Source organism: Pseudomonas sp. PAMC 25886, assembly GCF_000242655.1.
Lineage (GTDB): Bacteria > Pseudomonadota > Gammaproteobacteria > Pseudomonadales > Pseudomonadaceae > Aquipseudomonas.
The window spans coordinates 55,202-108,895 of record NZ_AHHC01000033.1; the positions used below are offsets into that span (position 1 = coordinate 55,202).

59 protein-coding genes (1 of these 59 running past the window's edge) are annotated in these 53,694 nt (G+C 61.9%); 28 read left to right on the plus strand and 31 right to left on the minus strand.

The annotated features are described in order from the left end of the window. Window positions 1-482 carry the start of an alpha/beta hydrolase family protein gene (locus tag MUM_RS0110600; RefSeq protein ID WP_010169692.1) on the minus strand. Its footprint begins 556 nt before the window's first position, so the window shows 482 of its 1,038 coding nt (coding positions 1-482); its start codon is at window positions 480-482; its stop codon lies off the left edge, out of view. Between the two features lie 276 nt (window positions 483-758). On the opposite strand from MUM_RS0110600, the gene MUM_RS0110605 reads away from it, so the two are divergent. The 4 genes from MUM_RS0110605 to MUM_RS0110620 all read left to right on the plus strand — a co-directional run bounded on the left by MUM_RS0110605 (window position 759) and on the right by MUM_RS0110620 (window position 5,423). Beyond that, a complete protein-coding gene (locus tag MUM_RS0110605) occupies window positions 759-1,292 on the plus strand; it encodes an RNA polymerase sigma factor (RefSeq protein ID WP_010169693.1) in 534 nt (177 codons plus the stop codon). Then, window positions 1,285-2,229 carry a FecR family protein gene (locus MUM_RS0110610; RefSeq protein WP_010169694.1) on the plus strand — a complete coding sequence of 315 codons (945 nt, stop codon included), beginning with the start codon at window positions 1,285-1,287 and terminating at the stop codon, window positions 2,227-2,229. Before MUM_RS0110605 ends, MUM_RS0110610 begins: the two co-directional genes overlap by 8 nt. A 106-nt stretch (window positions 2,230-2,335) precedes the next feature. Next, complete coding sequence (locus tag MUM_RS0110615; protein WP_010169695.1) at window positions 2,336-4,753, plus strand: TonB-dependent siderophore receptor; 2,418 nt, start codon at window positions 2,336-2,338, stop codon at window positions 4,751-4,753. Between the two features lie 49 nt (window positions 4,754-4,802). Beyond that, window positions 4,803-5,423, plus strand: coding sequence for a LysE family translocator (locus MUM_RS0110620; RefSeq protein ID WP_010169696.1), 621 nt, complete (start codon window positions 4,803-4,805; stop codon window positions 5,421-5,423). 2 nt (window positions 5,424-5,425) lie between these two features. Here MUM_RS0110620 and MUM_RS0110625 read toward each other — a convergent pair whose 3' ends face one another. Beyond that, on the minus strand, window positions 5,426-6,130 hold the full coding sequence (locus MUM_RS0110625; RefSeq protein WP_010169697.1) for a CerR family C-terminal domain-containing protein: 705 nt from the start codon (window positions 6,128-6,130) through the stop codon (window positions 5,426-5,428). Between the two features lie 99 nt (window positions 6,131-6,229). Here MUM_RS0110625 and MUM_RS0110630 point away from each other — a divergent pair, with 99 nt between their 5' ends. From MUM_RS0110630 to MUM_RS0110640, 3 genes are read left to right on the plus strand one after another with little or no spacing between them, the layout of a single operon-like run. Beyond that, the gene (locus tag MUM_RS0110630) at window positions 6,230-7,342 is read left to right on the plus strand and encodes an HlyD family secretion protein (RefSeq protein WP_029615842.1); all 1,113 of its coding nucleotides are present in this window, start codon (window positions 6,230-6,232) and stop codon (window positions 7,340-7,342) included. Further along, window positions 7,335-8,915, plus strand: a complete 1,581-nt coding sequence (locus MUM_RS0110635; RefSeq protein ID WP_010169699.1) for a DHA2 family efflux MFS transporter permease subunit — start codon at window positions 7,335-7,337, stop codon at window positions 8,913-8,915. Before MUM_RS0110630 ends, MUM_RS0110635 begins: the two co-directional genes overlap by 8 nt. After that, a complete protein-coding gene (locus tag MUM_RS0110640; RefSeq protein ID WP_010169700.1) occupies window positions 8,912-10,330 on the plus strand; it encodes an efflux transporter outer membrane subunit in 1,419 nt (472 codons plus the stop codon). Before MUM_RS0110635 ends, MUM_RS0110640 begins: the two co-directional genes overlap by 4 nt. A 116-nt stretch (window positions 10,331-10,446) precedes the next feature. Here MUM_RS0110640 and MUM_RS0110645 read toward each other — a convergent pair whose 3' ends face one another. From MUM_RS0110645 to MUM_RS0110710, 14 genes are all read right to left on the minus strand, one after another. Next, on the minus strand, window positions 10,447-12,642 hold the full coding sequence (locus MUM_RS0110645; protein ID WP_010169701.1) for an OsmC domain/YcaO domain-containing protein: 2,196 nt from the start codon (window positions 12,640-12,642) through the stop codon (window positions 10,447-10,449). A 101-nt stretch (window positions 12,643-12,743) separates the two neighbouring features. Beyond that, window positions 12,744-13,538 (minus strand): alpha/beta fold hydrolase, encoded by a 795-nt coding sequence (locus tag MUM_RS0110650; protein WP_010169702.1) that lies wholly within the window; start codon window positions 13,536-13,538, stop codon window positions 12,744-12,746. A gap of 113 nt (window positions 13,539-13,651) precedes the next feature. Beyond that, window positions 13,652-13,966 carry a DUF2388 domain-containing protein gene (locus MUM_RS0110655; protein WP_010169703.1) on the minus strand — a complete coding sequence of 105 codons (315 nt, stop codon included), beginning with the start codon at window positions 13,964-13,966 and terminating at the stop codon, window positions 13,652-13,654. A 3-nt stretch (window positions 13,967-13,969) separates the two neighbouring features. Beyond that, window positions 13,970-14,509: a hypothetical protein gene (locus MUM_RS0110660; RefSeq protein WP_238535525.1), complete on the minus strand. Its 540-nt coding sequence runs from the start codon at window positions 14,507-14,509 to the stop codon at window positions 13,970-13,972. 134 nt (window positions 14,510-14,643) lie between these two features. Beyond that, on the minus strand, window positions 14,644-15,063 hold the full coding sequence (locus tag MUM_RS0110665; protein ID WP_010169705.1) for a hypothetical protein: 420 nt from the start codon (window positions 15,061-15,063) through the stop codon (window positions 14,644-14,646). A gap of 131 nt (window positions 15,064-15,194) precedes the next feature. Beyond that, window positions 15,195-15,977: a glycoside hydrolase family 19 protein gene (locus tag MUM_RS0110670; RefSeq protein ID WP_010169706.1), complete on the minus strand. Its 783-nt coding sequence runs from the start codon at window positions 15,975-15,977 to the stop codon at window positions 15,195-15,197. Window positions 15,978-16,079: 102 nt separating this feature from the next. After that, entirely contained in the window at window positions 16,080-16,472 is a 393-nt protein-coding gene (locus tag MUM_RS0110675; protein ID WP_010169707.1) for a hypothetical protein, read from the minus strand. 26 nt (window positions 16,473-16,498) lie between these two features. After that, complete coding sequence (locus tag MUM_RS0110680) at window positions 16,499-16,738, minus strand: hypothetical protein (protein WP_010169708.1); 240 nt, start codon at window positions 16,736-16,738, stop codon at window positions 16,499-16,501. Further along, window positions 16,722-17,024, minus strand: a complete 303-nt coding sequence (locus MUM_RS0110685) for a hypothetical protein (RefSeq protein ID WP_010169709.1) — start codon at window positions 17,022-17,024, stop codon at window positions 16,722-16,724. Before MUM_RS0110685 ends, MUM_RS0110680 begins: the two co-directional genes overlap by 17 nt. Continuing rightward, window positions 17,024-17,296 carry a hypothetical protein gene (locus MUM_RS0110690; protein WP_008436326.1) on the minus strand — a complete coding sequence of 91 codons (273 nt, stop codon included), beginning with the start codon at window positions 17,294-17,296 and terminating at the stop codon, window positions 17,024-17,026. The genes MUM_RS0110685 and MUM_RS0110690 overlap by 1 nt, the downstream gene beginning before the upstream one ends. Before the next feature lie 87 nt (window positions 17,297-17,383). Further along, window positions 17,384-17,998 (minus strand): DUF2589 domain-containing protein, encoded by a 615-nt coding sequence (locus tag MUM_RS0110695; protein ID WP_010169710.1) that lies wholly within the window; start codon window positions 17,996-17,998, stop codon window positions 17,384-17,386. 19 nt (window positions 17,999-18,017) lie between these two features. Further along, a complete protein-coding gene (locus MUM_RS0110700; protein ID WP_008436324.1) occupies window positions 18,018-18,515 on the minus strand; it encodes a DUF2589 domain-containing protein in 498 nt (165 codons plus the stop codon). A 188-nt stretch (window positions 18,516-18,703) separates the two neighbouring features. Beyond that, the gene (locus MUM_RS0110705) at window positions 18,704-19,780 is read right to left on the minus strand and encodes a helix-turn-helix domain-containing protein (protein ID WP_238535526.1); all 1,077 of its coding nucleotides are present in this window, start codon (window positions 19,778-19,780) and stop codon (window positions 18,704-18,706) included. 111 nt (window positions 19,781-19,891) lie between these two features. Then, on the minus strand, window positions 19,892-20,785 hold the full coding sequence (locus MUM_RS0110710; RefSeq protein ID WP_010169712.1) for a LysR family transcriptional regulator: 894 nt from the start codon (window positions 20,783-20,785) through the stop codon (window positions 19,892-19,894). A gap of 111 nt (window positions 20,786-20,896) precedes the next feature. Here MUM_RS0110710 and argC point away from each other — a divergent pair, with 111 nt between their 5' ends. After that, complete coding sequence (argC, locus tag MUM_RS0110715) at window positions 20,897-21,829, plus strand: N-acetyl-gamma-glutamyl-phosphate reductase (protein WP_010169713.1); 933 nt, start codon at window positions 20,897-20,899, stop codon at window positions 21,827-21,829. Here argC and MUM_RS0110720 read toward each other — a convergent pair. Beyond that, window positions 21,813-22,943: an epoxide hydrolase family protein gene (locus tag MUM_RS0110720; protein ID WP_010169714.1), complete on the minus strand. Its 1,131-nt coding sequence runs from the start codon at window positions 22,941-22,943 to the stop codon at window positions 21,813-21,815. The two genes, argC and MUM_RS0110720, sit on opposite strands and share 17 nt — an antisense overlap. A 122-nt stretch (window positions 22,944-23,065) precedes the next feature. Between MUM_RS0110720 and MUM_RS0110725 the strand changes: the two genes are divergently transcribed. Next, complete coding sequence (locus MUM_RS0110725) at window positions 23,066-23,947, plus strand: LysR family transcriptional regulator (RefSeq protein ID WP_010169715.1); 882 nt, start codon at window positions 23,066-23,068, stop codon at window positions 23,945-23,947. A 3-nt stretch (window positions 23,948-23,950) separates the two neighbouring features. Here MUM_RS0110725 and MUM_RS0110730 read toward each other — a convergent pair whose 3' ends face one another. Next, window positions 23,951-24,325 (minus strand): hypothetical protein, encoded by a 375-nt coding sequence (locus tag MUM_RS0110730; protein ID WP_010169716.1) that lies wholly within the window; start codon window positions 24,323-24,325, stop codon window positions 23,951-23,953. A gap of 117 nt (window positions 24,326-24,442) precedes the next feature. Between MUM_RS0110730 and MUM_RS0110735 the strand changes: the two genes are divergently transcribed. Both MUM_RS0110735 and MUM_RS0110740 read left to right on the plus strand, forming a co-directional pair. Beyond that, a complete protein-coding gene (locus MUM_RS0110735) occupies window positions 24,443-24,976 on the plus strand; it encodes an ATPase AAA (RefSeq protein ID WP_010169717.1) in 534 nt (177 codons plus the stop codon). Further along, on the plus strand, window positions 24,973-25,698 hold the full coding sequence (locus MUM_RS0110740; RefSeq protein ID WP_010169718.1) for a hypothetical protein: 726 nt from the start codon (window positions 24,973-24,975) through the stop codon (window positions 25,696-25,698). Before MUM_RS0110735 ends, MUM_RS0110740 begins: the two co-directional genes overlap by 4 nt. Window positions 25,699-25,810: 112 nt before the next feature. Here the strand turns inward: MUM_RS0110740 and MUM_RS0110745 are convergent, their stop codons facing one another. Both MUM_RS0110745 and MUM_RS0110750 read right to left on the minus strand, forming a co-directional pair. Next, a complete protein-coding gene (locus MUM_RS0110745) occupies window positions 25,811-26,386 on the minus strand; it encodes a hypothetical protein (RefSeq protein WP_237150986.1) in 576 nt (191 codons plus the stop codon). 59 nt (window positions 26,387-26,445) lie between these two features. Beyond that, window positions 26,446-27,105, minus strand: a complete 660-nt coding sequence (locus MUM_RS0110750) for a hypothetical protein (protein WP_010169720.1) — start codon at window positions 27,103-27,105, stop codon at window positions 26,446-26,448. A 118-nt stretch (window positions 27,106-27,223) separates the two neighbouring features. Here MUM_RS0110750 and MUM_RS0110755 point away from each other — a divergent pair, with 118 nt between their 5' ends. From MUM_RS0110755 to MUM_RS0110765, 3 genes are all read left to right on the plus strand, one after another. After that, on the plus strand, window positions 27,224-27,844 hold the full coding sequence (locus MUM_RS0110755) for a LysE family translocator (RefSeq protein WP_010169721.1): 621 nt from the start codon (window positions 27,224-27,226) through the stop codon (window positions 27,842-27,844). A 15-nt stretch (window positions 27,845-27,859) separates the two neighbouring features. After that, window positions 27,860-28,420 (plus strand): arsinothricin resistance N-acetyltransferase ArsN1 family B, encoded by a 561-nt coding sequence (locus MUM_RS0110760; protein WP_010169722.1) that lies wholly within the window; start codon window positions 27,860-27,862, stop codon window positions 28,418-28,420. Window positions 28,421-28,525: 105 nt separating this feature from the next. Then, on the plus strand, window positions 28,526-29,704 hold the full coding sequence (locus MUM_RS0110765; protein WP_010169723.1) for a GGDEF domain-containing protein: 1,179 nt from the start codon (window positions 28,526-28,528) through the stop codon (window positions 29,702-29,704). A gap of 14 nt (window positions 29,705-29,718) precedes the next feature. Here the strand turns inward: MUM_RS0110765 and MUM_RS0110770 are convergent, their stop codons facing one another. Continuing rightward, window positions 29,719-30,192: a VOC family protein gene (locus tag MUM_RS0110770; protein ID WP_029615843.1), complete on the minus strand. Its 474-nt coding sequence runs from the start codon at window positions 30,190-30,192 to the stop codon at window positions 29,719-29,721. 105 nt (window positions 30,193-30,297) lie between these two features. On the opposite strand from MUM_RS0110770, the gene MUM_RS0110775 reads away from it, so the two are divergent. Together MUM_RS0110775 and dapA are read left to right on the plus strand one after the other, a co-directional pair. Further along, a complete protein-coding gene (locus MUM_RS0110775; RefSeq protein ID WP_010169725.1) occupies window positions 30,298-31,275 on the plus strand; it encodes an alpha/beta hydrolase in 978 nt (325 codons plus the stop codon). A 292-nt stretch (window positions 31,276-31,567) separates the two neighbouring features. Further along, entirely contained in the window at window positions 31,568-32,431 is an 864-nt protein-coding gene (dapA, locus tag MUM_RS0110780) for a 4-hydroxy-tetrahydrodipicolinate synthase (protein ID WP_010169726.1), read from the plus strand. Between the two features lie 196 nt (window positions 32,432-32,627). Here dapA and MUM_RS0110785 read toward each other — a convergent pair whose 3' ends face one another. Then, window positions 32,628-33,320 carry a GntR family transcriptional regulator gene (locus tag MUM_RS0110785; RefSeq protein ID WP_010169727.1) on the minus strand — a complete coding sequence of 231 codons (693 nt, stop codon included), beginning with the start codon at window positions 33,318-33,320 and terminating at the stop codon, window positions 32,628-32,630. Between the two features lie 2 nt (window positions 33,321-33,322). Further along, the gene (gene atzF, locus MUM_RS0110790) at window positions 33,323-35,122 is read right to left on the minus strand and encodes an allophanate hydrolase (RefSeq protein WP_010169728.1); all 1,800 of its coding nucleotides are present in this window, start codon (window positions 35,120-35,122) and stop codon (window positions 33,323-33,325) included. A 265-nt stretch (window positions 35,123-35,387) separates the two neighbouring features. Between atzF and MUM_RS0110795 the strand changes: the two genes are divergently transcribed. Both MUM_RS0110795 and MUM_RS0110800 read left to right on the plus strand, forming a co-directional pair. Continuing rightward, window positions 35,388-36,764, plus strand: coding sequence for a pyridoxal-phosphate dependent enzyme (locus tag MUM_RS0110795; protein WP_010169729.1), 1,377 nt, complete (start codon window positions 35,388-35,390; stop codon window positions 36,762-36,764). Beyond that, window positions 36,761-37,927 (plus strand): cystathionine gamma-synthase, encoded by a 1,167-nt coding sequence (locus MUM_RS0110800; RefSeq protein WP_010169730.1) that lies wholly within the window; start codon window positions 36,761-36,763, stop codon window positions 37,925-37,927. The genes MUM_RS0110795 and MUM_RS0110800 overlap by 4 nt, the downstream gene beginning before the upstream one ends. Before the next feature lie 113 nt (window positions 37,928-38,040). On the opposite strand, the gene MUM_RS0110805 is transcribed toward MUM_RS0110800, so the two are convergent. Together MUM_RS0110805 and MUM_RS0110810 are read right to left on the minus strand one after the other, a co-directional pair. Then, on the minus strand, window positions 38,041-38,454 hold the full coding sequence (locus MUM_RS0110805) for an MAPEG family protein (protein WP_010169731.1): 414 nt from the start codon (window positions 38,452-38,454) through the stop codon (window positions 38,041-38,043). Then, window positions 38,454-38,771, minus strand: a complete 318-nt coding sequence (locus tag MUM_RS0110810) for a DUF2834 domain-containing protein (RefSeq protein ID WP_010169732.1) — start codon at window positions 38,769-38,771, stop codon at window positions 38,454-38,456. Before MUM_RS0110810 ends, MUM_RS0110805 begins: the two co-directional genes overlap by 1 nt. 116 nt (window positions 38,772-38,887) lie before the next feature. On the opposite strand from MUM_RS0110810, the gene MUM_RS0110815 reads away from it, so the two are divergent. After that, window positions 38,888-39,691 carry an MmyB family transcriptional regulator gene (locus tag MUM_RS0110815; protein WP_029615844.1) on the plus strand — a complete coding sequence of 268 codons (804 nt, stop codon included), beginning with the start codon at window positions 38,888-38,890 and terminating at the stop codon, window positions 39,689-39,691. Window positions 39,692-39,815: 124 nt separating this feature from the next. Beyond that, window positions 39,816-40,235 carry a hypothetical protein gene (locus tag MUM_RS0110820; protein WP_010169734.1) on the plus strand — a complete coding sequence of 140 codons (420 nt, stop codon included), beginning with the start codon at window positions 39,816-39,818 and terminating at the stop codon, window positions 40,233-40,235. A 6-nt stretch (window positions 40,236-40,241) separates the two neighbouring features. On the opposite strand, the gene MUM_RS0110825 is transcribed toward MUM_RS0110820, so the two are convergent. Both MUM_RS0110825 and MUM_RS0110830 read right to left on the minus strand, forming a co-directional pair. Further along, window positions 40,242-40,976: a CPBP family intramembrane glutamic endopeptidase gene (locus MUM_RS0110825; protein ID WP_010169735.1), complete on the minus strand. Its 735-nt coding sequence runs from the start codon at window positions 40,974-40,976 to the stop codon at window positions 40,242-40,244. A gap of 6 nt (window positions 40,977-40,982) precedes the next feature. Next, window positions 40,983-41,453, minus strand: coding sequence for a RidA family protein (locus tag MUM_RS0110830; protein WP_010169736.1), 471 nt, complete (start codon window positions 41,451-41,453; stop codon window positions 40,983-40,985). Window positions 41,454-41,743: 290 nt separating this feature from the next. On the opposite strand from MUM_RS0110830, the gene MUM_RS0110835 reads away from it, so the two are divergent. Together MUM_RS0110835 and MUM_RS0110840 are read left to right on the plus strand one after the other, a co-directional pair. Continuing rightward, complete coding sequence (locus MUM_RS0110835; RefSeq protein ID WP_010169737.1) at window positions 41,744-42,175, plus strand: nuclear transport factor 2 family protein; 432 nt, start codon at window positions 41,744-41,746, stop codon at window positions 42,173-42,175. Between the two features lie 230 nt (window positions 42,176-42,405). Further along, window positions 42,406-43,047 carry a LysE family translocator gene (locus tag MUM_RS0110840; protein ID WP_010169738.1) on the plus strand — a complete coding sequence of 214 codons (642 nt, stop codon included), beginning with the start codon at window positions 42,406-42,408 and terminating at the stop codon, window positions 43,045-43,047. Here MUM_RS0110840 and MUM_RS0110845 read toward each other — a convergent pair. Then, entirely contained in the window at window positions 43,044-44,372 is a 1,329-nt protein-coding gene (locus MUM_RS0110845; protein WP_010169739.1) for an aminotransferase-like domain-containing protein, read from the minus strand. The two genes, MUM_RS0110840 and MUM_RS0110845, sit on opposite strands and share 4 nt — an antisense overlap. Window positions 44,373-44,464: 92 nt before the next feature. On the opposite strand from MUM_RS0110845, the gene MUM_RS0110850 reads away from it, so the two are divergent. Further along, window positions 44,465-45,355 carry a DMT family transporter gene (locus MUM_RS0110850; RefSeq protein WP_010169740.1) on the plus strand — a complete coding sequence of 297 codons (891 nt, stop codon included), beginning with the start codon at window positions 44,465-44,467 and terminating at the stop codon, window positions 45,353-45,355. On the opposite strand, the gene MUM_RS0110855 is transcribed toward MUM_RS0110850, so the two are convergent. Both MUM_RS0110855 and MUM_RS0110860 read right to left on the minus strand, forming a co-directional pair. Continuing rightward, window positions 45,352-46,506, minus strand: a complete 1,155-nt coding sequence (locus MUM_RS0110855; protein WP_010169741.1) for an MFS transporter — start codon at window positions 46,504-46,506, stop codon at window positions 45,352-45,354. The two genes, MUM_RS0110850 and MUM_RS0110855, sit on opposite strands and share 4 nt — an antisense overlap. Window positions 46,507-46,548: 42 nt before the next feature. Further along, a complete protein-coding gene (locus MUM_RS0110860; protein ID WP_010169742.1) occupies window positions 46,549-47,103 on the minus strand; it encodes a YceI family protein in 555 nt (184 codons plus the stop codon). A 118-nt stretch (window positions 47,104-47,221) separates the two neighbouring features. Between MUM_RS0110860 and MUM_RS0110865 the strand changes: the two genes are divergently transcribed. Both MUM_RS0110865 and yghX read left to right on the plus strand, forming a co-directional pair. Then, entirely contained in the window at window positions 47,222-47,716 is a 495-nt protein-coding gene (locus MUM_RS0110865; protein WP_010169743.1) for a PaaI family thioesterase, read from the plus strand. A 44-nt stretch (window positions 47,717-47,760) separates the two neighbouring features. Then, window positions 47,761-48,648, plus strand: coding sequence for a YghX family hydrolase (yghX, locus tag MUM_RS0110870; RefSeq protein WP_010169744.1), 888 nt, complete (start codon window positions 47,761-47,763; stop codon window positions 48,646-48,648). Between the two features lie 134 nt (window positions 48,649-48,782). Here yghX and MUM_RS0110875 read toward each other — a convergent pair whose 3' ends face one another. Next, window positions 48,783-49,967 carry a DUF2252 domain-containing protein gene (locus MUM_RS0110875; protein ID WP_029615846.1) on the minus strand — a complete coding sequence of 395 codons (1,185 nt, stop codon included), beginning with the start codon at window positions 49,965-49,967 and terminating at the stop codon, window positions 48,783-48,785. Window positions 49,968-50,207: 240 nt separating this feature from the next. Between MUM_RS0110875 and MUM_RS0110880 the strand changes: the two genes are divergently transcribed. The 3 genes from MUM_RS0110880 (at window position 50,208) to MUM_RS0110890 (ending at window position 53,617) form a co-directional block, all read left to right on the plus strand. Next, window positions 50,208-51,470, plus strand: a complete 1,263-nt coding sequence (locus MUM_RS0110880; RefSeq protein ID WP_010169746.1) for an aspartate aminotransferase family protein — start codon at window positions 50,208-50,210, stop codon at window positions 51,468-51,470. After that, entirely contained in the window at window positions 51,467-52,969 is a 1,503-nt protein-coding gene (locus tag MUM_RS0110885) for an APC family permease (protein ID WP_010169747.1), read from the plus strand. Before MUM_RS0110880 ends, MUM_RS0110885 begins: the two co-directional genes overlap by 4 nt. 72 nt (window positions 52,970-53,041) lie before the next feature. Then, window positions 53,042-53,617, plus strand: a complete 576-nt coding sequence (locus tag MUM_RS0110890) for a DUF1349 domain-containing protein (protein WP_010169748.1) — start codon at window positions 53,042-53,044, stop codon at window positions 53,615-53,617. Window positions 53,618-53,694 lie beyond the last annotated feature (77 nt).

Here is a 53,694-nt window from a genome sequence, read left to right on the forward strand (position 1 = left end):
ACGGCGATCTTGTGCGGGGCCACCGCGCCAAAGCGCTTGGGCTGGGCGATCACGGCATCAATCACCCGATGGATATCGAGGGGCCGCTTCCAGAGCTCGGAGGCGGCGGGCTGCGTGCGGTCCTTGCTGGTGGTGCCGGGGTGGTTGGGCGAGGCGACGATATAACCCTGCCCGGCCAACGCACTGGCGAGCCACGACTGGTTGATCCAGTTACCGAAGATACCGTGGGAAATCACCACCAACGGATGCTCGCCGGCGGCAGGCGCGGCGTCTTTCAAGGCCGGCGCACCGACAAAAACCGGATTGTCGGCGATCAGTTGCGGCGTGCCGGCGGCATGGGTCGGGTACCACACCGCCACCTGCAACGGCCTGCCGTGCTCAGCATCGGGAATCACGATTTCCTGGAATCCGATTTTGACGTCATCGGCCTGGGCAAGGCCGGACACAACCATCAACAACAGCGCAGCACACAGCGTTTTCATCCTTGAGATCCCTAAGTGGCTAAGCGCCATATTCTGGCACGGCCGAGGAGGGAAAGCAGGTGTGTAATGAATGCGCGGCTAAACCTTCAGGCTATGGCAGCCATTCGAATGGTATGACTACCCGGTGCTCCTTGGCGGGGTGATGGCTTTACGTATCATCCTGACGGCTAACCACCCAGGAAACAGCGGTACTCTTTCAGACCCAAACCATGCTGGTAATGATATTTAATCTCATTATAATGCCCAGCTTTCGCGCATAGGACGGTGTGGGGCGTTATGGATAACGGGGACAGTCAGCACAAACTGAGCGCGCTATTTATCGGCCAGCGCCCTGCACTGGTTCGCATGCTCGCCCGAGTCACCGGCTGCGCCAGCCTGGCCGAAGACCTCGCCCAGGACACCTACCTCAAGGTGGCCAAGGCCCTGAGCGCCAGGCCCATCGAACATATCCGTCCGTTCCTGTACCAGACCGCGCAGTACCTGGCGTTTGATCACTTGCGCAGCCAGCGCAGCAAGCGGCGCTTCGAGTGCCAGGTCGCGGATGAAAGCTACCTCGCGCAGATACCTACATCCGCCCCGGGTCCGGACAACCATGCGCAAAGCCAGCAGCAACTCAAGCGCTTCGAGCAGGTGCTTGCGACCCTGCCCAAGCGCCAGCAGCAAATATTGATCCTCGATAAACTGCGGGGCTTTTCCAAAGCGCAGATTGCACAGCAACTGGACGTATCCTTGAGTACCGTCGAAAAAGACCTGCGCAGTGCGCTTGATGCCTGTACCAGAGCCACTCAGGAGCAGGCGTGCGATGACTGATTCACGTGAAGCGGCGCGCCAACAGGCCATCGACTGGTTTGCCCGACGCGATGAAGTGGCCGGCAATCCGTTGCTGCGCCATCAGTTCGAGCAATGGCGTAACGCATCCAATGATCATGCACAGGCGTATCAAGCCCTCGAAACGATGTGGAACGACCTCGCCTTCGAACAAGCCCTGCGTAATCTTGAGACAGGCCTGGACATCCCGGAGCGCCCGCCTGCCAAACGCCGGCGGGCGCGGCTTTTCGCGGTGGCTGCCTCGCTATTGATCATGCTGACCGGCGGCTGGATCGCCGATGTGCCCATGCGCTTGCGCGCCGACCACATGACCTCGGTTGCCGAGGTCCAGCGCCTGACCCTGGAGGACGGCTCGCAGATCGTCCTCGGCAGCGACAGCGCCATCAGCACTCACATGAAGGGGCCGCAGCGACAGATCCGCCTGTTGCGCGGCGAGGTGTTTATCGAGGCGTTCCATGACGCATCTCGCCCGATGATTGTTGAAAGTGCAGGTGCCAAAGTCACCGTCGTCGGCACTCAATTCAGTGTGGCGCTGAACGATCAGGACGTCACCGTGGCGGTGCGTGAAGGCCGGGTCAACGTTGCCGACACCCGCGGCAAGCAAAACTTGTTGCTGGCGGGTAGCTGGCAGCAACTCAGGCAGGATCATCTGCAGGACGCCCACACCGAAGGTGCAGAGCGGCAAATGGCCTGGGTCAACGGGCGCCTATCGTTTCAGGACGCGCCGCTGGCCGAAGTGCTCGACACCCTCAAACGCTACTACCCTGCCCCGATCTGGCTGCTCGACGCCGAGGCGGCAAAGGTTCGGGTCAGCGGCAATTACCGGCTGGATGATCCGTTGGCCATCGTCCAGGCATTGAGCAAGGTCGCCGCGACCCACGTCACCCAACTACCCGGAAAAGTGCTGGTCATCCACTAAGCCGGAAAGCCCGTGGCGTTTTATGAAAAAAGTTTTACGGGTTTCAAAGTCTCAACCCGTCAGGGATTTGTTATTGCAAACAATTCCTATTCGTTACGGGGCTCGTATGTACTTTCCAACTCTCCACTCGACGTACGCTCGCAGCGCGCTGGCGCTCGCGGTTTTCCTGGCATGCGCGCAGGCAACAGCGGCGGAACCCAACACCACGCCCGCCGCAAACGACCCGTCGAAAACCTACGCGCTGGCCATCCCCCGGCAGTCCCTGGCCAACGCGCTGGATCAGTTGAGCGAGCAAAGCGGCCTGCAGATCGTCTACTCCTCGGACCTCGCCGCCGGCATCGAGTCCCCTGCCATCAACGGCACCATGACCACGCGCCAGGCCTTGGCCAAACTGCTGGCCGGTACACGCCTGCGGGTTGAGCAGCACGGCGAAAATGCGGTGATGCTCGAGGCATTGCCGGCCACTGGTGCCCTGGAGTTGGGCGCCACCCACGTGGTCAGCAACCAGCTCGGCACCGTTACCGAAGGCTCCGGCTCCTACACGCCGGGCACTATCGCCACCGCCACGCGCCTGGTGCTGACACCCCGGGAGACGCCGCAGTCGATTTCCGTGGTAACGCGCCAGGCCATGGACGACTTCGGCCTCAAGTCCATCGACGACGTGATGCGCCATACCCCGGGCATCACCGTGGCAACCTATGACAGCGACCGCACCAGCTACTATTCCCGTGGTTTCGCGATCCAGAACTTCCAGTACGACGGCATTCCGATTCTCCAGGATGCGCAATACTCCTCCGGCCATACCCTCACCGATACCGTCATCTACGACCGGGTGGAAGTGCTCAAGGGTGCCACGGGATTGTTGACCGGCGCCGGCGGCCCCGGCGGCACCATCAACATGGTGCGCAAGAAGCCCACCGCCGAGTTCAAGGGCTACGTGGACCTGGGTGCGGGCTCATGGGACAACTACCGCTCGGAAATCGATGTCAGCGGGCCCCTGACCGAGACCGGCAATGTGCGCGGGCGCGCCGTCGCGGCGTATCAGGACAAGCACTCGTTTATCGACCACTACCAGCGCCAGACGAGTGTCTACTACGGGATTCTGGAGTTCGACCTGGCACCGAATACCTTGCTGACCGTCGGCGCCGATTATCAGGACAGTGATCCGCAGGGCTCCAGTTGGTCAGGCAGCGCCTCGCTGTTCAATTCCAAGGGCGAACCCATCAGCAACTCCCGCTCGTTCAACAACGGGGCCAAGTTCAGCAGCTGGGAGCAGTACACCCGCACCGTGTTCTCGACCCTGGAACATAACTTCGACAATGGCTGGATGGTCAAAGGCCAATACAATCATCAGATCAACGGCTACCACGCGCCACTGGCCGCCTTGCTCGACCCTGACGCCGTCACCGGCAAGGCGCAGATGCTGACGCGCAAGTACACCGGCGAGACCACCAGCGATACCGGCGACCTGTATGCCAGCGGGCCCTTCAGCCTGTTTGGCCGCGAACACCAACTGGTGCTGGGCACCTCGGTATCGCGCTCGCGCTGGCTGGGCCGTGACTACACCAACGCCACCAACCTCAACAACAGCTACGACTACTTTGGCTGGGACGGTGATGCGCCCGAACCGGATTGGGGCCCGCAGACCAAACGCAACGATGAAACCACCCGCCAGAGCGCCAACTACGCCACCGGCCGTTTCAGCCTGGCGGACGACCTGACCGTGCTGCTCGGTGCCCGCGTCAACAACTACGAAGTCAGCGGCACCAGCCAGATCAAGGACACCGGCAAAGTCGTGCCCTACGCCGGCGTGGTGTACGACCTCAACGATAATTTCTCGGCCTATGCCAGCTATACCGAAATCTACCTGCCCCAGGACGACTACCGGGATCGCAACGACAAGCCGCTCAAGCCGGACGAAGGCAAGAACTACGAGATCGGCCTCAAGGGTGAGTTCTTCGACGGGGGCCTGAACGCCAGCCTTGCCTACTTCGAGGTGCATGAGGAAAACAAGCCGGTGGACGATCTGGACTATGTCGCCAACAGCTACCCGGGGCTTGACTACGCGTCCAAGGGCGTCAAGGCCAAGACGAAGGGCTATGAAGCGGAGATCACCGGGGAAGTGGCGCCGGGCTGGCAACTGGCGGCGGGCTACACCCACAAGATCATGCGTGATCAGGCGGGCGACAAACTCTCCACCTGGGAACCGGAGGATCAGGTCAACCTCTACACCACCTATAAGCTCACGGGGCCGCTGGACAAGCTGACCCTCGGCAGCGGCGTGCGCTGGCAGGGCACGGGCTGGAAGATCCTCGAACACAATGGCATCAAGGAAAAGTTTTCCCAGGATCCGTTGTGGCTGGTGGACGTGATGGCGCGCTACCAGATCACCGACCAACTGTCGGCCACCCTCAATGTCAACAACGTGTTCGACAAGTCCTACTACACCAACATCGGTTTCTATAACTCGTCGTATTACGGTGACCCGCGCAACGTGATGCTGAGCACCCGCTGGAGTTTCTGACAGAGGGCCTGTTAACGTGGGCGGGTACCCACTTCGACGTGCCCCGCCCATGTCCATCGCCGATAACCTGCTCGCCTTCACCTTCGCCGCGACGCTGTTGACCCTCACACCCGGGCTGGACACAGCCCTGGTGTTACGCACCGCAACGGTCGAAGGCAAACAACAGGCGTTGCGCGCCACCTTGGGCATCAACGCCGGCTGTTTGCTGTGGGGCGCGGCAGTGGCCTTTGGGCTGGGCGCTCTGATTGCCGTGTCCGAGGTGGCCTTCAACGTCTTGAAGTACTGCGGCGCGGCTTACCTGGCGTGGCTGGGCCTGAACATGCTGGTGCGCCCGCGCCGCTCATTAGCGTCTGTCGAGGCCGACGGAAAACCCGGCGCCAACTGGTTCCTGAAAGGCATGCTGGGCAACGTCCTGAATCCCAAGGTCGGGATTTTCTACGTGTCTTTCCTGCCGCAGTTCATCCCCCAAGGCCACTCTATGGTGGGATGGACATTCGGGCTGGTGAGCATCCACGTGGTCATCAGCCTGATCTGGGCGCTGGTGTTGATCGGTGCCACGCAGCCACTGGCCGGCGTGCTGCGGCGCGAAAAAGTGATCCAGTGGATGGACCGCACCACCGGCCTGATCTTTGTGCTGTTTGCGGCCCGTCTGGCGTTCAGCAAGCGCTGAGGTCAGCGTCGGTCCCGATGCCGGACCAGCCCTTCCAGGGTAAACCGAGCCTGTGTCAGCACCACGTCGCGCACCAGTTCCATTTCCTTCTGGTTCACTTCGGTCCAGTTCAGGGCCGAGAGCAGCTTGGGTTTCTGTACCCGAAAGGCCAGCCCTTGGGTGAACAGCGCCATCGAATGAATCACCGTGCGATCGTCCTCGACGGCAAGGCCCGACAATCGCGCGATCAGCAGCCGGATGACATTGGCAATGCGCGCCTTGAAGCGTTCCTCGAACGCCATGGTCGCGCTTTCAGGGCAGAGTCCCGCCTGGTGACGGTCAAGAAACGCCCGCCACGCCGTGGTTTGCGGGCTGTCCTGGATCGTTGAAACCACCGCACCGAGAATGCCCAATGAGGCTTCGATCAGCGCCTGATCGTTAGCGCCCTCACCGGCCAATGCGCTTTCTGCCGCTTCAACGGTGGGCGCCATTTTTCGCCACAGCAGCGTGATCAAGTGCTCCACGCACGCCAGGTACACGCCTTCCTTGCCATCGAAGTAATACTGGATCGCCGGTGCATTGACCCCGGCCGCGTTCGCGATGTCCCGAGTGGACGCGCCGTCGTAGCCACGCTCGCCAAATACCCCAACGGCCGCCTCGACAATACGTGCGCGGGTTTCTTCACCCCGCTGATAACCCCCTTCGGCGGCTGGTTTGTGTCGTGCCATGTGCAACTCCATTTTTTTAACGTAACCAAAATATACCAGTTGACAAAAATTCGCGAAAAAACGAATTTATTCCAACTGATATAAAACTGGAGTGACTTGATGTCTGCTGCACCTCCCTCTTCTCAGGTCATTCCTGAAACCCCCGTCAACGGCCAACGTGGCAAAGCCCGACGGATTCTACTGTCACTCGCCGGCGTGGCGCTGTTGGCCGGGCTGGCGTGGGGCGCCTGGTGGTGGCTCACCGGGCGCTTTATCGAGACCACCGACGACGCCTATCTGCAAGCCGACAGCATCAGCGTGGCGCCGAAAATCAACGGTTACGTCGCCGACGTACTGGTGGCCGATAACCAGAACGTCAAGCGCGGCGACGTGCTGGTACGCCTGGACGCTCGCAAATACCAGGCAGTCAGTGACGAAGCCTCGGCGACGATTGCCGCCCGCGAGGCCGACTTTGCCAAGGCCCAGGCCGACCTCGTGCAACAGGACTCGACCATCGCCGAAGCCCGCGCCCAACTGCAAGGCGCCCAGGCCGACGCCCAACACGCGCAAACCGAAGTCGCGCGTTATGCACCGCTGGCGCGTTCCGGGGCCGAACCGGAAGAACGTCTCGCGCAACTCAACAATCAGCTGGCGCAAGCCCGCAGCACCGTGGCCGCCAAGCAGGCGGCGTTGCGCTCCAGCCAGACCCGCTACGGCACCCTGGAAGCCCAGCTCAAGCAGGCCCAGGCGCAACTCGGCGTGGCCAAGGCCAGCGAAGCGCAAAGCCAGCTGGATGTGGACGACGCAGTCATCCGCAGCCCCCTCGACGGCCGCGTGGCCGACCGTGGCGTGCGTGTCGGGCAATACGTGCAGCCAGGCACACGCCTGCTGACCGTGGTGCCGGTGAGCGCGATCTACCTGACCGCCAACTACAAGGAAACCCAGATCGGCGAGATGCGCGCCGGGCAGACCGTCACCGTGCACGTGGACGCGCTGCCGGGCCATGACATACAAGGCCATATCGACAGCCTGTCACCCGGCACCGGTGCGCAATTCGCGCTGCTGCCGCCATCGAACGCCACCGGTAACTTCACCAAGATCGTGCAGCGGGTGCCCGTGCGGATTTCCCTGGACCTGCCGGATGACGACATTCGCCAGGCCCTCGTGCCCGGCTTGTCCGCCACCGTGGAAGTCGACACCCGTACCCACAAGGCAGATGCCGACCATGGCTGAAGCAATCCTGGCCGAGGTGCCCGCGGAAAAACCGCGCAACGCCTCGCTGACGGACTGGATCGCGGTCGCCGCCGGCTCGCTCGGCGCGTTACTCGCGACCCTGGACATCTCGATCACCAACTCGGCGCTTCCGCAAATCCAGGGCCAGATCGGCGCAACCGGCACCGAAGGCACGTGGATCGCCACCGGTTACCTGATGTCGGAAATCGTGATGATTCCCCTCGCCGCCTGGTTGACCCGGGTGTTCGGCCTGCGCCGGTTCCTGATCGGCACCGCATTGATGTTCACGTTTTTCTCGATGTTCTGCGGGTTGTCTTCAAGCCTCGGCGCGATGATCGCCGGGCGCATCGGCCAGGGTTTTGCCGGCGGCGCGATGATCCCGACCGCCCAGACCATCGTGCGTACCCGCCTGCCCGCTCACCAGCTGGCAATCGGCACCACGATGTTCGGCATGACGGTGATTCTCGGCCCGCTGCTGGGCCCGGTGATCGGTGGCTGGCTCACGGAAAACATCAACTGGCGCTGGTGTTTCTTTATCAACCTGCCCGTCAGCATTACCTTGATCACCCTGCTGATCACCGGCTTGCCAAGCGAGCGCATGAACCTTCAACAGTTCATCAAGGCCGACTGGCTCGGCATCCTCGGGCTGGCGATGGGCCTGAGTTCACTCACCGTGGTGCTGGAAGAAGGCCAGCGTGAACACTGGTTTGATTCGCAATTGATCATCTGGCTGAGCATCACGATGGTCGTCGGTTTCTTCCTGATTGCCGTTGGGCAGGTCCGGTCGAGTACGCCGATCCTGCGCCTGCAACTGGTGCTCAACCGCAGCTTCGGCAGCGTGCTGCTGATTGCCACGGCCGTGGGCGCCGGGTTGTACGGCACGGCCTATCTGGTGCCGCAGTTCCTCGGCATCCTGTCGGGCTATAACGCGCAGCAGTCGGGTTCGATCATGCTGCTGTCGGGCATCCCGGCGTTCCTGCTGATGCCGATCCTGCCGAGAATGCTTGGCCGCCTGGACCTGCGGATGATGGTCGGCGTGGGTCTGTTGATGTATTGGGCCAGCTGTTTTCTCGACACCCAACTCACCGCCCAGAGTGTCGGCCATGATTTCTACTGGTCGCAGATTCTGCGGGGCTTCGGGCAGATCCTGGTGATGATGCCCCTCAGCCAACTGTCCATGCGCTCGGTGGAGGCGCGAGATGCCGGTGACGCGGCCGGGCTCTACAACATGTCACGCAACCTCGGTGGCACCCTGGGGCTGGCGCTGCTGGGCGTACTGATGGATCGGCGCAGCCACTTTCATGACGACAGGCTGCGCGAAGGCATCCAGGCCAACACCCAACTGACCCAGGACCAGATGGCGAGCGACACCGCCAGCTACCTGGCGCAAACCGGCGACCCTTCCACGGCGTCGCTGCAGTCGCTCAGTCACCTGGCCAACGACATCGCCCAGCAAGCGGCGGTGATGGCCTACAACGACGCGTTCTACGTGCTGGGACTCGCCATGCTGGCGTGCCTTCCCCTGATCTTCATCCTGAAAAAGCGCGCGGCGCAGGCAGGCCAACGAACATGATTTATCGCTCTCTTCCCCTGCTCTTCACCGTCGGCCTGCTGGCGGCCTGCACCGTGGGGCCGGACTACCACGGCGCGCCGGATGCCGCGCCAAAAACCCTGGCGGCCGGACGCTTGCCTCACGCCGGCAGCGAGTCGAGTACGCCGGGTGTCGCCCAATGGTGGCAAACCCTGGGCGACCCGCAACTCAACCAACTGGTGGCCCAGGCGCTGCAAAACAGCCCGGACATGGCGACCGCCCAGGCCCGGCTCAAGCAATCACGCGCCAGCCTGAGTGGCGCCAACGCCAACGCCATGCCCAAAATCACCGGCGATGCGGCGATGCTCAAACTGCGCTCACCCGACACCTCGGCGCTGGGTGGCAGCAGTGGCGGCGGACGCGGGCCACTGAGTCTTTACCTCGCCGGCTTCGATGCCAGCTGGGAAGCCGACCTGTTTGGCGGCACCCGCCGTGCGATCGAGGCGGCGCAGGCGGAAAACGACGCGTCACAGGCGCAGTTGGCCGATGCCCAGGTGCAACTGGCCGCCGAGGTGGTACAGACCTATGCCGACCTGCGCGACCAACAGGCGCGACTGGCGCTGGTGGACGCCAGTGTCGACATTGAGCAGCAGGCGCTGGACCTGACCCAGCAGCGGCGCAGCCGTGGCGTGGCCTCGCAGTTGCAACTGGAACAGGTACTGACCCAGGCGGAAAACACCCGTGCCCAGCGGCTGCCGCTGCAAGCCTCCATTGTCGAAGCCGTGGATCAACTCAATTTGCTGTGCGGCCTGGAGCCGGGCGAGCTGGATGCGAGCCTCAATACGCCCCGCGCCCTGCCCGCTATCCCGAGCCAGGTGCCATTTGCCGACCCGGCAGCCATATTGAAAGCCCGCCCGGATATCCGCGTGGCCGAGCGCCAACTGGCGTCCAGCAACGCGCAGATCGGCGAGAAGACCGCCGACTGGTTTCCCAAACTCAGCCTGATGGGCGACCTCTCATTCTCGGCGGCCGATCCCGGGCACCTCGCGCGCAAGGACAGCGGCACCTGGCTGTTGTTGCCGCGGCTGACCTGGAACGCACTGGATTTCGGCCGGGTGGCGGCCAGCGTCAAAGGCGCGGAAGCCGGGCGCGACGAGGCCCTGGCCCATTACAAAAGCGTGGTGCTGAGTGCGTTGCGTGACGCGGATGTGGCATTGGCCCGGTATGGCAACCAGCGGCAGAACGTGGTGTTGCTGAGGAATGTGGAATCGTCGGCGGTGCGGGCTGCGGACCTGACGCGCCAGCGTTATAAAGCAGGCACGGCGAGTACGCTGGACTGGCTGGACGCGGAGCGTACGCGGTACCAGGCGCAGGAAAGCCGGATTTCCGGGGACGCGGCGCTGCTCAAGGACTTTGCGTCGTTGCACAAGGCGCTGGGGTTGGGTTGGACGTTGTAAACGCTTAACCCTGTAGGAGCCGGCTTGCCGGCGATGGCATCAACGGGTGTACCTGATACACCGAGGTGCCTGCATCGCCGGCAAGCCAGCTCCTACAGGGGATCTTCACTAGCAGGTCAGCGCGCAGTATTGGCCCGCGCCGAATGCAGCTTCTTGTAGCTGTCAATCAACCGCAGGTGCCGATCCAGCCCTTCCAGCTTCATGCTCGTCGGCGTCAACCCGTAGAACCGCACACTGCCGTTCACCGACCCGATCGCCGCGTCCATCCGCTCGTTGCCGAACATCCGGCGGAAGTTCACTTCGTAGTCCGCCAGTTCCAGGTCTTCGTCCAGTTCCATCTCCAGCACCGCATTCACGGCCTGGTAGAACAAGCCGCGCTCGACGGTGTTGTCGTTGTACTGCTGGAACATCTCCACCAGTTCCTTGGCCTCTTCGAACTGCTGCAAGGCCAGATAAATCAGCAGCTTCAGCTCCAGAATGGTCAACTGCCCCCACGCCGTATTGTCGTCAAACTCGATGCCGATCAACGTGGTGATGTCGGTGTAGTCGTCCAGCTCACTTTCCACCAGACGCTCAACCAGGCCCTTCAACTCGGTTTCGTCGAGGCGGTGCAGGTTGAGGATGTCTTCGCGGAAAAACAGCGCCTTGTTGGTGTTGTCCCAGATCAGATCGTCGATCGGATAGATCTCCGAATAGTCCGGCACCAGAATGCGGCAGGCGGTAGCGCCGAGGTGTTCGTACACCGCCATGTAGACTTCCTTGCCCATGCCTTCGAGGATGCCGAACAACGTCGCGGCCTCTTCAGCGTTGGAGTTTTCACCCTGACCGGAGAAGTCCCATTCGACGAACTCGTAATCCGACCGGGAACTGAAGAAGCGCCACGACACCACACCGCTGGAGTCGATGAAGTGCTCGACAAAGTTGTTCGGCTCGGTCACCGCATGGCCTTCAAACGTCGGCTGCGGCAAGTCGTTCAGGCCCTCGAAGCTGCGGCCTTGCAGCAGCTCGGTCAGGCTACGCTCCAGCGCCACTTCCAGGCTCGGGTGTGCGCCAAACGAGGCGAATACACCGCCGGTGCGCGGGTTCATCAAGGTCACGCACATCACCGGGAATTCACCGCCCAGCGACGCATCCTTCACCAGTACCGGGAAGCCTTGGGCTTCCAGGCCCTGGATACCGGCCAGGATGCCAGGGAATTTCGCCAGCACTTCCTGGGGCACATCCGGCAGCGCGAATTCACCCTCGATGATTTCGCGTTTTACCGCCCGCTCGAAGATCTCCGACAGGCACTGCACCTGGGCTTCAGCCAGGGTGTTGCCAGCGCTCATGCCGTTGCTGAGGTACAGGTTCTCGATCAGGTTGGACGGGAAATACACCACCTCGCCATCGGACTGGCGCACGAACGGCAGCGAAACAATGCCGCGCTCTTCGTTGCCGGAATTGGTGTCGTACAGGTGCGAACCACGCAGCTCGCCGTCACGGTTGTAGATATGCAGGCAGTGCGCGTCGAGGATTTCCGGCGGCAGTTCGTCTTTACGGCCGGGCTTGAACCAGCGCTCGTCCGGGTAATGCACAAACGCCGCGTTGGCGATGTCTTCGCCCCAGAACTGGTCGTTGTAGAAGAAGTTGCAGTTCAGCCGTTCGATAAACTCGCCCAACGCCGACGCCAGCGCGCCCTCTTTGGTCGCGCCTTTACCGTTGGTAAAGCACATCGGCGAGTGCGCATCGCGGATATGCAGCGACCACACGTTGGGCACGATATTGCGCCACGACGCGATTTCGATCTTCATGCCCAGGCCCGCCAGAATGGCCGACATGTTGGCGATGGTGGTTTCCAGCGGCAGGTCCTTGCCCGCGATGTAAGTGCCCGCATCGGACGCCGCGCTCGGCATCAACAACGCCTGGGCATCGGCATCCAGGTTTTCGACTTCCTCGATCACAAACTCCGGCCCGGCCTGCACCACTTTTTTCACGGTGCAACGGTCGATGGACCGCAGGATGCCCTGGCGGTCCTTGTCGGAGATGTCCGCCGGCAACTCCACCTGGATCTTGAAGATCTGGTTGTAGCGGTTTTCCGGATCGACAATGTTGTTCTGGGACAGGCGAATGTTGTCGGTGGGGATGTTGCGGGTTTCGCAGTACAACTTCACAAAGTAAGCCGCACACAACGCCGACGACGCCAGGAAGTAATCGAACGGACCAGGGGCCGAGCCATCGCCCTTGTAGCGAATAGGCTGGTCGGCCACCACGGTGAAGTCGTCGAACTTGGCTTCAAGTCGAAGGTTGTCGAGAAAATTGACCTTGATTTCCATGCGGGATTACCAGAATAGCGAGCAAAATATGGCCGCCATTATCCGGGTTTCGAGGCGTAAGTCTTGTGCTTTCGGGCCTGGCCGATCGCTGGCGATGGAGATCAGCCGCGCTGAAAGTCCGCAATCTGTTGCCACATCGCGATCGGGTTGGAGTACATCGGGAAGTGCCCGCACTGGGCAATTGGCACCAGTCGCACGCCCTGGGCCTGGATATGCGCCAGGTACGACAGATGGGAATTCTGCTCGCCATACATAAACATCCGCGGGCATTCCAGGCCGAGGAACTTGCCCATCAGGTCGCCATTGTCGGACAGGTCGACCATCGACTGGAAAATCCCCCGCACCGCACCGGCGCGCACCTTGTGCCGCAGGCTCGCCGAATACAGCGCGCTGGCGTAGGCCGGTGCCTGGCGCGTGCGCTCGATGAAGGCGCTGAAAAATGCCTCGGGATCCTCTGCCGGGTAGTCGACGATCTGCCGGCTGAGGAAGCAGTCTTCCGGGCCTATATTGCCTTCGATATCGACAAAGCTCAGCACCCGGCCCGGAAACCGGTGCGCCAACATCAGCGCGGTAAGCCCGCCCATGGAGTGGCCCACCAGGTGGAAGCGGTCGATGTCAAAATGCTCAAGCACCTGCACGGCGGTCTGCAGCAGGAACGGGATGGAAATTTTCGACAGGTCGCTGCACTGGCTTTCACCGCAACCGGGGGCGTCATAGGCAATAAAGGGATGCCCGTCGAAAGCCGCCTGCAGGGTGATGTCGGCGTAGTCTTCCTTGGTCGAGCCAAAGCCATGCAGGAACACAATCGGCGCCAGGCTGCCGGCGCGGTGGATTGTGGCGATGTTCAACGGCACACCGTCGACGGTCATGGGGAGTTGCGTGTGGGTGAATGGCATGGTGAAGACTCCCTGAAAACCCGGATTGGCGGCTCAAAGCCGCTAATTTCAATGGTATTCAGGTTTCTGTAAATTCCTGATTCAAGAAGGTATTCATAGGCTGATCGTATGCATCACTGAATCACCGCCACCGCCTCGGCAAACTGCGCATCACTGACATCATCGTTACCGCCCGTGCTGCGAAAACTCAGTAGCGCCTGTTCGAAATACGCGCCACGAATCTCGCCGTCGGACCCTACAAACGCCAACGCGTCATTCTTGGCCGAAAGAAAGCTGCCTGGGCGCGTCGTCAGTTCCGACGTCAGCAAGGTGAAGGTGGAGAACCTCAGGCATGACCAACCCAGCGGATCGTCGGCAAAGGAGATACCGTCTTTGGCCTGGGCGGAAGTGGTGATGAGCAAGGCGAAGATGAACGCGAAGATTCTCAACGATCAGCCGCCCAGTTCGCAGACAGCGGTGCCCTTCATACCCGAGGCTTGCACGCTGACGTGCCGCACGGTAAAGCCGGGTTGCGTCACGGTTTTCTTTTCGGACCATGTCCCGCCACTGGCGACCTGGTAGCTGATGGAGCCGTCGTCGGCCCAAGCCAGGCGCAGTGAGTAGACCCCGTTGTGATCGGCAGTGGTCAGCACCAGGCTATCAGTGACCCGCTGTGCCTTGTTGAACAGCCGCAGCTGGAAAGCCCTTTGATCGTCAGTACCTAGCGGGTAGCTGGAGAGAAACAGGATATTGTCCTGGGCATCATCTTCACCCGCCCCGAGAATGACCGAAGATACCCATTCCTCACCGAGATTGTTTTTTTCAGTGGTCACGTTGCAGGTCAACTGCCCGTGATGCCCGACCTTCTGCTTGAGGTAGGTGCCGTAAAAGCCGTGGGGCACATTGAACTTCAGCGTTTGCACCGGCCCAGTGCTGCAGCCGAACAGCAAGCTCAATAGCGATAGCCCGATCACTCCTTGAAAAACCTTCACACGCGCTTCCTTCCTTGAAATGGCTGATGACATCGGGGCGCAAGGCTAACCGTCTTGCCGGATGTGTACAACATCGCCAGGTACCTGGACCATGGTCCTGCCGTGTTCCAATGGAACACGGCAGGGTTGTTGGCTTACGCCGTGGCCTCACGATGACGGCTCAAGTCGACAGCCATATCGGTATCACCTTCGCATCCGAACAAGCGCAGGTTTGGCAGCCCGGCGCGAATCAGCGGGCGTACGTTCTGGGCGAAGGCATAACCGTTACAGATATCGAAGTACAAGCTGCCGCTCCACCCTCCCGGCGGGTTGGCCAGCAATGCGTCGGCGAACTGACGAGGGGTGAAGTCGGTGAAGTTGACCCCTTCTTCGCCGAAGGCTTGCGGGGAGCCGTGCGCGGTGATGACCAGGACATCGCCATTGCGCAGGCGCCCGAGTGTCTGCGGCAGGGCGGCGCGGCGGCAGCCGCTGTAGCGATAGTCAGCGCGAAAATTACGCGCGGCGGCGGTTAGCTGGCTGTCATCACGGCACCAGCAAAGCAGGGTTGTGCTCATGGTCTTGCTCCTTGCATGAGGTTGCGAACATTGAGAGAGGTTGCGTTCACATCTATTCCCCTTTTAAAGGGGATGGCGCGGTTGCGCCCTTCTCCCGCGCCTCGCAGCGCAGGAAAGCCGTAAAAATACGCTCAATTCATCAGCAGCCATTTGGCTCGCTCGAGATAGGCCATCCGCTCGGCAAGGCCATTGGCGCCGCCGTTGATGAGTCGCGTGACCTCCTTCACATTGTCGGCATCGGCCTGGTCGTTGAGGTTCCTGCTGGACCAGAACCAGCCCGCAACGTCTACCGACAGGTCGGGGTCTGTGCCCACCAGCCCAGGCGCATCAGTGCCCTCGAAATCCCGGTGGCAGGCCAGGCCGTACTGGCGATAGTTGGCACGGCCCGTGAGCTGGATCAGGCCCCTGCCCTTGAACAGCTTTCCATCGCCTGGCTTCGTATTGCCAAGGTCTTTGCGCCCTTCGTAAGCAGCACCCGAAGCGATTTCTTCGGTGTAAACCAGGCAGCCACTTTCGTGGGCGATCTGCGCCAGGAAATGTGCAATGCGCAGCGGCGTATTGATCTTGTAGCGATTGAGCACATCGACAATCGGCTGGAAAAACTCGGCAACGCGCAAGGCGCTGGCGGTGGTCATGATGATGCGCAACTTTTCCACCGTCAGGCCTGATGGCAGCCCCTTGCGCAGCGCCGCCATTGTCTGGTCACACGGTGCTACCAGAGCCCCCGGAGTAACCCCTGCACCTTGCTGGAAAGTCTTCAGCGCCCCACGGGAGCCGCTCCCCCACGCCCCATCGGTGGCGAGGTTGCAGACCAGGCCATGTTGGCCGCTGTTGAGGTTGAGCAGAAACTGAAGGCTGCGTACATCTGCCGGAATATTCTTGCCGCTGTCGCCGACTGTATTGCTAATGCACATGGTTTGCTCCTTGCTGCAGGCACACGTTTCCCGTCAGGCGACGGGGAACGTGCCTTGCGTCAGTGTGTTCTGAAGGTGAAACTCAGGAAGCGGGCGTTGTCGTTACTTGCCCGGGGGATCGAGCTTGACGGTGTAGAGGGGGCTCTCTTCGCCACGTTTAAACAACTCAATGACGACAGCACTGCCAGCGGCGCGTCTGTGCAGATAACCATTTTCCAGTGGCGCACAACGGCCCTTTGCCGGCCCCCCCAAGGCGTAGAGATCTACTTTCTGCTCATCCGTCGTGACGAAATTGAGCGTGAGATTGCACGCCCAGCTGCCTGCAACGCGCAGATCTCCAGCCGGGGCAGACGGTGTGGCGCTGGGGAGCGTCAGGGCAACTCGAACATAGTTGTTACCGTCGAGGATGGTCCCCGCCAATTGTTCATCGGCAGAAGCCGGCAGGATGACTGCCAGCAACATCGCGCCAGCGAACAGGGATGCTGTTTTTTTCATTTTGACTCTCCTTGTTAAGTGACTGTCTAGAACCACAACGCCAGCAAACGACTCGCCAGCTGCACAATCGCCATCGCCAGATCGGGCCTGAGCATCCCGAGCACTGCCACCGCGCACAGGAAGGCAACACCCAACCCGCATAACACGCGCTTGCGCATCGACATGTCCGATGGCGGCTCGACGTTTGGCTTGATGATCTCTCGCAGCGTCTTCGCCTCCTGTTCAGACAGGGTCAACAACATCGAGCGGTCAGTGCGCTTCGTCATCGTCACGCCCTCCATAGCGTCCAAGCAGATTGCCATCGAGGCGAACGGTGATCGCTTCAGCCGCATCGCCCGGCACCTCGATACACAGTTCATGAGCGGTTGCCTTGCCCCGCGGTGCACGCCCGATCCGCAGCGCCAGCGCCCCGGATGCAACCCGCTCCACCGTGGCGGCCACAACCACCTCCATGCCTGCCACGTAAGTACCCGGCCACAATCGACTGGAGGCCACCTGCGCCAGGTGCATTTCGCCGCCCAATGCCCGGATAAACTCCTCCAGGCGGGTCATCACGACTGCCCTTCGTCATCGGGCAGCCAATACGGCTTGCGGGCAAAACCCAGGTGGTAGATAAGTGCCTGCAACACCACCTGGTGCTCGCCAATATTGAGCAGCGTGAAATTCTTTTCGATGCCGACAATCCGCCCCTTGGGGGTTTCGGTCAGGCAGCGATTGAGCAGCGCGGCTTGTGCCTGCACCACCGCTTCGGGAGTCAGCTTTTCCGGATCGGTACTGCCGACCACGATGCGCTTTACGTATCCCACGTCCGTCAGGTCGAACATCATGGGTCTCCTTTCCGGAAAAGCCTGACGACCAGCGCCGGGTTAATCCCCTATAGCCGCTGGCTGTTAAGCACTAACGATGCCGGCTTACGCTGGCGCCTGGGTGATCGCCTTGGGCGCGACGGACTGGGCGATCATGTCGAGCACCCGGGCCAGGCCTTCAGGCATGCCGTCGTCACTGGCATGCACCTCGACGTGATACTTGGCCGACTGGTCGCTTGATCGGGTGTTTTCCTTGTGAGAAGACACCGAGCCCGAGATGTTCACCTTGGCGCTGAACGGGCCCCAGCCAATCTTCGCCTCGGCCGACAACGCCGCTGCGGAGTCGCTGGACTCGCGGGATTGCTCGGAGTTTTTAACCTCCATGTCGAAGCTGATGTCGACCTTGTTAATGGACAAGTTCGGCACCTTCACCACGGCCAGAAGCGGCACTTCCAGCTCCACCGTTTCCATCGGGTTGAGCCCGCCCGTGCCCGGGTTGGCCTGTGAAGGCCGATCGAAACGGAACATCACTGTTCGCACGCCACCGACCGCGTTGGGATCGTCGTCGGTCGCGGGCGGCAGAAAGCCAATCACCTTGATGAAATCAGCGGTGGCATTGGCCAGGCGTACTTGGGCATCGCAAGCGGCGGTCAGGGGACCGCCGATCAAGTCACCCATGGGAAGGCCGCGGAATTGGTCACCCATCGAGAAGTTAGGCATAAGTCATCTCCATTTGTACTCAGATCAATTTATCGAGGTTTTGAACCAGCCGAGCCATCCCCTCGGACGAGGGTTGGGTTTCGACTCTGAGGGTGACGCGCGCGAGTGGCCCGCCTTCCCCATTACGGCGAGCGCCAAGATCGACGCTCAAAGGCTTATGGGATTCAGTCGGCCATGGGGAATCGGCATCGCCTGAGTCAGGCGCTTCGCTTTGCACGGGGCTCAGTGCGCCACTCTCATCCGCGTTGAGGCCAACCTCGAAGGAGATTTCCATGTCCTTCACGGCGAGCAGTCGCGAGCCTACGAGGGAAAGCAGCGGCACGGAGACCACGCGTTCCTCACCTTCCAGTGCGCCGGGGGAAGTGGATGGCAACCGGACCTCGATACTGACCGGCCGGTTATCTTCATCGAAATACTGGCGCACCGTGGACACCTGGAAACGCTGGATCTTGTCCTGCGCCTCGGCGACGGCACCGGCGATGCTCTGGATGAGAAGGTGCAGAGATTGGTTCGCCACGTGAGACACTCCTTGTCAGATGTCAGTGCCAATGCAGCGTGCTGTGCCTGGCAACGCCACTTGCTGATGGGTTAGTTGGTGAGTCGAGGTTAGGCCCGGAGTCCCGGTGCTGTCTGTGAACGTGCGTCCCGAAAACCTGGATGCGCGTCCCAAAAAAAGGCCGTTCGGTTAAACGGCCTCTGGCGGATTCAGCTGCTGATCAATTCCCGGACCCACTTCGCGAGCCCGGGCACGTCGCCAGCGTGTGGCACCAAGGGAGAAAAATCCGGCAGATCGCCGCGCTGCATGGCGGTTTTGGCAGCCCGTGGCGACAGACCGAAGGCCTTGCGAAACAGCCGGCTGAAATGCGCTTCATCGGCGAAGCCGTGGTCGTAGGCGAGGTCAGATATGCGCCGGGTGGCGTTACCCGGGTCGCACAGCGCGAACAAGCAGCGGCGCAGGCGACGTTGGAGGAGGTAGTGGCGCACACCGCCAAATTTTTCGAACTCCCGATAGAGCTGACTGCGCGAAACACCCAGCTCCTTGGCAAGCGCGCCGGGGGTGAGGTCTTCGCGCTGCAGATTCTGCTCGATGTAAAGGCGTACCCTGCGGCCTAGATGGGCGGGGCCGGAGCGTGGCGCAGCGGCAGTGCGGGCCACGTCCCTGCCCAGGCACGCCGCAACCATGCCGAGCATGGGCAAGGTGAGCCTGAGCGCTTCATCCAGCGAAAGCCTCGGCGCGACGACCATCAGTGATGATAAGAGTTGGGCCAACAGCACGCCGGACGCACTCTCCCGGCGCAGCACCAGCCCATGCAGTTGCCCCGTGTCATACAGCAAGGGCGACAACGCCGTACGCGGAATCAAGAGGCTCACGCCCTCGCCCTGCGCCATGGAAAAACCCGCCGGTTGCGACAGATCAAGCACCACCACATCCAGCCGGCGCACCCGCAAACCGTCGCCGCACACCAGGCCTTTGTGCAAGGGCAGATGAAGCAGGTAGTGATCGAGGTCGCACCATTTCAATCGTGCCCGGTCCCGACAGTAGCGGGCGCCATCCAGGCGACCACTGCAAAACAGAAAGCGGTTGAAATGGTAAACCGTCATTGAGGCTGAAAAATCATGAGGTTCGAGAGCGGTTGCATCAAACAGGAGTTCGATGGTCTGTCGCCAAATCAGGAAGCCTTGATTGCCGGGAGAGCCCACCGTTGTACTGTGGAAACTCGGAATTGCTGTGAAACCCTGTCCTTCGTTGTCGCTAGAACCCTTAGCAGAATAAAACTCCATCGTACCGACCCATCCATAGTTGAGTCGGTAAAGGGCTTAGAAGGGGAATCGGGAAGTCGCCACTAATTTGGCATCACGCTCATAGAAATAAAACTCCACAGTCGGGTCCTGTCAATCCGTGTGACCGGCACTCAACCCCCACAACACCTCCAGCACATGCTGCGTCGGCCGCTCGATGTCCCCGGCACGGTGAGCAATCCCCAGTTGGCGCCACAACAACGGCTGCAATGGCCGCATCACAATCCGGCTGTCGGTCAACGGGGTGGACGCTTCATGGGGCAACAACGTCGCGCCATAACCGGCGGCCACCAGGCTTTTGATCGCATCGTTGTAGTTCAGTTGAATGCGCGGTGTGGGCTGCAATCCTTCACTGGCAAACCACTCGGCGGTCAGGCGCGAAAGCCGGGTGGTGTTGTCATTCAGGATCAACGGCTGGGTAGCCAGCCAGGCGGGTGTTACCACCTCCGGGCATTCCCGGCGCGCCGGTAAAAAAGCCATGACCGGGTCGCGCCGCCAGGGCTCGATGCGCAAGCCCTTCACCGGTGCCTGCGGCAGCGCCACCAGGCCGATCTCCAAAGCACCCTCGGCGAGCTTCTTCAAGGTGTCCTGGGAGGTGAGCACCGCGACCTGCACATCGATGGCGGGATGGTGCTGGCTCAAGGTCTCCAGGGCTTGCGGCAGCAACTGGGCGATGGCCCCGGTGGACGCGCCCAGGCGCACACGCCCGGCCAGGCCTTGCACCTGGCGCTCCACGTCCTCCAGCGCCTGTTCCGCATCCGCCAACAATCGACGCGCGCGCTCCACCAGGGTTTCGCCAATCGCCGAAGGCTGCACGCGCCCACGGGTACGCGACAATAACTGCCCGCCTACCCGGGCTTCCAGGTCGGCAATGTGCAAGCTGACCGTGGGGGGCGCCAGGTTCAACACGCGCGCCGCTTCGGCGAAGGAACCGAGGTCGGCAATCGCCACCAACGTGCGCAGGCGGTCGAGGCTGATTTCGCGCATGGGTCAATCCTTATTCAGAAAAACTGAATCTCATCGTTATGAAATTCAACTTTTCCTATCCTATCCGCTCATTGAAGATTGGGACATCTGATTTCCTACCGAGCGCATTCCATGGCAACTCCCCTTGTATTTATCGATGGCGACCAAGGCACCACCGGATTGCAGATCCACCAACGCCTGCGCGGCCGCACCGACCTGCAACTGGTCAGCCTCAGCGCCGAACACCGCAAAGACCCGCAGCATCGCGCCGAGATGATCAACGCCTGTGACATCGCGATCCTGTGCTTGCCCGATGACGCCGCGCGGGATGCGGTGGCAAGCATCGAAAACCCTGCCGTGCGGGTGATCGACGCGAGTTCCGCGCACCGTACTCATCCCGACTGGACCTACGGTTTTGCCGAGATGAACCCGCAACAGGCTCAACGCATCGCCACGGCGCAGCGCGTCAGCAACCCCGGTTGCTATCCCACCGGTGCGATCGGGCTGTTGCGCCCCTTGCTTGAAGCCGGGCTGCTGCCCAAGGACTACCCGACGACGATTCATGCCGTGTCGGGTTATTCCGGCAAGGGCCGCGCCGGGGTGCAGGAGCATGAGGGCGCCGGCGCCCCCCAGGCACCCGCCTTCCTGGTGTATGGCCTGGAGTTGGCGCACAAGCATGTCCCGGAGATTCAACGGCAAAGCGGGTTGACGGAGCGCCCCGTGTTTGTGCCGTCCTACGGGGCGTTCCGCCAGGGGATCGTACTGACCGTCCCGCTGCAACGGCGGCTGTTGGCGCCGGGGGTGGATGGGTTGCTGTTGCACGACTGCCTGACACAGCATTACCGCGACGCCAATCACGTCGAGGTGCTGTCGATGCAGGCCGCCAACGAGCTGACCTGCCTGGACCCTCAAGCGCTGAACGGCACGGATGACTTGCGTTTGATCGTGCGTGAAAACCACGAGACGGGCCAGGTCTTGCTGGCGGCGGTCTTCGACAACCTCGGCAAAGGCGCCGCGGGGGCTGCCGTGCAAAACCTGGACCTGATGCTCAAGCCGAGACCGTAGCGATGAAGGTTCTCAAGTCCGCCAGCATCAACGCCGGCTGCTCCCAGGCCGCAAAGTGACCGCCGGCGGGCATTTCGCTCCAGTGCACGATGTTGAAGGTCTTCTCGACCAAGGAGCGCGGCGGCGGCACGAACACCGGGTCGCGAAAGGCGGCGAACCCGGTCGGCACCTGGATGCGGGTGCCGGCCGGAAACTTCGACGAGCCCTCCAGGCGTTTGCCGTGATACATCCAGGTTGCGGTGACCATGGAAGACGGTGCGAGATACAGCATGATGTTGGTCAGCACTTGCTCTTCGGTAAACAGGCTCCAGAGGCCCGGACTGCCGTCGGTGGTCTTGGGCAGGTCGGCCCAGGTGCCGATTTTTTCCAGAATCCAGCCGGCGGCCCCTACAGGGCTGTCGGCCAGCGCAACACCCAACGTCTGTGGGCGGGTTTCCTGCAGGTGGTTGTAGCCGGTTTCCCAGTCGATCAGCACGTCGCGCCGGGCCACAAATTCTTTCTCTTGCGGCGTGGTAGCGACAGTGCCCTGGGCCATCAGGTCGGCCATGTTCAGGTGAATCCCGAGTAATCCGTCAGGCCGATCATGGGCCATCCAGCCCGCAATACCGGAGCCCCAGTCGCCGCCCTGGACGATGAAGCGGGTTTGCCCGAACAGCCGGACCATCAGCCCGTGCATCAGCTCGGCAGCCCGACGCGGACCAATCACCCCGGTGATTGGCCTGGAGAATGCGAAACCCGGGAGCGACGGCACGATCACATCGCGTCCGTCAGCCGCCAGCGGTTCAAGCAGTGCCTCAAACTCAAGATACGAACCTGGCCAGCCGTGCAGCAGCAACACCGGCGGCTTGGAACCGTCGCCCCGTGCGTGGACGAAATGCAGGTGCTCGCCCTCGATCTCGGTGATGAAGTTGGGCAGTTGGTTAAGGTGTTTTTCCACCTTGCGCCAGTCGTAAGATTCGAGCCAGTAACGCGCCAGGCGCTTGAGGTCAGTGACGCCCACGCCCGAGTGCCACCCGCCCAAATCGGGAAGTTGGGTCCAGTCGTAGGTAGCGACTTTGTCGCGGATCGCAGCAAGGCGGTCATCGGGGATGTTGATGGTGTAAGGCAAGATCATGGGATTCTCCTGGTGAGTTTCCGTATTACATTGCTTTACGCAATACTGGGCGCCGTAAAACCGGATGTGAACCCCATTACACAGCTCAAGGCCTTTGCGCAAAACGCATAAGTGAGTGTCCCGTGGACATAACGGACGAACTGGAAATCTTCACCCTGGTGGCCGAGACTGCGAGTTTCTCGGCGGCGGCGCGTCGCCTGAACCTTGCGCCGTCCTCCATTGCCCGGGTGCTGGACCGCATGGAGGCGCGCCTTGGCGTGCGCCTTTTGCTGCGAACCACGCGGTCACTGACCGTGACCCCGGAGGGCGCGGCCTACCTGTCGTGCGCGCGGCGCATCCTTGTCGACCTGCGGGAAACCGAGCAGCAGATAACCGACCAGAGTTCACCCCGTGGTCGCCTGCGTGTGAGCAGTTCGCTGCTGTATGGCAGGACCTTCGTGATCCCGCTGTTGGCCGAGTTCATCCAGCGCTACCCGGATATCCTGGTGGACATCAACCTGACCGACACCGTGGTCGACATCGCCGCCGGCCAGGCCGACGTCGCGGTGCGATTGGGCCCGTTGCCCGACAGTGGCCTGACCTCCCGCCGGCTTGGCGCCACCCACAAGGTGATCATCGCCTCACCTGGCTACCTCGCGCGGCGCGGCACGCCGCAGGTGCCGGAAGACCTGTTGAATCACGACTGCATCGGGTTCAACTTCAAACGCGCCGCGCCCACCTGGCCGTTTCGCAAGGATGGCCACGACTACTCACTGACGATCAAGGGTCATGTGGAAACCAATAACGGCGACACCCAGGGCCAGTTGGCGGCCGAAGGCATCGGCATCGCACGGGTCTGCGCCGAGACCGTGGAAGACGCGATCAAGGCGGGCCGACTGGTGCCACTGCTGGAGGCCTTCAACCCCGGCGACGGGGAAGAGATTCATGCCGTGTTCCTCGGTGGTACCCACACGCCGGCGCGGGTGCGTTGCTTTGTCGATTACCTGGTTGAGCGGTTCAAGTAAGCGTTAAACCGTATGGCTGCTTAGCTCAACATAGCTCGACTCCCCACCGCCCTCCGCACCCGACAACCAGCCCCACACGAAGGCCAACGTGGTACGTCCGGCGTCATCCACGCCTACCGTGCCCCGTGACCATCCGGCCAGAATCTCGCCCTCGGTGGTCAGGCACTGATACAGCAACTCGATGGTGTCCGTGCCGGTGGCGCGCCCGACTTGATTACCCATGCGGATCCGGCCGCCCTGGTAAGTGCCCCAGATGGCGTTTGCATCGACGTGATACTCAAACACGGTGCCCGTGCCCGACAGCCCGTGGGTGTTGCCCGCTACGATAAATCGGCGATTGTTCAGCCGTTCGCTGATTTGAGAAAAGGCGGTTTGCATATAAAGCACTTCCTTGATCGACAGGGTCCGTTCCGGGCAATAAACCTACCTCATAAGTCTTTAACCGGTCATTTAAAAGCTGCACAATTGCCGGCTTTTCCGCGACAGGACGTCCTCATGCAACGCATCGTGATTCTCGGCAATGCCGGCAGCGGAAAATCCACCCTCGCCCGCACTCTCGGCGAACGCCTGGGCCTGCCCGTGGTGCACCTGGACCGCCTGTTCTGGTCCCCCGGCTGGGTCGAGCCCGACGCCGAGCAGTTCCGCACGCGGGTGCGTGAAGCGGTCGCAACGGATACCTGGGTGTGCGAAGGCAACTACGCTCGGCGTACCTTCGACCTGCGCCTGCCCCGTGCCGACCTGATCATCTGGCTCGATACGCCTCGGCTCACCTGCTTCACCCGGGTGATCCTGCGCAGTGCACTGAAACGCCCGCGCCCGGACTTACCCGCAGGCTGCACCGAAAAACTCGACCGCGAATTCCTGACCTTTCTGAGGTACGTGTGGACGTTTGGTCGCAGCTCCCGACCGCGTATCGAGGCGGTGCGCCTGGCGGCAGGGCCGCAGGTTCCGGTGGTGCACTTGCGGGGTAGTCGGGAGATTGAGGAGTTCCTCGTTCACGGACCAAACTGCACAGAAGGAGCACTATGATTGTTTGCCTGGATCAACCGTTCCCCGAACAGCAACTCGCTGAAAACGATGAGCTTGACCTTCGGAACGTTTCAGCAAAGGTATGGCCAACGGTGCTGTCCCGGTGCACCGCTACGGACCTGCGCCTCTACAACCTCAAGCTCTCCTCGCTCGAGGGACTCGATACCTTGACCCACACACGCAAATTGAAGCTTGAGCGGGCGACAAGGATCGAAGTGCTGGACCCTGTTTTCAACCTGAATGCGTTGACCGATCTGTCAGTGGGAGACTTCCCGAAACTGCGTCGACTCGACGGCATCGAGGCGCTGGGTGAGCTGAGCGAACTGCGCTTGACGGGTAACCTGGGTGGCGGGTCGTCACCTCTGCACCTCAGCTCAATCGAACCGGTGTCCCGCCTACCCACACTCACCAGCCTCTCGTTGGCGTTTGTAAAGTTTGAACTCGACGATATCACCAGCCTGGCTCGTTGCTCGCACTTGCGCCATTTGAGCCTGACCAATCAGTTTGACCGGGCTCAGGTGGCTTTTCTTGCAAGTCGGTTAAACCATCAACTTGTAGAGCCTCTTACGGCGTCTATCACGACACATCTGCGCTGTAAGCAGTGCGATGGCCACACTTCGATGTTCACCGGACGACGAATGCCTTTCCTCTGCCCGGCCTGTGATGCATTGCGGTTTGAAAAGCTGACCCGGCAGTTCGAGCAGATGGTGGCGAACGCGTAATGGAACCTCTCAGTGCGATGGAGGGGTGGGGACCGGAACATTCGAGCAACCGTTCAACACCAGGGCCAGGGTATGGCTGCTTCAACTCAGCAACGGGCCAAGCGGGGTTAGTTTATTTATAGATAAATTCATACCTTACGATATAAGAGCCCAGTTTGTTTGAGTGAGCAGTCACCCACAGGGCATTCATGCCTTTTTTTCTTCGTTCCGACAATTCCAGATTATCAGTGCACAGCACAATCCAGCGATCGGTGTTTAGATCCTTAAATCCCAAACCTGCCTCACAACGGTTAGTCCTTCCAAGGGAAGGGCCTGGAAATCTCAACTCATACGCCGCTTCATACTGAACAAGGTCACCGGGCAATAGGTAAACACAGACTTGATAAACATTCAGAGAAAGGAAAAAACTAAGGCAAAAGCCACCAAAGAACGACTCTGCGAGACGTTTCAGGCCTTTCCCGTCAGGGCGAGAGTAGAATGTTCTGCCCGCAAACACGAGCCCAACAAGAGAGGCAAACGCTATATAGGTACCCAACTCTGGAATCCACGGCATTAAAACTGTTTGTCTCGCAATGCGAGCCCCCTTGGACATATAAAAAAAACATAGCCCAAGCAACAAAAGTACAATCATCAAAGCCATTGCTTTTTTAAACTTGCTGCCAAATGAGGACTCTTTCACTTCTTGCACACTCTATTTATTTTAATTCCGGCACGAGTCGAAAGCAGCGCGACCTTGCGGGCTTATATCTAACCAGGGTAACCGCCAGCATCAATGAATAACTGGCGAAGCTTCTTTTGGGCGGTCGCTGAAACGCGCAGTGAATAGCGTTGAAACTCCTCCTCCGCGGCATCAGGCTTGCCATTCATGGCCAACACGAAGGCATATGCAAGAGGGTGCTGTGTGTAGTTGTAGAAACCCAGCCCCCCTTTCGACAGATGCTGCCTGACCCGCTCGAAGGCGCCAGGCAAGTCGGCTATCGAACGAGCCGCGCTCCAGAACGATTCAGCATCTGCAATGGCCGCCCTGAGGATATCGGGTGCACACCTCACGATGGCTTCAGGTCCATAACTGTAGGAAATATCAAGCGCACAATCTCGCACATCGAATATCAGGTCAGGTCGCGCTGACTTGGGCGTTCTGTGCCATTTGAAGTCATTTCCGCAGAGATGCGGGACAAAATCCAACGACAGCCCCCATGACGGTGCCAGCTTGCCGCCTTTCCACTGCGCAAGGCGAAAGACCTGGCGAATGGGGGCATCAGCGCTGCGAATCCAAGTCAACGGGCCTTGAACCTCGAAACCCAGCGGCTGCAACAGGGACTCTACGGTGGGCGAGACTATTTCGTGGATTTGATCTATTCGGACTATCTGGAACGCTCTTCCTTGCATTGCCAACTCCATGCTCATGGGGACGGATCCATGGGTGCGCAAGGTTACGTGATGCAATCCGGCACCTCAAATTGTGCTGCCCCCCTTAAACCCCTTATCCTCGTGATCTTACCAGCCACCGCCCGCCGGAGCCCACATGGACGTCGCCACTCTCACCCTGTTCCTCCCCGCCTGTTTCGCCCTGAACATGGCGCCCGGCCCGAACAACTTGCTTTCCGTGAGCAATTCCACCCGCTACGGCTACCGCACTTCCTGCCTGGCGGGCATCGGGCGTTTGTTGGCCTTCGCCGGGATGATCGCCCTCGCCTCCGCCGGGCTGGCGGTGGTGCTGCAAACCTCGGAGTTGTTGTTCTACGGGATCAAGATCCTGGGCGCGGCGTATCTGTTTTATCTGGCGTATCAATTGTGGCGCGCCAACCCGCAGGCGGAAGTTGAATCGACGGTGGCCAGGGCGGGGTTGTGGGCACTGGCGCGGCAGGAGTTCCTGGTGGCCGCCGGCAATCCCAAGGCGATCCTGATTTTCACAGCCTTCCTGCCGCAATTCGTCGACTCGGCCCAGCCGATCACCCCGCAATTCGCCCTGCTGGGTGCGATGTTCCTGGCGCTGGAGTGGATCGCCATCAGCGCCTACGCCTACATGGGTTTGCATATGCGCCGCTGGTTTGCGCTGCCTCGCGGCAAGCGGATTTTCAACCGCTGCTGCGCCGGGTTGTTGTCGGCGGCGGCGACGGTATTGCTGATGGCGCGCCGGGCCTGAACAAGAGGATAAACGATGAGCTTCGCAGGAAATATCAGGGTAGCAGCCACCGCAGATGCCCCAGCCATCCAGGCGATTTACGCACCGATGGTGGAGCGCACCGCGATCTCTTTCGAGCAGGAAGCGCCAAGCGTCGAGGAGATGGCCCAGCGGATCAGTACCACGCTGAATCTCTACCCTTACCTTGTGGCCGAACGGGATGGACAGGTCGTGGGCTACGCCTATGCCAGCCAGCATCGGGCCCGGGAAGCCTATCGCTGGTCGGTCGATGTTACGGTTTATATCGATCCGGTGGCGCACCGCATCGGAATCGGCCGGGCACTGTACGAGCGGCTGTTACCCCTGCTTATGCGCCAGGGCTACCACGCCGCTTATGCCGGGATCGCCCAGCCGAACGCCGGGAGCGTAGCGTTGCATGAGGCGTTGGGGTTCACGCATATCGGCACGTACCCTGAGGTGGGATTCAAGCATGGCCAGTGGCATGACGTAGGCTACTGGCGCAAGGCACTGGATGGATCGACGCCGCCCAGGCCGATCATTCCATTCCGCGAGTTGCAGGTTGATACGAGCCTTTAAAAAACGCGAAAGTTGATCAATACAGCCAGCGGTGAGCGCTGCGAAAAAGCCACCCAAACGCTTACAATCGCCGTCTCACCGCAACTCAGGCAGGCCAGTCCGTCCATGGCGCTCGACCCCATTACCATTCTGGTCCTCACCATCGCCCTCGCAGGCGCCGCCGCGCTGTACCTGGCAGTCGAGTGGCGCAATGTCCGCGAGCCTTCACTGCTGTACTGGACCGCTGGTTTCGCCATCATCAGCGTGGGCAGTACCTTGGCCTTGCTGCGGGCCAGCGGGCTGGTATTGATCGGGATCTGGTTTGCCAATGGGTTGCTGGTCACTGCCCACTGGCTGTTCCTGCTGGGCGTCGCACGTTTCACCCAGGTACGCCTGTCTCGCGCCTGGTACCTGATCTTCGTGGCCTGGTTTGCGATGCTGCTGTTGCCGGAAGGCCAGTTGTGGTCCAAAGCCATGCTGCTGGCCAACTCGCTGCTGGTGGCGCTGCCGACACTGCGCGCAAGTTTCCTGCTGCGCCCCCATGGCCGCTCGCTCAGTGTGGGCGCGGTACAACTGCGTTATGTGCTGCTGGCCCACGGGCTGTTTTATCTGGCCAAGGCGCTGTCGGCGGTCGTGCCGGGTACGCTGATCGACCTGACGGCGTTTCGTGGCGAGATCATTCAGGTGTCGCTGGTGGAGGGTGCGATGGCGATCATGCTGATTGCGTTGTCGATGACCGGCACCGAGCGCTACCGGCGTGAAGAGCAAATCGCACGGCTGGCCGCCCGCGATCCCTTGACGGCCTTGTACAATCGCCGCGCCCTGGAGCTGCGGGCACCGAGCCTTCTGAACGAGGTTTCGTACGCCCGGCCAGGCGCGTTGCTGGTGATCGACATCGACAACTTCAAACTGGTTAACGACCTGTACGGCCATACCGCAGGCGACCGGCTGCTGGTGGCGCTGAGCGAGATGATCCGTGCGCAGGTACCCGATGATGCGTTGGCGGCGAGGTTGGGCGGTGACGAGTTTGTGATCCTGCTTAAAAACACCTCGAGCGAACGGATCGTCGCGCTGGGCAGTGCCCTGCGTGAACAGTTTCACCACGCCGCCTCCCAAGCATTCGTCACGCCCGAAGCGGTGACCCTGAGCATCGGCGCCAGCCTGTTCGACACGCCGCCCGCGAGCCTGGCGGCGTTGATCGAGCAAGGCGATGCGGCGCTGTATGAATCCAAGCGTGGCGGACGCAACAGTGTTCGCCTGGTTGACCACACGGCAGTGGGCGCCCATGCACTGCCGACCGATTGATTCAGTCGGTCGAGTCACTGCGTCGCTTCAATCACTGCAATATCGATCCTGGTCATCCCCATCATGGCATCAAACGCCCGCTTGGCGGCTGCCCGGTCGGGGTTGGTGATCGCCGCCGACAACACCCTCGGGGTGATCTGCCAAGAGATGCCCCATTTGTCCTGGCACCAGCCGCAGACGTTTTCCTGGCCGCCATGGCTGACAATCGCGTGCCAGAGGCGATCGGTTTCCGCCTGGTCGTCGGTGGCCACCTGGAACGAAAACGCCTCATTGTGCTTCACGCCAGAGCCGCCGTTCAGCCCGAGACACGGGATGCCCATCACCGTGAATTCCACGGTCAAAACGTCGCCCTGCTTGCCCGCCGGATAATCCCCGGGGGCGTGATGAACTGCCGTTACGGCACTGTCCGGGAAGGTCCTGGCGTAGAAGTTCGCCGCATCCAGTGCGTCGCCGTCGTACCAAAGGCAAATCGTGTTTTTGCTCATCATGACGATTCCCCTGAAGGGAGGTTTGGACTTGCAGTGTAGTACCGGTAACGACAAAAATGCGCTCGCGTATCGGCGCGCCTCCCGCTTCCCCCAACGGTGCAGATCATGAGTAACGGCGTAAAAATCGACCTCCGAATCATCCCGGTTCCCCAGTCCATCAGCCCCGAAGCCCAGGCGGCATTACAGCGCCTGGTGAATGAAGATGGCGTGCCGTTGAACAGCCTGTACACCCTGCCCGCCGCCGACGACCACGACGGCTGGCGCCGCATGCAGGCCGCTGTCGCCCAACAGTACGCTGCGTCACAGGCGGGGCAGGTCGCGAACCTGCGTGCCCGTATAGAGACGCTCACGCTGGAAAGCGCCACGGTGTACCGGGCCACGCCAGCCGACGGGGCCGAGTTCGCCTACATCGACCTGCACGGCGGTGCGCTGGTGTTCGGCGGCGGCGAAAACGCCCGTCTCGCTGCCGGCAAACACGCCGACCTGCACGGCATGACCTGCTACGGCGTGGACTACCGCATGCCACCCGATCATCCGTACCCGGCGGCACTGGATGACTGCATGGCGACCTACCGGTATGTACTGTCGCATCACGCACCGGACAAGATCGTGATCGGCGGCCGATCAGCGGGCGGCAACCTGGCCGCCGCCACCGTGCTGCGAGCCCGCGACGAAGGCTTGCCGCTGCCGGCGGCGCTGGTGTTGCTGTCGCCCGAAGTGGACCTGACCGAATCGGGCGACAGCTTCCAGGTCAACCGCACCGTCGACCTGGTGCTGCCCAACCCGCTGATGAGCGTCAACCTGCTGTACGCCGCCGGCGCCGATTTGGCTCACCCCTACCTGTCGCCGCTGTTCGGGGATTTCACGCAGGGGTTCCCGCCGACATTCGTGCAAAGCGGCACCCGGGACCTGTTCCTCTCCAACGCCGTGCGCCTGCATCGCGCGCTGCGACGGGCCGACATCCCGGTGGAGCTGCACATTTTTGAAGCCATGCCCCACGGCGGTTTCATGGGCACGCCGGAAGATGCAGAGCTGTCGGCGGAAGTGCTGCGTTTTGTGCGCCACTGGCTGAAACGCGACTGATCTCTGTGAGTTGACACACCCTGTAATAATCCATAAAGATGAGCGTCTTCTTCAGGGTGTGTCCTCAATGTCTGCAACGACCTTCAACTTTTCCGTCATTGGCTTGATTGCCAAGGCGCAAGGTTGCGTTGCGCACGCCCTCAAATCGAAGAAACAGTCGCTCATGTGACCGGGGCGCGCTGTCCCGTCAGATGAGCTGACAGGACATTGAGCGCGAAGGCCCCCTCCTCTTGCTTACCTCCCTCTGCCCTTCTGACGGTGACGAAATCGGTCAACCATCAGGAGAAAGCGCATGTCATCGTTTCAAGGTATCTGGGTTCCCGTCGTCACACCGTTTCATAACGGCGCCATCGACTTCATCGGCTTGCGCCGCCTGGTCTGCCATCTGCTGGAAAAGGGCGTGGCCGGGATCATGGTCTGCACCACCACCGGCGAAGCCGCATCGCTGAGTCGCCAGGAGCAACTGGCGGTGCTGGATGCCGTACTGGAGCTGGTGCCGCCGCAGCACGTGGTGATGGGCCTGGCGGGGTATAACCAGATTGAGCTGTTGCAGTTCCAGGCCCAGATTCTAAAGCGCCCGGTGGCCGGTTTACTGGTGCCGCCGCCGAGCTACATCCGCCCGTCCCAGGCGGGCCTTGAGGCGTTCTTCCGCAACGTGGCCGATGCATCCAGTGTGCCGATTATCCTGTATGACATTCCCTACCGCACCGGCATTGCGTTCGAACAGGCGACGCTGCTGAACATTGTTGCCCATGAGCGAATCGTCGCGATCAAGGATTGCGGCGGCAACCTGGCCAACACCCTGGCGCTGTTGGCCAGCGGGAAGGTCGATGTGTTGTGTGGCGAGGACGTGCAGATATTCAACGCGTTGTGCCTGGGAGCGACCGGCGCGATTGCCGCGTCGGCGCATGTGCGTACCGAAGCGTTTGTGAGGCTGCATCGACAGGTTCGTGATAACCAATTGATGGCGGCTCGTCAGACGTTTTTCGAGCTGCTGCCGTTGATTCACACGATGTTCGTGGAGCCCAACCCTGCGCCGGTGAAGGCCGCGCTGGCGATGGAGGGGTTGATTGGCAGTGAGTTGCGCGCGCCGATGCTGGAGGCGAGTGAGACGGTGGTGAATCAATTGCAGCAAGTCTTGGCCACGCTCGAATAACCTGGAATATCCCGGAATAACCTGTGGCGAGGGGGCTTGTCCCCCGTTGGAGTGCGCAGCGCTCCCGCTCTTCTTGGGGCCGCTTCGCAGCCCAACGGGGGACAAGCCCCCTCGCCACAGGACAAGCGCCCTCACCACAGTACAAGCTCCTAACCACAGGACAAGCCCCCTAACCACAAGGGGGAATGCACCAAAATCAAAGGGTGCCTCTCGCCACCGCCAACCGGTGCAATGTGATCTTGCGCACCTCTTGCTTGCTGGCCTCAATATGGGCCTTGAGCAGTTGCTGCGCCTGATCGCTTTGCCGCTGCAGGATCGCCCCGAGGATCAACCCGTGCTCCTCATATGTCGCGGCAATACGCGATTGCCGGGTGAAATCCAGCCGCCGAATAATGCGGATTTTCTCGGTGATCTCGTAATGCATCCGCGCCATTTCGGCGTTGCCCGTGGCCTGTACCAGCCCGCAGTGAAACGCCTCATCCAGTGCCGAGACGACCTGGGCGTCATCCAGCCGTGCACTTTCGTCCACCCGCCAAATCGCCTCAAGCGGTTCAAGCCCCTGCTGCGCCATGCCACACAAGCGGCTGACGGCGGCTAACTCGAGCACGATCCGAACGTCGTACAGCTCTTCGAAGTAGTTGAAGTCGAACGGACGCACCTGCCAGCCACTCCGGAAAAACACCTCCAGGTACCCTTCCCGCTGCAGTCGGTAAAGCGCCTGGCGCACCGGCGTGCGGCTGGCCTGCATGCGCTCGGCTATATCGCCTTCGCTGAAGCGATCACCCGGCAGCAGCCGAAAGTCGAAGATGTCAGCCTTCAACCGCTGGTAGACCTGCTCCGCCAGGCTGTCCGGCCGCTCACTGGAGGTTCTCGTAGTCGAGAGCTGCATGCCTACGCCCTGCTCGCCATGTAGGCGCGCCAGCCGCCGAACTCGGTGATGTCGGTGGCGCCTGCCAGGGCCCAGGGTTCGCAGATAAACCCTTTCACGCTGCGCCCGTCGGCCAGGGTCAAATTGCCGATGCCCAGCGGGGCCGGAATCTCGGCGACAAACTCGCCAAAGCGCGCGACAGGCATGTCCCACAACTCAACGATGATCGAGCCGCCCGAGTCATCCTTGACCAACCCGGGCTTGGGCGGCACGGTGCCCGGCAGCGCATGCAGGCGGTACTGGCTTGCTGTCAGGGTTTGTTCCACCAGCACTGCATTGCGGCTGGTCAACTGGAAGTTCAGCGGCATCCCGGTGAGGTGCGCGCCCACCACTGCCACCCGCACACTGCCGGGCGCCTGTCGTGCAACTGCGGGTGGCGGCAGATAGCGTTCGGTCGCCCCCAACGGCAGGTCGAGGCCGGTCTGCCAGCGTTTGCCCAGATGGGTCAGCGCCGCGTCATGCCAGGCAGGCGCGATCAGGGTGATGCCGCATGGCAGGCCATCGCTGCGCAGCCCGGCGGGAACGGCCAGCGCCGAGAGGTCCGCCAGGTTGGTGAAGTTGGTGTAGAAGCCAAACTGCGAGTTGTAGAGCACCGGCTCCAAGGCCATTTCCGCCAGGGTACGAATCGTCGGCGAGGTCGGCACCAGCAAGGCGTCGAAACCGACGAGGGTGTCGTTGATACGCCGGCTCAGTTCGGCCCGCAGGTATTCGGCCTTATAGGCATCGCAGGCGCTGTACTTGAAGCCGTTTTCAACGATGCCACGCACCACCGGGTTGATCGCTGCGGGGTGGCTGGCGAGCATGCCTTCCAGCGCGACCGTGCGCTCCGCCACCCAGGAACCGAAATACAGTTGCTCGGCGAGCTGCTGAAACGGGCTGAAATCCACTGGGGTGATGTCGGCGCCGAGGGTCTTGAACCTGAGCAGCGCCTGTTCAAACACCGCCTGGTTCTGCGCATCGCCAAAAAATTCCAGGTCGGCCGGCACCGCCAGCTTGATCGTGGCGCCAACCGCGACCGGCGCGGTGTTGGGATTGACGCGGGAATACGCATCGCTGGCGTCGTACGCTGCGGCCACACCGGCAACCCGTTCGGCATCTTCAACGGTCAACGCAAACACCGAAATGCAGTCCACCGTGCGACAGGCCGGCACCAATCCGGTGTTGGACAGGCGGCCCTTGGTCGGCTTCAACCCGACAATATTGTTGAAGCCCGCCGGTACCCGCCCGGAACCTGCGGTGTCGGTGCCCAGGGAAAACGCCACCAGGCCACGGGCAACCACCGAGGCCGAACCCGAGCTGGAGCCACCGCTGACATAGTCCGGGTTGAAGCTGTTGCCGACTGCGCCGTAGGGCGAGCGGGTGCCCACCAGCCCCGTGGCGAACTGATCAAGATTGGTCTTGCCCATCAGGATCGCCCCCGCCGCCCGCAGCCGGGCCACCACCGACGCATCTGCCTGCGCGGTGTAGGCAAATTCAGGGCACGCAGCCGTGGTCTCCCAACCTGCCGCGTCGATGTTGTCCTTGATGGCGAACGGCACGCCATACAGCGGCAGCTTGTCGATATCGCCGTCGACCGCCGCAAGCCGCTCGGCCAGTTGCGCCAACTGTGCACTCAACTGCTGCGGCTGCACCCGGCTGATCCAGGCGGTGTCCTGGTCGGGAAAGGTGCTTGCCAGGGTCAACAGAATATCGGGGGTCAGCGCCTGGCTGCGGTAAGCGGCCTGCCATTCACCCAGGGTCCAGCCGAGTTGTTCGTTGCGCATTGGGGATTCCATCTTGTATCCAAGTTTGGATTTCTTTTAGCAAGCGCTGGGCCAATTCGCTGCAAGCCAATGAACACGTGGTCTCGGCAAAAAACAGGCGGGTTGGCTGCCCTCCACCGTGCTCCGTGATGAAGCAGCAATGCGCCAAAAAAAGACATTCAGGCGGCCGCCCGGTTGCGAGCGGCTCGATACCGGCCTATGTTCGAAACCATGCTGTAAAAGCTGCTGTCCATCCCATACGCCCCTTCCGTAGCCAGGTGACGACATGCCTACCGCTTCTCGCCCCGCCGTGCTCGAACTGATCGGCAATACCCCGCTGGTGCGGGTCAGCCGTTTCGATACCGGCCCGTGCACGCTGTTCCTCAAGCTTGAATCCCAGAACCCCGGCGGCTCCATCAAGGACCGCATCGGCCTGGCCATGATCGACGCCGCCGAACGCGACGGCCGCCTGCGCCCCGGTGGCACCATCATTGAAGCCACCGCCGGCAATACCGGCCTCGGCCTGGCGCTGGTAGGCCGCGCCAAGGGGTATCGGGTGGTGCTGGTGGTGCCGGACAAGATGTCTACCGAAAAGGTCTTGCACCTGAAAGCCATGGGCGCCGAGGTGCACATCACCCGCTCCGATGTCGGCAAGGGCCACCCCGAGTATTACCAGGACGTCGCCGCCCGCCTGGCCAAGGACATTCCCGATTCCTTCTTCGCCGACCAGTTCAACAACCCGGCCAATCCCCTGGCCCACGAAACCAGCACCGCGCCGGAAATCTGGGCCCAGACCCAGCATGACCTGGACGCCATTGTGGTCGGCGTCGGCTCGGCCGGCACCCTCACCGGCCTGACCCGTTTCTTCAAGCGCGTGCAACCCGACCTGGCCATGGTGTTGGCCGATCCGGTGGGTTCGGTGATGGCGGAATACAGCCGCAGCGGCACCATGACCGAACCCGGCTCGTGGGCGGTGGAAGGCATCGGCGAAGATTTCATCCCCTCGATCGCCGACCTCTCCAGCGTGCGCCACGCCTATTCCATCAGCGACGAAGAAAGCTTCGACCACGCCCGCCAACTGCTGCGGGCCGAAGGCATTCTCGGCGGTTCCTCCACTGGCACCCTCCTCGCCGCCGCCCTGCGCTATTGCCGCGAGCAGACCGAGCCCAAGCGCGTCGTGACCTTCGTTTGCGACACCGGCACGCGCTACTTGTCGAAGGTCTACAACGACCAATGGATGAACGACGCCGGCCTGCTGCAATACAAACACTACGGAGACCTGCGAGACCTGATCGCCCGGCGGTTCGAGGACGGCCGCGTGATCAGCGTCGGCCCTGACGACAGCCTGCTCACCGCCTTCCAGCGCATGCGCCTGGCGGACGTCTCGCAACTGCCGGTGCTGGTGGACGGCCAGCAACTGGTGGGCGTGCTCGACGAATCGGACGTGTTGCTCGGCCTGCATCAGGACGCCGCGCATTTCTCCATGACCGTGGCCAGCGCCATGACCAACGCCCTTCACACCCTTGCGCCCAGCGCCAGCCTTGCGCAATTGCAGGCCGAGCTGGATCGCGGATTGGTCGCAATCATTGCCGACGCGTCGGGCTTTCACGGCCTGATCACCCGCGTCGACCTGCTTAATCACTTACGGAGATCCCTTGCATGACCCAGCACGATAAAAGCGCCTTCGCCACCCGCGTGATCCATGCCGGGCAATCCCCGGACCCGACCACCGGGGCGCTGATGCCGCCGATCTACGCCAACTCCACGTACCTGCAGGACAGCCCCGGCGTTCACAAAGGCTTTGACTACGGGCGCTCCCACAACCCGACGCGCTTTGCCCTGGAACGCTGCGTGGCCGACCTTGAAGGTGGCACCCAGGCCTTCGCATTTGCCTCCGGGCTGGCGGCGATCTCCACCGTGCTGGAACTGCTCGACGCCGGCGCCCACGTGGTCTCCGGCAACGACCTGTACGGCGGCACCTTCCGCCTGTTCGACAAAGTGCGCCAACGCAGCGCCGGGCATCGCTTCAGCTTCGTCGACCTGACCGACCTGTCGGCCTTCGAAGCGGCGTTGCAGGACGACACGCGGATGGTCTGGGTCGAAACCCCAAGCAACCCGCTGCTGAGCCTGACCGACCTCAGCGCCATCTCCCGCATCTGCCGGGCGCGCGGCATCATCTGCGTGGCCGACAATACCTTCGCCAGCCCATGGATCCAGCGCCCGCTGGAGCTGGGATTCGACATCGTGGTGCACTCCACCACCAAGTACCTCAACGGCCACTCCGACGTGATCGGCGGCATTGCAGTGGTGGGCCAGAATCCCGAGTTGGCCGAGCGCCTGGGCTTCCTGCAAAACTCCGTGGGGGCGATTGCCGGGCCGTTCGACGCCTTCCTGACCCTGCGCGGGGTGAAGACCCTGGCGCTGCGCATGGAGCGCCATTGCAGCAACGCACTGGAACTGGCGACGTGGCTGGAGCAACAGCCGCAGGTGGCGCGGGTTTACTACCCGGGGCTGGCCTCGCACCCGCAACATGAACTGGCGCGCCGGCAGATGCGCGGGTTTGGCGGGATGATTTCGGTGGACCTGAAAAGCGACCTGGCGGGTGCGACACGCTTCCTGGAAAACGTGAAGATTTTTGCCCTGGCCGAAAGCCTCGGCGGTGTGGAAAGCCTGATCGAACACCCGGCAATCATGACCCACGCGAGCATCCCGGCGGCGACCCGGGCGCAGTTGGGGATTGGTGACGGGTTGGTGCGGTTGTCGGTGGGGGTTGAGGATGTGGAGGATCTGCGGGCGGATCTGGCGCAGGCGTTGTCCACGATCTAAATAACAACGCAGAACACTGTGGCGAGGGAGCTTGCTCCCGCTGGGCTGCGTAGCGGCCCCAAAATTCCGGGAGCGCTGCGCACTCCAGCGGGAGCAAGCTCCCTCGCCACAGGTTACTCGGTGAGGCTAAGGCCGAGCACGCCGGCCAGCCCGCACAGGCAAGCCACTCCCACGCAGTAAGCGACCGTACGCCACGGCTGGCGGCCGTTCAAGTACATCAGCGTATGCATCACCCGCGCGACGGTGAACGTGCAGGACAGCCAGCTCGTGGCAACGCTGGTCGCCTCCAATGCGACGCACAACCCACCCAGGACAAAGAACAACGGAATATTCTCCAGGTCATTCGCCCAGGCTCTGGCACCTCGGCTGACCTGCGGCAGTTCCTGCGAATTTGCTGCCCGCTTGAAGAAGCCGGCATCCTCACTGTTGATGAACGCAAGGTGCCTGAGGCGGAAATAGCCTTGATAGCAAGAGATCGCCAACATCTTGATGAACAGGACCAACACGCACAGGGCATACACCGTCATCATCGGCTCCCCGAACAGCGGCGGAACCCGTTGACCACGAGGTACAACAGCGGCCCCACGGACACAAAAACCGCCGTTATCAACCAATAAGGCAACACCGACACCAACGATTTGCCTCTGGCCCGCGCATCCCGGTACATCCACACGCACGCCATCAGCGCCATCAGGTACAGGTCAATCACCACCTGGGCGGTGTCCGGCCTGGACATCAATTCAAGCCCGAACGCCATGAGCGACTGCTCGGCCATCAGCATCGTGATCACGGTGTACAGGGCAAACGCCAACAACCCGGCAAGGGCGATCCAGGGTCTGTGCATGTTCTCCTCCTTGGAGACAACGGTTCGGGAAGCTGCACATTAGTGATAACGTCCGTCCCTTCTCAATGACCTCACAGGTCATCGACATCACCGACCCGCACGGCCAGAGTCAGCCCATGAGCAGCCCACCTTTCCCCCGCGCAAACCCCGACACCACCGCTGGCTCGCAACTGCGCGCGCTGCGTCGGCAAGCCAGATTGAGCCAGCTGGAACTGGCGCTGATCACCGGGGTTTCCCAGCGCCACTTGAGTTGTATCGAGACCGGCCGTGCCAAGCCCAGCCCGGGCACGCTGCATAATCTGTTGATGGCCCTGGAGGCGCCGCTGGAGCAGTGCAACAACGTGTTCCTGGCCGCCGGATTCGCCCCACGCTATGAGGCGACTCCGCTCGCGTCACCGTCGATGGAAGCCATTCGCGAGGCCATCAACCATGTGCTGCACGCGAACAATCCTGCACCGGCCATCGTGCTGGGCAGCCATTGGGAAGTGCTCGCCGCCAATGCCAGTACCCAGGTGCTGTTCGATCTGGTGGGGATCAAGCCGGACGCAGCTGAGGGTTTGAATTTGCTGGTCACCCTGCTGCAGCCTGGCGGCCTGGGTGATCATCTGGCCAACGCTGAAGAAATCCGCACCGTCGCCTGGCAACGGGCATCCCGAGAGGCGTTGGGCAACCCGGAACTTGCCAGGATTCTGGACAGCCTGCCGGCCCCGCAGAGCCCCGGGGCCTTGGCCAATGAACTGCCGCCACTGGTGCTGACACGCCTCCACTCCCGGGAAGGTGAGTTGAACTTCATGTCGACCTTCACCACCTTCGGCATGCCGCAGGACATCACCGTGACGTCCCTGCGCATCGAGCATTTGATTCCGGCGGATGCACACACATGGCAGGTGATGACCGCGGCGTATGAACGGTCGAAATAGGCAATGCCTTGCCGGACTCGGCAACCCCTGCCCCCTCTCCGCTCTCGGTGGCCCCGCAGCACAAGGCTTGCAGCACATGGCCTGACTCTTGCTGTGCTCCCGTTACCAACCAGGGAGCCGCATCATGATCGGAAGCACCAGCCTTATCGCACTGGCCCAGAAGAGCCTGACTCAGTCCATGGAAAACGGCACGCTTCGGGCCGGGAGGATTGAGGTCACGAACGCCACGCCTGAGATCAAGGCCAAGCTGGAAGCCAGCTATCAGGAGCAAGTGCGCTCGACTGCGCAAACAGTGGCCACCGCCAGGGCCAATCCAAGCTGGGCTACCTTCGACGATGAAAACAACGCGGTCACACTGCCCGATGTGCAGTCCCTCAGCAAAAGCGACGCCACCCACGTAGCCAACGGTCTGCAGTACCTGCTGGACATCGGGCGCCTGGACGCCAAGACCGTCACCGCGAAAAACGGCGACCAGTCGACGGACAACATCGCGGTGTACAAGGACTGGCTGCAAGCGCACATCGGCGTTGATGTGCAAGCCTGAAGCGGCTCACACCATCGGCACGGCAATCAATAAAATCGTCGTGCCATGGGTCGCCGTCGCCGCCACCACGCCGTAGCGCAGGCGCACCAGCCCGCAGGCCAGCCCTTCAATCAGGGTAAACGCCAACACCGGCCAGCCCAATTGAGTCACGCTCAGCGCCAGGAATGAATGGCACGCGGCGAACGCCAGCGCGCTGATCAACGCTGCGCGCAGGGGCGTGACGTGCTGTTCGAGATAGCCCTGCAGGAAGCCGCGAAACAGCACCTCTTCCAGCGCGTTGGCGCAGTAGGCAAGCACCAGCATGCCCAGCAGCCAGGTCCAGTAAGCCGGGATTGCCGCCGGCTCGATGCCCTGGTAAAGCCGCAATGGCAGGCCGATCAAACACCCCGCCACCAGCCCCACCGCCAGGCCCGCAGCACGCTTGCCTTTGAACAGCACCGTGAGTTGCCACAACTCCGGCGCCAGGCGCGCGAGCAGCGCAATCAGCCCAAGGGATAACCCGCCCAGCGCGGCCAGCACCAAGGGGTTGGCGGTGAACTGGATCTGCACCTCGCGGCTCAGTGCCCACAGGCCCAGCGGCGTCATCGCATCGCGCATCAGCACGAATGCCAGCAGCAGGATAACGATGCGCACGCCCGGCACCGTTTTCGGCGTGAGGACAAACCACAGGCCAAACAGGATCAGCCCGGGAAGCAGATACACCCCATAGTGGACCAGTACCGCAAAGGCCTCCGCGATCACCCGGCGTCAGCCCTGTGCCACGGCGACCATGTCGATTTCCACCGCGGCGCCCTTGGGCAGTTGCAGCACGCCCACCGAGGTGCGTGTGTGGGCCCCAGCCGCGCCCAGAATCTCGTTCAGCAGGTCGGACGCACCGTTGGCTACTTCGCTTTGCTGGTCAAAGTCCTCCGCGCTGCGCACGTACACATTGATCTTCAGGATCGCCTTGACCTGATCCAGCGAGCCCAGCGCCTGCTTGAGCAGCCCCAGGCAACGCAACGCGCTGACGCCCGCCGCAATCTGTGCGTCGGCCAGGCTGAGGCTTTCACCGACCTTGCCCGGCAGTACGATGGCATCACCCACCCGCGGGATCTGGCCGCTGATGTAAACGTGATTGCCGTCCCTTAACAGCGGCGTGTAGTTGCCGCCGATCTTGAACTCGTTGAGTTGGTAACCCAGGCGCACCATGGCGGCCGTGTACTTTTGATCCGGTGTCATGTGTGGTTGTCCTTATTGGCTGTTGCGGTGCTGGCATTCATCTACCGCATCGCCCAGGGTCTTGGGGATATGGGTGTTCCGGCCACAGCATAGCCATGTGCCATTTGCTCTGGAAGTACTGCCGAGCACTTCACAAGTGATACGACAACCAACAGTATTCGATAGCGCCTATATACAGGCCTACGAGAAATTTCACTTTCCTTGACGGCCTGAAATACGGCATTGTTGTACGACGACTACAAAATCTCTCCTGTGTCGTACCAGTACCCCACAACAACAAGGAAACACCCATGCAAAACGTCAAAGTGTTGATTGGTTTTCTGTGCCTGTTCAGCGGCTACGCAGCCGCCGCCCCTGTTGCGAGTGACAAGGATGTAGCCGTTGCGGTCAATCACCTGACCCAGGCCATGCTGCACAAGGACATCCCGCAACTGCAGGCCCTCACTGCGAACAACCTCACCTACGGCCACTCCAGCGGCAAGATCCAGAACAAGCAGGAATTCATCGCTGACATTGAAACCGGCAGAAGCGGCTTCAAGACCCTGGAAATGCAGAAACAGACGATCACCCTGAATGGCGACACCGCCCTGGTGCGCAACCACTTTTCCGCCCAGGCGGTGAACAGTGGCGTTGAGGTGCCTACCGAAATTGAGAACTTCCAGGTCTGGCAGAAACAGAAAGGCAAGTGGCTGCTGATTGGGCGCCAGGCCTACAAGTTCTGATAACAGCCGGATGCTTTCCTGTGAACAGGGAGCTTGCTGTGGTGGGGGGGCTTGCTGTGGTGGGGGGCTTGCTGTGGCGAGGGAGCTTGCTCCCGCTGGAGTGCGCAGCGCTCCCAAGGTTTTGGGGCCGCTACGCAGCCCAGCGGGAGCAAGCTCCCTCGCCACCGGGGCTCCCGGGCCACACTCAAAAAGGGGTAGGATCGCGCTTTAACCAGACGCCGAGCCTGAACATGGATTTTCACTCCCTACTCGCCTACACCCTCGTCGCCGCCATTGCCATCGCCAGCCCGGGCCCGGCGATCCTGATGGCGCTGAACAACAGCCTGGCCTATGGCGCACGCTCAACGCTGTGGTCTTCGCTGGGTAATGTCAGTGGCGTGTTCTGCGTATCCGCCGCGGCGATGCTGGGGCTGGGTGCGTTGATCCTCAGCTCCGAATGGGTGTTCAACGGGGTAAAAATCCTCGGTGCCGGCTACCTGTTTTATCTGGGTGCCAAAAGCCTGTTCAAGAAGAACCCATTGCTGGCCACCAACTCCCAGGCACCGACGCGGGTCAACGCCCCTTCGCCCTGGAAACTCTACAAGCTGGCGTTCCTGACCGCCGTCACCAACCCCAAGGCCGTGTTGTTTTTTACCGCACTGTTCCCGCAGTTCATCAACCAGCACGGCGCACTGCTCCCGCAATTCATGGTGCTGACCCTGATTTTCATGGCGCTGTCGGCATTGTCGCTGACCCTGTACGCCCTGCTCGCCGCACAGGCCAAGGGCTTGCTTGCGCGGCCAACATTTTCCAAGTGGGTGGACCGGGTAGTGGGCTCGACCTTTATCGCATTCGGCACACTGCTGCTGACGATGCGTCGGCAAACGGCCTAGTACGCCTCCACCGCCCAGCGCACTTTCACCAGCGCCTTGCGCAGTACCTCCCGATCCACCGACCCCAGCGCCACGCGTAAGGCATGGGGTACGTGGGCCGAGACGGCAAACGGCTCGGCGGTGGACACCGAGATATTTTCCCGCGCCAGCGCCATGGTGATCTGGTCGGCGCGGGCGTCTTCCGGCAAGGGCAGCCACAAGAAATACGAGGACGGATGGCGGATCACATTGAGCCCCGCCAACACCTCATCGGCTACCGCCTGGCGCGCCCGGGCGTCCTCGCGTTTTTGCGCTTCCAGTTGCTGCACGGTGCCGTCGTCGAGCCACGCCGCCGCGACGGCAGTCATCACTCCAGGGGTGTTCCAGGTGGTGGCCATGACCGTACGTTCCAGCGCCGCCATCCACGGCTGGGGCGCGGCGACGAAACCCACCCGCAGCCCGGTGGCGACACTCTTGGACAGCCCCGACACATACACCGTGCGCTCCGGCGCCAGTTCAGCCAAGGGTGGCGGCGCGTCCTCGGCTAGAAACGCGTAGGCGGCGTCCTCGATCAGGGTCAAATCATGCCGGCGGGCAATCGCCACCAAGTGTTCGCGCTGCTCCATGCTCATCACCCAACCCAACGGGTTATGCAAGGTCGGCATGCTGTACACCGCACGTACCGGGCGCCGGGCACAGAGTTTTTCGAGGACGGCCAGGTCCGGGCCGGTCGCGGTTACCGGGATCGCGACGATTTCCAGGTGCAGTGTCTCGGCCAGTACCTTGAACCCGGAATAGGTCAGCGCATCCACCGCCACCACATCGCCGGGCTTCAACAGCGACATCATGGTCACCGCCAGCCCGTGCTGGGCCCCGCTGACAATCAGCACCTGCTCGGCTTGCACCGTCAGGCCACGGCTCGCCAGGTGCCGCGCCACCGCCGCCCGCTCATGCAGGCGGCCGGCATGAGGCTGATAGCGCAGCAGTGCGGCCAGGTCGCCGGACAGCGCCAATTGGCGCAACGCCGTGCGCAGCAGGTCAGTCTGGCCCGGCAGCGACGGGTAATTGAAGTTGAGGTCGATCATGCCCGCGGCCACCGCGATCTGACCGACGCCCTGCCCCGGCGACAACGCGATTTCCCGCACAAAGGTCCCGCGCCCGGTCTCGCCGCTGACCAGGCCCATGGCTTCCAGCTCGGTGTACACCCGGCTGGCCGTGACCAGCGCCAGACCGTGGCTGGCGGCCAACTGGCGGTGGGTCGGCAAGCGGGTGCCCGCCGCCAGTGTGCCGGAGCGGATATCCCGGGCGAAGGTATCCACCAGGGTCTTGTAGCGGGCGCGAGGCATAAGCGATGTATCCATGACAATTCTTTGATTGTCTTAAGGGTGAATCATAGGATGCGAAGGACGCAACTTATCCTTCATCGAGCCCTACGCCCATGGAACGCACCACCCACCTCAACACCCGGGAACACAACGCCAGCGGCTGGATCAATGGCTTTATCGGCGTGGTGATCTTCAGCGGTTCACTGCCCGCCACGCGCCTGGCGGTGCTGGAATTTGATCCGGTGTTTCTGACCGTCGCCCGTGCCACCATCGCCGCCCTGCTCGGCCTGTGCCTGCTGTGGCTGTTCAAGGAAAAGCGCCCGGCCCGCCACCAGTTACTGCCCCTGGCAATCGTCGCGCTGGGCGTCGTGATCGGCTTCCCGCTGCTCACCGCATTGGCCTTGCAGTACGTCACCAGCGCCCACTCCATCGTGTTTGTCGGCCTGCTGCCGTTGGCCACTGCGGTGTTCGGCGTGTTGCGTGGCGGCGAGCGGCCCAAGCCGGTGTTCTGGCTGTTCTCGATCCTGGGCAGCCTGCTGGTGGTGGGCTACGCCGTGTCCCAAGGCCTGAGCGCCGCGCCACTCGGGGATGTGCTGATGCTGCTCGCGATTGTGGTGTGCGGCCTGGGTTATGCCGAAGGCGCCAAACTCTCGCGCACCCTGGGCGGCTGGCAGGTGATCTGCTGGGCACTGGTGGTCTCGCTGCCGATCGTCGCGCCACTGACGGCGATTTTCGCCCCGCAGTCTTTCACCCGCATCAGCCTGCCCGCCTGGCTCTGCCTGGCCTATGTGTCGCTGTTCAGCATGCTGATCGGGTTTGTATTCTGGTATCGCGGGCTGGCCCAGGGCGGCATCGCCGCCGTGGGACAGTTGCAGTTGCTGCAACCGTTCTTTGGCCTGGCACTGGCGGCCACGCTGCTGCATGAGCAGGTGAGCCTGGGCATGCTGGTGGTGACGGTCGCGGTGATTGCCTGTGTGGCGGGCGCGAAAAAGTTTGCGCGCTAGGCGGTCTTCCTCAGCATCAGCAACGCGATAAACAGTCCACCGGCCACGCCGACACTGATCATCAAGCCATGAGGGCTGACGTAAGACACCGTCGCCCCCGTGGCAATCGGCCCGAGCACGCTGCCCAGGGTGTAGAACAGCGCAATCGCAGTCATCGCGGTAGACACCTGATGCTCGGCCACCCTGTCTCCCGCCTCGATCACCGCCAGGGTGTTCATGCCGCCAATCGCGCCGCCCCACACAAATACGATCAGCGTCGACAACCACGGCAGCGATTGGCTGAAGGGAATCGCCAGGGTGCCCAGCAGCACCACCAGGCCGCAGACCAACTGGCCGGTTTTGTACGAGCTTCTGTCCGCCATCCAGCCGATGGGCAGTTGCAGCACGGTACCGCCGATGCCGAATACCGAGATCAGCAACGTCGCCGCCGTCAGCACATAGCCCGTCGAGAGACTGTAGGCACCGAGGAAGGACACCGATGAGGTCTCCGAGAACCCGGCGATAAACGCGCCGCACAACGCCACCGGGATCACGCTGAACAGTTTGCCGTGGCGTTTCTCCGCCGGAGTTTTCGGCCGCGAATCGTGCCCTTTCAAGCTCAACGCAAGGCCGCCGGACAGCAGCACGATGGCCGCGCAGGCGTAATAGGGCATCGCACTGTCGACCCCGAACACCACCAGCAGCAAGGGCCCGACGGCAATTCCCAGGCCCATCAGGGTTTCGTGCACGCCAATGGCCCGGCCGCGTTCGCTGTCGGTGGCCACGGAGACGATCCAGGTATCACAAGCGATCCAGCGCAGGATCAAGCCAATGCCCAGCACAAAGTTCAACGCGAACAGCAGCCCCAGTTCGCTGGTCAGCGTCATGCCGATCAGCCCCAGCACAGTCAGGACCACGCTGAGGAGATTGGCCCTGACCAATCCCAGGTACCCCAACAACCGTGGCACGACCTTGTACAGCAGCAGGATCGCGATCCACGAGGCGCTGACGATCACCCCGATTTTCGCCGGGTCCACGCCCTTCTGTTCCAGGGACAACGACAGCAACGGCGTGATGGTGCCGATTTGCACAATCTGGGACAGTACCGACAGGGTGTTGATGCGGGTCAGGGCCAGCCAGCGTTGTTTGTCGCTGTAAGCAATATCGTCCATGACGTTACCGGGGGTTATTCTGAGTCGCCAGAGTCTCAGCTCTCAGCGTTCAGGCGCAACCATCTTGAACTTGATGAGGATCTCGTTCGACACCACGCTGTCGGCCCACTCGCCCGCGCCGATCTTGAAGTCGTCGCGCTTGAGCACGAATTCGCCGTCGAACACGCCAATGCCGCTTTGCTCCTTCAGGGCCACCTTGACCTCCACCGGCCTGGTCTGGCCCTTGAGGGTCAGGTTGCCGCTGAACAGGTAGCGGTTGTCGCCCAGGTCGGTGATGTGGGTGGAGGTAAAGGTGCCCACCGGGTAGGTGGTCATGTCGAACCAGCCGGGCTTGGGCAGTTCGGTGTTGGCGTCGTCGCTGCCGGCGTTGATGCTCGGCAGTTGGATGGTCAGCACGGTGCTGGCGGCGGCGGGGTTTTGCGTATCGAAACGCAGGGTGGCCGAATACGTGCCGAAGGTGCCGTACACCTGCTGGCCCATCTGGTCATAGGTGAAGCTGATGGTGCTCGCCGCCGGGTTGACGTCGGTGTATTCCACGGCATACGCGCTGGACAAGGTGCCGAGGGTAAGGAAGGCGGCTAGCAATCGATGTTTCATGGGGTTCTCAACTGGAAATGAACACGCTGTGCAGTAGTAACAGCGTAGGTGCTGGATTTATTCCCGCGCCTGGCATTAGGCTCGTGCCCCGACGGAACTCAAACAACAAGGAGCCACGATGCCCGCGCTTTCCCTGCAAGACACCACCGCCCCCGAAGGCGTCTGTTACGGTTGCGGCAGCAGCAACCCCCACGGCCTGCACATCAAGAGCCGCTGGGACGCCGACGGCATCCACGTGATCGCCGAGCACCAGCCCGACGCCCAATACTGCGGCTGGCCAGACCTGGTCTACGGCGGGTTGATCGCGATGCTGGTGGACTGCCATTCGAACTGGACCGCCATGGCCTATCACTACCAGGCCGAACAGCGTGAACCGGGGACCCTGCCGCGTATCGACTGCGTCACCGGTAACCTGGGGATAAAATTTATCAAGCCCACGCCGATGGGCGTGCCGCTGACCTTGCGCGCGAAAGTCGAGGGTGAGGTCGGCCGCAAGACCCGCGTGGTATGCGAGGTGTACGCCGATGGCGTGCTGACGGCAATTGGCGACTCGGTGTTCGTGCGGGTCGACACCGGGCGGTTGGCCGCCGCGGCCCATGGCCGGGAAGCCTGATACTGGTCTACATTCAGTCCCACCGCTAATCGAGGACGCCACCGATGACTCGCCTGACCGCCAAAGACTTCGCCCCTGAACTGCTGGAGCTTTACGACGGCTACGCCCACGGCAAGATCAACCGCCGGGAATTTCTCGACCGCGCGGCGCTGTTCACCTTTGGCGGGCTGACGGCGTCGGCCCTGCTCGCCGCCCTGAGCCCCAACTATGCCTTGGCCGAGCAAGTGAAATTCACCGACCCGGAGATCGTCGCCGACTACATCACCTACCCGTCACCCAAGGGCAACGGTACCGTCCGGGGTTATCTGGTGCGCCCGGCCAAGGCCACCGGCAAGGTGCCGGCGGTGGTGGTGGTGCACGAGAACCGTGGGCTGAACCCATACATCGAAGACGTCGCCCGCCGGCTGGCCAAGGCCGGGTTTATTGCCCTGGCGCCAGACGGCCTGACCTCTGTCGGTGGCTATCCCGGCAACGATGAGAAAGGCGTGGAACTGCAGCAGAAAGTCGACCCCGAGAAACTGATGAACGACTTCTTCGCCGCCATCGAATGGCTGATGCACCACGACGCCAGCACCGGCAAGGTGGGGATCACCGGGTTCTGCTACGGCGGCGGCGTGACCAATGCGGCAGCGGTGGCGTATCCGGAACTGGGCGCGGCGGTGTCGTTTTACGGCCGCCAGCCGCAAGACAAGGACGTGCCACGGATCAAGGCGCCGATCATGCTGCATTACGGTGAACTGGATACGCGAATCAACGAGGGCTGGCCGGCGTATGAGAAGGCGTTGAAGGCGGCGGGTACGACGTATGAGGCGTTTATCTACAAGGGCGCCAATCATGGGTTCCACAATGATTCGACGCCGAGGTATGACGAGGCGGCGGCGAATCTGGCGTGGGAGCGGACGTTGGGTTGGTTCAAGAAATACCTGGCCTGAAACCGCTCATGTAGGAGCTGGCTTATGTGGGAGCCGGGCTTGCCCGCGATGGCATCACCTCGGTGTGTCAGATGCACCGCGGTGATGCCATCGCAGGCAAGCCAGCTCCTACAGTGATTCAGGTGTTTCCCGGATCAGTGCTCCAGCGCATACCGCCGGCAATGATTCAAATACCCTTCCTCGTGGCTCCCCACCAACTGCACCACGCTGGTCCACAGCCACGAAGGCGCATCCAGCCGCTTCGAGCGGTTCTCCTGCAACATCGCCATCCAGTCCTTGCGCGTATCCCGGTCCATCTGCCGTGCATGCGCGACGCCGACCACCCGCGCCAGGTACCCGGCCGCGTGCATGGCATCTATTTCGCTGAGCTCATCCAGTTCCAGTTTCATGTCCTGGGGCAGCAATTCACGGATGAAAAACCCGTGGTCCAGAAACCGCGTCGCCAGCATCCGTTCTCCCAACGCCGGTGATAAATGCCGTGCGCCCTCCACGACCCGCCGGCCGTTATCCCGAGGCATCTTCGCCCGCGCCGCACGCGGCGCCGCAGCGCCAACCGCTTCCTTGATATCGATCAGGCAATACTCCTGATCAGACCCATCCCCTACCCCCAACAACACCGCATACCGCAATAACCCAAGGGAGCTGCAACCCTTGACCCAATACGCCGAGTCCAGCAACTCAACCTGGTCATCGTTGGACCGGCCTTTAAGGGAGGTGACCAGCCGGTGGATTTCATCCGAGGCGCACAACGTCTCCAGGGCTGACTTTTCCGCCCGGGACAACGACCAGAAATGCTTGCCCAACGGAATCGTCGGCCGGGTGCTTTCAATACGCTCCCGGGCCAGATTTTTCCATGTGCGCTCCACCGCACTGCGCATTCCGGCCTTGACTTGCGACGGACGCGGCGGTGCTTCGTCGGGCTTGTCCTTAAACGCCTGGGCGTACCCCACCATCATCTCTTCGAGCATGCGAGCGGTGGTCACCCCCGGCAAATCCGACCCCCGCGCAGCAGTCGCCAAAGACAACGCCAGGCGCACCAGGTCATGGGCCGGGTTACCGATCACCGCCTGGTCAAGGTCACGGATATGCATGTCGATCCGGCCCTTGGTGTCGCCCGTGGGCCCGAGGTTGCCGGCGTGGCAGTCGCCACAGATCCAGATCGCCGGCCCGTGGGGCAAGCGCCGGCCGTGCTGGCTGTGCAGCCACTCATAAAACTGAACCGTACTGCCCCGCACATAAGCGTGGGCGGAGCGCGCCATCTTCAAGTTGCGCAGTTGCGTGAGGTGGGGCATTCGCGAAGAGGGACGCGGCGTTTTCATAGAGGCACTCGTCATGGGGCTACGGTAGAGGCTTGCCCGCGACAAATGTTTCATTTTGTTTCAAGAAGCTCTATTAACGGAGCGCCTGATTAATAAGCCACGCCAAATAATCCCACTGCAATCGGTCTTTCTATTCCTCCCGCCCCCGGGACTAGCATCGGGGCAACTCGATGCAGCGAGTCACAACCCTAACTGCACACATCCCCAAACACTGCCGCCCTAACAAAAGAGATAAAGCAGATGAATGAAGTGATGAACACCGCACCCGCCAAGATCAACCTGGTCAAGGCCCGAGGCTCGCTGGTATGGGACGACCAGGGCAAGGAATACATCGACTGTACCGCCCAGGCCTGGTCCAACAACTTGGGGGCGAATGACCCTCGGGTGGTGGAAGCCGCCGTCGCGCAATTGCGCGAAATGACCCACATCCGCCCCAACTTCGGTTCGCCCGCCCACACCCGGCTGGTGAAGAAGCTACGGGAAGTCTCCCCCGGCGCCCTCAACCAGATGGGTTTCGCCCTGCATGGCAGCCTCGCCGGTGAAATGGCAATGAAACTGGCCTTCAAGAACCGCCCCGGCGCGCAAAACCTGCTGGTGCTGCAAGACGGCTACCACGGCCGCTCCCTCGCCACCCTCGGCGCCAGCTGGCCCCATCCGAACAACCCGTTTTTGCCGATTCAACCGCGCTTCACCCGTGTGCCCCATCCCAACCCCTACCGCACCCGCCTGGGCATGGACCCGGAAACCGAGTCGCAGCTGTGCCTCGGCCTGCTGGAAGAAACCATCCTCAAGGGCGTCGACGGTGGCGTGGCGGCGGTGATGATGGAACCGATCCAGGGCAATGGCGGGCACATCGAATTCCCGCGCTCCTACTACAAGGGCGTGCGCGAGATCTGCGACCGCCTGGGTGTACTGCTGATTTTTGACGAGGTCCAAACCGGCTTCGGCCGCATGGGCACGATGTTTGCTGCGGACTATTACGACGTGCTGCCCGACATCATCGTATTCGGCAAAGGCGTCGGCGGTGGCTTCCCCCTGGCCGGGATCCTGGCCGATGACAAGCTCAAATGGTTCGACGAAGGCGAAGAAGCCCTGACCTTCGGCCACTTCCCGGTCTCGCTGGCCGCCGGCTACGCCACGGTGGAAGCCATCGTCGCCGACAACCTCTGCGAAAAAGCGCGGGACTCCGGCGACTACATCACCGCCCGCCTCAAGGACATGCAAACCCGCCACCCGTTGATTGGCGACGTGCGCTGCCCGGGGCTGATGGCTTCCATTGAACTGGTCAAGGACCGCACCACCAAGGAGCCTGCCTGCCGGGAATCCCAGGAGGTGTATCGCCTTGGAGTGGAGCGCGGCGTATTGTTTGGCGAAAGCCGTTACGCAGGGCTGGGCAACCTGATCAAGGTCAAGCCGCCGCTGGATATCGAACGCCCGTTGCTGGCCAAGGCCCTCGACGTGCTGGACGAGGTGATCGGCATCATCGAGGAGCAACGGCCATGAGCACATTCGTCGAAAACACCGTGACCGCCCCGCCGAATGCCCAGGCACCGTTGTCCAGCGACGACGCCGACCTTGCGAGCCTCGGCTACGAGCAAAAGATGCACCGCACCATGAGTTCGTTTACTTCGTTTGCCCTGGCCTTTTCCATGGTCTCGATCAACACCGGGGTGGTCACGCTGTTCGCCGACCCGTTCAACCGGGTCGGCGGTATCGGCATTCTCCTGTGGCTGCTGGTGATCCCGCTGGTGTGCTGCATCGTCATGGTCTACTGCCACCTGGCCGGGCGCATTCCGCTTACCGGCTACGCCTACCAATGGTCCAGCCGGCTGGCGGGCAATCACTTCGGCTGGTTTACCGGCTGGGTCGCGTTCACCTCGTTTGTGGCGGGTACTGCAGCCACCTCGGCGGCCATCGGCACGGTGTTCGCACCGGAGATCTGGGCCAACCCGACACAGGGCCAGATCCAGGGCCTGAGCATCGGTGCCACCCTGGTGGTGGGCCTGCTGAACATCTGCGGGATACGCCTGGCCACACGCATCAACGACATCGGCGCAATCATCGAAATCATCGGCACCGTGCTGCTGGCGATTGCGTTGTTCTTCGGGGTGTTTTTCTTCTTCGAGCACACCCAGGGCGTGGCGATCCTGACCTCCGCGCAACCGGTGAGCGGCGCCGGCATCAGCTTTACCACCCTCGCCCTCGCCACCCTGCTGCCGGTCTCGGTGCTGCTGGGTTGGGAAGGCGCCGCCGACCTGTCGGAGGAAACCAAAGACCCACGCCGCGCCGCGCCCCGGGCGATGATTCGCGCGGTACTGGTGTCCAGCGTATTGGGCTTCGTGGTATTCGCCTTGCTGAGCATTGCGATCCCGGGTTCGGTCAGTGAGTTGCTCAGCCACAGCGAAAACCCGGTAATCAACATCGTGCGCCTGCAACTGGGCAACGCCGCCGGCATGGGCATGATCGTGATCGCGTTTGCCTCGATCCTCGCCTGCCTGATCGCCAATATGGCCGTGGCCACGCGCATGACCTTCGCCCTGTCCCGGGACAACATGCTGCCGGGTTCCAAAGTACTGGCGAAGATCAACCCGCACTTCGGTACGCCGGTCGCTGCCATTGTGCTGATCACCGCCATCGCCGTACTGCTGAACCTGGCGAGCGGCGGGTTTGTCACCGCGATCTACTCGATGGTCGGCCTGACCTACTACTGCACCTACCTGCTGACGTTGATTGCCGCGTACCTGGCCTATAAAAACGGCAGGATGCCCGGGGCGCCCGACGGTGTATTCAGCCTGGGCCGCTGGTTGTTGCCCATGATCATCCTCGGCGGCCTGTGGGCCATCGCGGTGATCCTGACCCTGAGCGTGCCGGAAGAAAGCCACACCGGCGCCGTCACCACCGGGGTTACACTCGGCGTCGGTGTGCTGTGGTGGTGGTTCTCGCTGCGCACGCGCCTTAACAATGGCACCGCCGGGCCGAGCAGCAAATTGCTCGATCACTAGTCGCTGATTGCAGCCAAACAACAAAACCCCGAACGCCGGGGTTTTGTCTTGTCATCCTCAAGGAGCTTCCCGATGTTTGAACAGGCCAACTGGCTCAATCAACCCCGGCACTGGAGCCGAGAAGGCGAACGCCTCAAGGTCCGCACCGATGCCAGCACCGATTTCTGGCGCGAAACCCATTATGGTTTTGTGCGCGACAACGGGCATTTCCTGTTTGTCGAAACCGACGGCGATTTTACCGCCCAGGTCAAAATCCACAGCGAATTTACCCACCTGTATGACCAGGCCGGCCTGATGGTGCGGGTCGATGAAGCGCATTGGGTGAAGATCGGCGCAGAGCTGTCCGACGGCGTGACGCTGCTGAGCAGTGTGTTGACCAATAGCGTGTCGGACTGGGCCACCGGTGTGTTCCCCGGGGACCCCGAAGCGTTCTGGATTCGCGTCACGGTGGCCAAGGGCGTACTGCGCGTACAGGTGTCGGTAGACGGCGTGAGCTGGCCGTTGGTGCGTCTGGCGCCCTTCCCCGTGGCCGCGTCCTATCAGGTCGGGCCTTACTGCTGCACACCGGAGCGTGGCGGGCTGGAGGTGGAGTTTTCCGAACTGCAGGTCAGTGCGCCCAATCGCAAATCCCTGCACGACCTGTCCTGACTAACCCCGGCTGCTCGCCACTTCCATCGCCAGTTCGGCAAAATTGCGCGCCGCCACACTCGGGTGTGGCGGCAAGG

Coding starts and splice junctions, on each gene's coding strand:
- MUM_RS0110620 (WP_010169696.1), top strand. CDS start 4,803: ATGTCCATCGCCGATAACCTGCTCGCCTTCACCTTCGCCGCGACGCTG.
- MUM_RS0110830 (WP_010169736.1), bottom strand. CDS start 41,453: ATGACACCGGATCAAAAGTACACGGCCGCCATGGTGCGCCTGGGTTAC.
- MUM_RS0110880 (WP_010169746.1), top strand. CDS start 50,208: ATGAATGAAGTGATGAACACCGCACCCGCCAAGATCAACCTGGTCAAG.
- MUM_RS0110680 (WP_010169708.1), bottom strand. CDS start 16,738: ATGACGAAGCGCACTGACCGCTCGATGTTGTTGACCCTGTCTGAACAG.
- MUM_RS0110630 (WP_029615842.1), top strand. CDS start 6,230: ATGTCTGCTGCACCTCCCTCTTCTCAGGTCATTCCTGAAACCCCCGTC.
- MUM_RS0110735 (WP_010169717.1), top strand. CDS start 24,443: ATGCAACGCATCGTGATTCTCGGCAATGCCGGCAGCGGAAAATCCACC.
- MUM_RS0110860 (WP_010169742.1), bottom strand. CDS start 47,103: ATGAAACATCGATTGCTAGCCGCCTTCCTTACCCTCGGCACCTTGTCC.
- MUM_RS0110610 (WP_010169694.1), top strand. CDS start 1,285: ATGACTGATTCACGTGAAGCGGCGCGCCAACAGGCCATCGACTGGTTT.
- MUM_RS0110890 (WP_010169748.1), top strand. CDS start 53,042: ATGTTTGAACAGGCCAACTGGCTCAATCAACCCCGGCACTGGAGCCGA.
- MUM_RS0110840 (WP_010169738.1), top strand. CDS start 42,406: ATGGATTTTCACTCCCTACTCGCCTACACCCTCGTCGCCGCCATTGCC.
- MUM_RS0110765 (WP_010169723.1), top strand. CDS start 28,526: ATGGCGCTCGACCCCATTACCATTCTGGTCCTCACCATCGCCCTCGCA.
- MUM_RS0110850 (WP_010169740.1), top strand. CDS start 44,465: ATGGAACGCACCACCCACCTCAACACCCGGGAACACAACGCCAGCGGC.
- MUM_RS0110705 (WP_238535526.1), bottom strand. CDS start 19,780: ATGGAGTTTTATTCTGCTAAGGGTTCTAGCGACAACGAAGGACAGGGT.
- MUM_RS0110665 (WP_010169705.1), bottom strand. CDS start 15,063: ATGAGCACAACCCTGCTTTGCTGGTGCCGTGATGACAGCCAGCTAACC.
- MUM_RS0110865 (WP_010169743.1), top strand. CDS start 47,222: ATGCCCGCGCTTTCCCTGCAAGACACCACCGCCCCCGAAGGCGTCTGT.
- MUM_RS0110685 (WP_010169709.1), bottom strand. CDS start 17,024: ATGACCCGCCTGGAGGAGTTTATCCGGGCATTGGGCGGCGAAATGCAC.
- MUM_RS0110690 (WP_008436326.1), bottom strand. CDS start 17,296: ATGTTCGACCTGACGGACGTGGGATACGTAAAGCGCATCGTGGTCGGC.
- MUM_RS0110650 (WP_010169702.1), bottom strand. CDS start 13,538: ATGCCATTCACCCACACGCAACTCCCCATGACCGTCGACGGTGTGCCG.
- MUM_RS0110875 (WP_029615846.1), bottom strand. CDS start 49,967: ATGAAAACGCCGCGTCCCTCTTCGCGAATGCCCCACCTCACGCAACTG.
- MUM_RS0110785 (WP_010169727.1), bottom strand. CDS start 33,320: ATGCAGCTCTCGACTACGAGAACCTCCAGTGAGCGGCCGGACAGCCTG.
- MUM_RS0110775 (WP_010169725.1), top strand. CDS start 30,298: ATGAGTAACGGCGTAAAAATCGACCTCCGAATCATCCCGGTTCCCCAG.
- MUM_RS0110795 (WP_010169729.1), top strand. CDS start 35,388: ATGCCTACCGCTTCTCGCCCCGCCGTGCTCGAACTGATCGGCAATACC.
- MUM_RS0110810 (WP_010169732.1), bottom strand. CDS start 38,771: ATGCACAGACCCTGGATCGCCCTTGCCGGGTTGTTGGCGTTTGCCCTG.
- MUM_RS0110730 (WP_010169716.1), bottom strand. CDS start 24,325: ATGCAAACCGCCTTTTCTCAAATCAGCGAACGGCTGAACAATCGCCGA.
- MUM_RS0110800 (WP_010169730.1), top strand. CDS start 36,761: ATGACCCAGCACGATAAAAGCGCCTTCGCCACCCGCGTGATCCATGCC.
- MUM_RS0110750 (WP_010169720.1), bottom strand. CDS start 27,105: ATGAGCATGGAGTTGGCAATGCAAGGAAGAGCGTTCCAGATAGTCCGA.
- MUM_RS0110645 (WP_010169701.1), bottom strand. CDS start 12,642: ATGGAAATCAAGGTCAATTTTCTCGACAACCTTCGACTTGAAGCCAAG.
- MUM_RS0110855 (WP_010169741.1), bottom strand. CDS start 46,506: ATGGACGATATTGCTTACAGCGACAAACAACGCTGGCTGGCCCTGACC.
- MUM_RS0110710 (WP_010169712.1), bottom strand. CDS start 20,785: ATGCGCGAAATCAGCCTCGACCGCCTGCGCACGTTGGTGGCGATTGCC.
- MUM_RS0110670 (WP_010169706.1), bottom strand. CDS start 15,977: ATGTGCATTAGCAATACAGTCGGCGACAGCGGCAAGAATATTCCGGCA.
- MUM_RS0110845 (WP_010169739.1), bottom strand. CDS start 44,372: ATGCCTCGCGCCCGCTACAAGACCCTGGTGGATACCTTCGCCCGGGAT.
- argC (WP_010169713.1), top strand. CDS start 20,897: ATGGCAACTCCCCTTGTATTTATCGATGGCGACCAAGGCACCACCGGA.
- MUM_RS0110885 (WP_010169747.1), top strand. CDS start 51,467: ATGAGCACATTCGTCGAAAACACCGTGACCGCCCCGCCGAATGCCCAG.
- MUM_RS0110720 (WP_010169714.1), bottom strand. CDS start 22,943: ATGATCTTGCCTTACACCATCAACATCCCCGATGACCGCCTTGCTGCG.
- MUM_RS0110625 (WP_010169697.1), bottom strand. CDS start 6,130: ATGGCACGACACAAACCAGCCGCCGAAGGGGGTTATCAGCGGGGTGAA.
- MUM_RS0110815 (WP_029615844.1), top strand. CDS start 38,888: ATGAGCAGCCCACCTTTCCCCCGCGCAAACCCCGACACCACCGCTGGC.
- atzF (WP_010169728.1), bottom strand. CDS start 35,122: ATGCGCAACGAACAACTCGGCTGGACCCTGGGTGAATGGCAGGCCGCT.
- MUM_RS0110760 (WP_010169722.1), top strand. CDS start 27,860: ATGAGCTTCGCAGGAAATATCAGGGTAGCAGCCACCGCAGATGCCCCA.
- MUM_RS0110615 (WP_010169695.1), top strand. CDS start 2,336: ATGTACTTTCCAACTCTCCACTCGACGTACGCTCGCAGCGCGCTGGCG.
- MUM_RS0110605 (WP_010169693.1), top strand. CDS start 759: ATGGATAACGGGGACAGTCAGCACAAACTGAGCGCGCTATTTATCGGC.
- MUM_RS0110675 (WP_010169707.1), bottom strand. CDS start 16,472: ATGAAAAAAACAGCATCCCTGTTCGCTGGCGCGATGTTGCTGGCAGTC.
- MUM_RS0110640 (WP_010169700.1), top strand. CDS start 8,912: ATGATTTATCGCTCTCTTCCCCTGCTCTTCACCGTCGGCCTGCTGGCG.
- MUM_RS0110755 (WP_010169721.1), top strand. CDS start 27,224: ATGGACGTCGCCACTCTCACCCTGTTCCTCCCCGCCTGTTTCGCCCTG.
- MUM_RS0110740 (WP_010169718.1), top strand. CDS start 24,973: ATGATTGTTTGCCTGGATCAACCGTTCCCCGAACAGCAACTCGCTGAA.
- MUM_RS0110820 (WP_010169734.1), top strand. CDS start 39,816: ATGATCGGAAGCACCAGCCTTATCGCACTGGCCCAGAAGAGCCTGACT.
- MUM_RS0110770 (WP_029615843.1), bottom strand. CDS start 30,192: ATGATGAGCAAAAACACGATTTGCCTTTGGTACGACGGCGACGCACTG.
- MUM_RS0110805 (WP_010169731.1), bottom strand. CDS start 38,454: ATGACGGTGTATGCCCTGTGCGTGTTGGTCCTGTTCATCAAGATGTTG.
- MUM_RS0110835 (WP_010169737.1), top strand. CDS start 41,744: ATGCAAAACGTCAAAGTGTTGATTGGTTTTCTGTGCCTGTTCAGCGGC.
- dapA (WP_010169726.1), top strand. CDS start 31,568: ATGTCATCGTTTCAAGGTATCTGGGTTCCCGTCGTCACACCGTTTCAT.
- yghX (WP_010169744.1), top strand. CDS start 47,761: ATGACTCGCCTGACCGCCAAAGACTTCGCCCCTGAACTGCTGGAGCTT.
- MUM_RS0110635 (WP_010169699.1), top strand. CDS start 7,335: ATGGCTGAAGCAATCCTGGCCGAGGTGCCCGCGGAAAAACCGCGCAAC.
- MUM_RS0110695 (WP_010169710.1), bottom strand. CDS start 17,998: ATGCCTAACTTCTCGATGGGTGACCAATTCCGCGGCCTTCCCATGGGT.